Annotated in this window: 43 protein-coding genes (1 of these 43 running past the window's edge); 12 read left to right on the forward strand and 31 right to left on the reverse strand. The window is 40.6% G+C overall.

The features are described from left to right. The 7 genes from HMJ38_RS16855 to HMJ38_RS16885 form a co-directional block, all read right to left on the reverse strand. A partial coding sequence (locus tag HMJ38_RS16855; RefSeq protein ID WP_194975599.1) for an HYR domain-containing protein occupies positions 1-5789 on the reverse strand: 5789 nt, incomplete at its 3' end. Positions 5790-6487: 698 nt separating this feature from the next. Next, a complete protein-coding gene (locus tag HMJ38_RS16860) occupies positions 6488-7015 on the reverse strand; it encodes a DinB family protein (RefSeq protein WP_194975600.1) in 528 nt (175 codons plus the stop codon). A gap of 9 nt (positions 7016-7024) precedes the next feature. Then, the gene (locus HMJ38_RS16865; RefSeq protein WP_194975601.1) at positions 7025-7669 is read right to left on the reverse strand and encodes a response regulator; all 645 of its coding nucleotides are present in this window, start codon (positions 7667-7669) and stop codon (positions 7025-7027) included. A 78-nt stretch (positions 7670-7747) separates the two neighbouring features. Next, entirely contained in the window at positions 7748-8206 is a 459-nt protein-coding gene (locus HMJ38_RS16870; RefSeq protein ID WP_194975602.1) for a DsrE family protein, read from the reverse strand. Positions 8207-8378: 172 nt separating this feature from the next. Next, positions 8379-9011, reverse strand: a complete 633-nt coding sequence (locus tag HMJ38_RS16875; RefSeq protein WP_194975603.1) for a Crp/Fnr family transcriptional regulator — start codon at positions 9009-9011, stop codon at positions 8379-8381. An 87-nt stretch (positions 9012-9098) separates the two neighbouring features. After that, the gene (locus tag HMJ38_RS16880) at positions 9099-9956 is read right to left on the reverse strand and encodes a helix-turn-helix domain-containing protein (protein ID WP_194975604.1); all 858 of its coding nucleotides are present in this window, start codon (positions 9954-9956) and stop codon (positions 9099-9101) included. Positions 9957-10333: 377 nt separating this feature from the next. Then, a complete protein-coding gene (locus tag HMJ38_RS16885; RefSeq protein ID WP_194975605.1) occupies positions 10334-15922 on the reverse strand; it encodes an HYR domain-containing protein in 5589 nt (1862 codons plus the stop codon). A 251-nt stretch (positions 15923-16173) separates the two neighbouring features. On the opposite strand from HMJ38_RS16885, the gene HMJ38_RS16890 reads away from it, so the two are divergent. Beyond that, on the forward strand, positions 16174-16599 hold the full coding sequence (locus HMJ38_RS16890; protein ID WP_228780108.1) for a HigA family addiction module antitoxin: 426 nt from the start codon (positions 16174-16176) through the stop codon (positions 16597-16599). A 258-nt stretch (positions 16600-16857) separates the two neighbouring features. Here HMJ38_RS16890 and HMJ38_RS16895 read toward each other — a convergent pair whose 3' ends face one another. The 7 genes from HMJ38_RS16895 to HMJ38_RS16925 form a co-directional block, all read right to left on the reverse strand. After that, positions 16858-17490 carry a response regulator gene (locus HMJ38_RS16895; RefSeq protein WP_194975606.1) on the reverse strand — a complete coding sequence of 211 codons (633 nt, stop codon included), beginning with the start codon at positions 17488-17490 and terminating at the stop codon, positions 16858-16860. A 9-nt stretch (positions 17491-17499) separates the two neighbouring features. Then, the gene (locus HMJ38_RS16900) at positions 17500-20511 is read right to left on the reverse strand and encodes a sensor histidine kinase (RefSeq protein ID WP_194975607.1); all 3012 of its coding nucleotides are present in this window, start codon (positions 20509-20511) and stop codon (positions 17500-17502) included. A 593-nt stretch (positions 20512-21104) separates the two neighbouring features. Next, positions 21105-21716 (reverse strand): collagen-like protein, encoded by a 612-nt coding sequence (locus HMJ38_RS25555; protein ID WP_262892901.1) that lies wholly within the window; start codon positions 21714-21716, stop codon positions 21105-21107. Positions 21717-21867: 151 nt separating this feature from the next. Continuing rightward, a complete protein-coding gene (locus tag HMJ38_RS16910; protein WP_194975608.1) occupies positions 21868-22506 on the reverse strand; it encodes a response regulator transcription factor in 639 nt (212 codons plus the stop codon). After that, positions 22503-24428: a sensor histidine kinase gene (locus HMJ38_RS16915; RefSeq protein WP_194975609.1), complete on the reverse strand. Its 1926-nt coding sequence runs from the start codon at positions 24426-24428 to the stop codon at positions 22503-22505. The genes HMJ38_RS16910 and HMJ38_RS16915 overlap by 4 nt, the downstream gene beginning before the upstream one ends. Before the next feature lie 223 nt (positions 24429-24651). After that, positions 24652-24909 carry a YtxH domain-containing protein gene (locus HMJ38_RS16920; RefSeq protein WP_194975610.1) on the reverse strand — a complete coding sequence of 86 codons (258 nt, stop codon included), beginning with the start codon at positions 24907-24909 and terminating at the stop codon, positions 24652-24654. Positions 24910-25399: 490 nt separating this feature from the next. Further along, complete coding sequence (locus HMJ38_RS16925) at positions 25400-26479, reverse strand: DUF1573 domain-containing protein (RefSeq protein WP_228780109.1); 1080 nt, start codon at positions 26477-26479, stop codon at positions 25400-25402. Between the two features lie 83 nt (positions 26480-26562). Between HMJ38_RS16925 and trpS the strand changes: the two genes are divergently transcribed. Further along, positions 26563-27537, forward strand: coding sequence for a tryptophan--tRNA ligase (gene trpS, locus HMJ38_RS16930; RefSeq protein ID WP_194975612.1), 975 nt, complete (start codon positions 26563-26565; stop codon positions 27535-27537). Positions 27538-28011: 474 nt separating this feature from the next. Here trpS and HMJ38_RS16935 read toward each other — a convergent pair whose 3' ends face one another. Continuing rightward, the gene (locus HMJ38_RS16935) at positions 28012-28182 is read right to left on the reverse strand and encodes a hypothetical protein (RefSeq protein ID WP_194975613.1); all 171 of its coding nucleotides are present in this window, start codon (positions 28180-28182) and stop codon (positions 28012-28014) included. A 147-nt stretch (positions 28183-28329) separates the two neighbouring features. On the opposite strand from HMJ38_RS16935, the gene tnpA reads away from it, so the two are divergent. Further along, positions 28330-28782, forward strand: a complete 453-nt coding sequence (gene tnpA, locus HMJ38_RS16940; RefSeq protein WP_194975614.1) for an IS200/IS605 family transposase — start codon at positions 28330-28332, stop codon at positions 28780-28782. A 294-nt stretch (positions 28783-29076) separates the two neighbouring features. Here the strand turns inward: tnpA and HMJ38_RS16945 are convergent, their stop codons facing one another. Further along, entirely contained in the window at positions 29077-29502 is a 426-nt protein-coding gene (locus HMJ38_RS16945) for a hypothetical protein (RefSeq protein ID WP_194975615.1), read from the reverse strand. Positions 29503-29670: 168 nt separating this feature from the next. On the opposite strand from HMJ38_RS16945, the gene HMJ38_RS16950 reads away from it, so the two are divergent. Together HMJ38_RS16950 and HMJ38_RS16955 are read left to right on the forward strand one after the other, a co-directional pair. Continuing rightward, positions 29671-30105 carry a DUF6526 family protein gene (locus HMJ38_RS16950; RefSeq protein ID WP_194975616.1) on the forward strand — a complete coding sequence of 145 codons (435 nt, stop codon included), beginning with the start codon at positions 29671-29673 and terminating at the stop codon, positions 30103-30105. Between the two features lie 34 nt (positions 30106-30139). Further along, positions 30140-30505, forward strand: a complete 366-nt coding sequence (locus tag HMJ38_RS16955) for a nuclear transport factor 2 family protein (RefSeq protein ID WP_194975675.1) — start codon at positions 30140-30142, stop codon at positions 30503-30505. Between the two features lie 662 nt (positions 30506-31167). Here HMJ38_RS16955 and HMJ38_RS16960 read toward each other — a convergent pair. Next, positions 31168-32520 carry an AGE family epimerase/isomerase gene (locus tag HMJ38_RS16960; protein WP_194975617.1) on the reverse strand — a complete coding sequence of 451 codons (1353 nt, stop codon included), beginning with the start codon at positions 32518-32520 and terminating at the stop codon, positions 31168-31170. A gap of 180 nt (positions 32521-32700) precedes the next feature. Between HMJ38_RS16960 and HMJ38_RS16965 the strand changes: the two genes are divergently transcribed. Together HMJ38_RS16965 and HMJ38_RS16970 are read left to right on the forward strand one after the other, a co-directional pair. Next, a complete protein-coding gene (locus HMJ38_RS16965) occupies positions 32701-33315 on the forward strand; it encodes an outer membrane beta-barrel protein (protein ID WP_194975618.1) in 615 nt (204 codons plus the stop codon). Beyond that, on the forward strand, positions 33296-33856 hold the full coding sequence (locus HMJ38_RS16970) for a hypothetical protein (RefSeq protein ID WP_194975619.1): 561 nt from the start codon (positions 33296-33298) through the stop codon (positions 33854-33856). The genes HMJ38_RS16965 and HMJ38_RS16970 overlap by 20 nt, the downstream gene beginning before the upstream one ends. A gap of 52 nt (positions 33857-33908) precedes the next feature. Here HMJ38_RS16970 and HMJ38_RS16975 read toward each other — a convergent pair whose 3' ends face one another. The 6 genes from HMJ38_RS16975 to HMJ38_RS17000 form a co-directional block, all read right to left on the reverse strand. Next, positions 33909-35507, reverse strand: a complete 1599-nt coding sequence (locus tag HMJ38_RS16975; RefSeq protein ID WP_194975620.1) for a GMC family oxidoreductase — start codon at positions 35505-35507, stop codon at positions 33909-33911. Positions 35508-35845: 338 nt separating this feature from the next. After that, a complete protein-coding gene (locus HMJ38_RS16980; RefSeq protein ID WP_194975621.1) occupies positions 35846-37528 on the reverse strand; it encodes an AMP-binding protein in 1683 nt (560 codons plus the stop codon). Positions 37529-37963: 435 nt separating this feature from the next. Further along, positions 37964-39121, reverse strand: coding sequence for an acyl-CoA dehydrogenase family protein (locus HMJ38_RS16985; RefSeq protein ID WP_194975622.1), 1158 nt, complete (start codon positions 39119-39121; stop codon positions 37964-37966). A gap of 401 nt (positions 39122-39522) precedes the next feature. After that, a complete protein-coding gene (locus HMJ38_RS16990) occupies positions 39523-41058 on the reverse strand; it encodes a M20/M25/M40 family metallo-hydrolase (protein WP_194975623.1) in 1536 nt (511 codons plus the stop codon). A gap of 152 nt (positions 41059-41210) precedes the next feature. Then, a complete protein-coding gene (locus tag HMJ38_RS16995; RefSeq protein WP_194975624.1) occupies positions 41211-41798 on the reverse strand; it encodes a DUF3244 domain-containing protein in 588 nt (195 codons plus the stop codon). 382 nt (positions 41799-42180) lie between these two features. Continuing rightward, complete coding sequence (locus HMJ38_RS17000) at positions 42181-42696, reverse strand: acyl-CoA thioesterase (protein ID WP_194975625.1); 516 nt, start codon at positions 42694-42696, stop codon at positions 42181-42183. 251 nt (positions 42697-42947) lie between these two features. Between HMJ38_RS17000 and pxpA the strand changes: the two genes are divergently transcribed. The 4 genes from pxpA to HMJ38_RS17020 all read left to right on the forward strand — a co-directional run bounded on the left by pxpA (position 42948) and on the right by HMJ38_RS17020 (position 46917). Then, the gene (gene pxpA / locus HMJ38_RS17005) at positions 42948-43676 is read left to right on the forward strand and encodes a 5-oxoprolinase subunit PxpA (protein WP_194975626.1); all 729 of its coding nucleotides are present in this window, start codon (positions 42948-42950) and stop codon (positions 43674-43676) included. Positions 43677-43678: 2 nt separating this feature from the next. Continuing rightward, positions 43679-44386, forward strand: coding sequence for a 5-oxoprolinase subunit B family protein (locus tag HMJ38_RS17010; RefSeq protein ID WP_194975627.1), 708 nt, complete (start codon positions 43679-43681; stop codon positions 44384-44386). Continuing rightward, positions 44383-45255, forward strand: a complete 873-nt coding sequence (locus tag HMJ38_RS17015) for a 5-oxoprolinase subunit C family protein (RefSeq protein ID WP_194975628.1) — start codon at positions 44383-44385, stop codon at positions 45253-45255. The genes HMJ38_RS17010 and HMJ38_RS17015 overlap by 4 nt, the downstream gene beginning before the upstream one ends. A 147-nt stretch (positions 45256-45402) precedes the next feature. Further along, complete coding sequence (locus HMJ38_RS17020; protein WP_194975629.1) at positions 45403-46917, forward strand: DUF4301 family protein; 1515 nt, start codon at positions 45403-45405, stop codon at positions 46915-46917. Between the two features lie 304 nt (positions 46918-47221). Here the strand turns inward: HMJ38_RS17020 and HMJ38_RS17025 are convergent, their stop codons facing one another. The 8 genes from HMJ38_RS17025 to HMJ38_RS17060 all read right to left on the reverse strand — a co-directional run bounded on the left by HMJ38_RS17025 (position 47222) and on the right by HMJ38_RS17060 (position 54359). Further along, entirely contained in the window at positions 47222-48373 is a 1152-nt protein-coding gene (locus HMJ38_RS17025; RefSeq protein WP_194975630.1) for a hypothetical protein, read from the reverse strand. A gap of 161 nt (positions 48374-48534) precedes the next feature. After that, positions 48535-49446, reverse strand: a complete 912-nt coding sequence (locus tag HMJ38_RS17030) for a helix-turn-helix transcriptional regulator (RefSeq protein ID WP_194975631.1) — start codon at positions 49444-49446, stop codon at positions 48535-48537. Between the two features lie 78 nt (positions 49447-49524). Next, on the reverse strand, positions 49525-50394 hold the full coding sequence (locus tag HMJ38_RS17035; protein WP_194975632.1) for a DUF5777 family beta-barrel protein: 870 nt from the start codon (positions 50392-50394) through the stop codon (positions 49525-49527). Positions 50395-50396: 2 nt separating this feature from the next. Beyond that, positions 50397-50945 carry a YceI family protein gene (locus HMJ38_RS17040; protein WP_194975633.1) on the reverse strand — a complete coding sequence of 183 codons (549 nt, stop codon included), beginning with the start codon at positions 50943-50945 and terminating at the stop codon, positions 50397-50399. Continuing rightward, the gene (locus tag HMJ38_RS17045) at positions 50945-51448 is read right to left on the reverse strand and encodes a QcrA and Rieske domain-containing protein (protein ID WP_194975634.1); all 504 of its coding nucleotides are present in this window, start codon (positions 51446-51448) and stop codon (positions 50945-50947) included. Before HMJ38_RS17045 ends, HMJ38_RS17040 begins: the two co-directional genes overlap by 1 nt. 219 nt (positions 51449-51667) lie before the next feature. Continuing rightward, complete coding sequence (locus HMJ38_RS17050) at positions 51668-52216, reverse strand: hypothetical protein (protein ID WP_194975635.1); 549 nt, start codon at positions 52214-52216, stop codon at positions 51668-51670. A gap of 84 nt (positions 52217-52300) precedes the next feature. Then, a complete protein-coding gene (locus HMJ38_RS17055; RefSeq protein ID WP_194975636.1) occupies positions 52301-52825 on the reverse strand; it encodes a hypothetical protein in 525 nt (174 codons plus the stop codon). Then, positions 52815-54359 (reverse strand): hypothetical protein, encoded by a 1545-nt coding sequence (locus HMJ38_RS17060; protein WP_194975637.1) that lies wholly within the window; start codon positions 54357-54359, stop codon positions 52815-52817. The genes HMJ38_RS17055 and HMJ38_RS17060 overlap by 11 nt, the downstream gene beginning before the upstream one ends. A 397-nt stretch (positions 54360-54756) precedes the next feature. Between HMJ38_RS17060 and smc the strand changes: the two genes are divergently transcribed. Further along, a protein-coding gene (smc, locus tag HMJ38_RS17065; RefSeq protein WP_194975638.1) for a chromosome segregation protein SMC crosses the window boundary here: on the forward strand, positions 54757-57671 show its 5' portion. The gene runs 625 nt beyond the window's last position; only the first 2915 of its 3540 coding nucleotides appear in the window; the start codon lies at positions 54757-54759; its stop codon lies off the right edge, out of view.

Here is a 57671-nt window from a genome sequence, read left to right on the forward strand (position 1 = left end):
GATGTAGGGGCATCATTGCTCAGTCCGCCATCAGGAATGTCTCCCGTAAAGGTGGCTATGCCAAGATCCACATTGTTTGCTTCACAGATTCCCTTGTCGGTATCCACGAGGATATCGGCGGGAGCAGTGACAGTCGGAAGATCCGTTTCTGTATCCGCAGGAAGCACGGTTACAGTCTGTGTATCCGTTGCGGTATTGCCGTTGACATCGGTCACTGTCCAGATTATGGTTGTAGGACCTACTGGGAAAGTTGTCGGTGCATCATTGCTTACTTCTGCCACGCCACAGTTATCCGAAGTTGTTGGGGTTCCGAGTTCCACATCAGTGGAGGTTTCCTCTCCTACCAGCAATTGTATTGTTATATTGGCTGGGGCAGTGATCTGTGGTGCTTCGGTATCCTCAACGGTTACGGTCTGAACCACTTCTTCCGCCTCATTACCAGAGGCATCGGTTGCTGTCCAGGTAATTTGGGTATTGCCTACAGGATACGGAGCATCTAGGGCAAAGCCGTCACTTCGTGTGCCTTTTGCTATTGGACTGTCACAGTTATCGCTTACTGCCGGAGCTGTTATTTCAATTTCCGCTTCACAGGTTCCTGAATCGTTGGACCGGATGATTTCGGAGACAGCTGCAATGACGGGGTTCTCCCTGTCCTCTACGGTCACGGTCTGCTGGGCGGTGGCTGTGTTTCCATTTCCGTCGGTTACATTCCACGTCACTATGGTCGTGCCCACAGGGAATGTTGCTGGAGCATCGTTGCTGATGCCATCAGATGGGATATCCTCTCCTGTAACCGAAGGTGTACCGAGATCAATTCCTGTGGCTGCACAAGTTCCGGCATCTGCCGAAATGGTTATGTCAGACGGTGCTGCAATTGTTGGCAAAACTTCTCTCGTTACTGTGACGGTCTGTTCTGCTGTGGCTTCATTGCCACTTCCATCCCGGATGGTCCAGGTTACAATAGTAGTACCCACAGGCAAACTGCTTGTCGCATTGTTGCTTACCTCATCGATGCTGCAGTTATCTGAGACAGTGGGCTGTCCAAGTTCCACATCCTCTGCTGAATCTTCATCGGCTTCTATCCTGATGGTGATGTTCGCAGGGGCTGTGATCAGCGGCAGTTCTTCATCCACCACAATCACGGTCTGTTCTGCGGTGGCCTCATTGCCATTGACGTCAATCACTGTCCAAATTACTGTGCTTGTGCCCAACGGGAAGGCCTCAGGGGCATTATTGCTCACTTCAGCAATTTCACAGTTGTCAGAAACCTCTGGTTCGCCAAGATCAATCTCTCCTGACTCGCAGGCATTGGCCACGGTTAGGGTATTGACTGTAGGCGGTGCGATGATTGTCGGAGCCTCGTTGTCCACCACGGTTACGGTCTGTATCGCAGTGGCTGTATTTCCTCTGCCGTCAATGACTGTCCATACCACATTGGTGGTACCCACAGGGTAGGTTTCAAGGGCGGTATTTGTAATGCCATCGGCAGGTATATCCTCACCGGTCACTGAAGGTGTTCCGAGTTCAATGCCTGATGCGCCGCAGGTGCCAGGGTCATTGTTGACCGTAATGGCAGGTGGTGCGGTGATGGTGGGCAGGATTTCCCTGGTCACTGTAACGGTCTGTGTGGCCGTGGCCGTATTGCCGCTTTCGTCCCTGACGGTCCATGTCACCGTGGTTGTTCCTACAGGGAAGCTGTCCTCTGCATCATTACTGAATCCTTCTACTGCACAATTGTCGGCAACTTCAGGAGTTCCAAGCTCTACATTGGTGGCGAAATCCTCGCTTTCTCCGATGACCACGATGACATCAGCAGGAGCACTTATGGTCGGTGCTTCGTTGTCACTGACAATTACATTGAAGCTTCTTGTGGTCGAATTTCCGGTGGCATCGGTGGCAGTCCAGGTCACTACGGTTGTGCCCAATGGGAATTCCTCAGGTGCATCATTGGTCAGGGAAGTAATGCCGCAATTATCGGTTGCCACAGGTGGTGTCAGGGTTACTCCTGTAGCCGAACAGGCATCGGTGTCGGTGCTGATTTCCAAGTTAGGAATTTCAGGGATTGCCGGTGCCTCGGTATCAACTGCTGTGATAACCACCGGATCTGAGACAGCACTGCAGCCGTTCTCATCAGTTGTGGTGACTGTATATTCACCTATGCCAACTTCAACGGTTTGGGTGGTAGCCCCATTGCTCCAAAGGTAACTTTCAGCTTCATCGGTACTGAGGATCACGATTCCTCCCGGACAGGTCTCTGTTTCATCGGCAAAAATGACCGGCGCGATTGTACTTTCACACGGATCGGCAGTTTTGGTCAATATGACAGCATTGGAAGTAGTTTCGATGCTGTAGCCATCCGGTAGATTGATTGTATTAAAGTTGCCGTCGATGGTGCCCGAACTCAGCTGAATAATAGTGTACGTCCCACCTGGAACACCACCTATTTCGGAAACATTGAGTGTACCTGCTAAAGTAAGCGCTCCGGACCTTGCCAACTGATCGTTCCCAGTTCCCGGCCCTGAATTGTCCTGAATCTCTATTTCGAGGGTGCTTACTGTACTTAAAGGTTGCACACCATTTATGGTAAGGATACCTGGTGAAGTGCCAGGTGAAATTGTTCCGTTATTGGTGAAAACAGAACTAAAAGAAATAACACCGCCGCTTCCACTTATCACACCATTATTAATAAAAGGCAATGTCCCCGATACCGTCCAAGTGCCAGTTCCATTCTTTACTATTGTTCCATTATTTATAAAATTGCCTGTTCCTCCCTGGGCATTGGCCTGGGGCAAATCGCTATCGGAATCAAAAATAAAATTAGCACCCTCCTCGATGGTCAGGTTACCATCTAATCCAATGTTGATTAAACCTTCTGTCCAGGTTGTATTCCCTTGTAGAAACAATGTTTTTGTGAAAAGATTTTTGTTTGTATTGAAAAACTCTCCATCACCACTTACAGTGAAACTTCCGGCACCTTCTATAGTTCCTCCTAACCAACGAAACAGATTACTTACTTCTATAGGATTTGCAGTATTCACAACTCCACCAAATACTACCAACCTTGCTAAATTGGTTAATTCAGCCCCATTTTGGATTTGGCCCCCGTTTATCTGGATGAATCCATCCCCCGTTGAAGTAGCTCCATCAAAATTATGTGTACCTCCTGTAATCAGAAAAAGACTTCCGTTGGCGACTTCAAATGCACCTGTATGATTGCTGCTTGAATTTGAGCAATTAATCCAGGCTTCGTTTATTACCGCTCCACCTGCATTGTTAAATTGCAATCCGCCTGAAATATTCCAATTTCCAGTTCCATTCTTTACTATAGTTCCGTTATTGATAAAATTCCCTGTTCCTCCCTGGGCATTGGTCATGGTGAGATCCTCATTTGAATCAGCTGAAAAAGTACCCCCTGTATCAACAGTTAGGTTGCCATCTAATCCAATGTTGATTAGACCTTCTGTCCAGGTGGTATTCCCTTGCAGAAACATTGTTTTTGTGAATAGATTTTTGTTTGTGTTCAAAAACTCCCCATCACCACTTACATTGAAACTTCCGGCACCTTCTATAGTTCCTCCTGACCAACGAAACAGATTACTTACTTCTATAGGATTTGCAGTATTCACAACTCCACCAAATACTACCAACCTTGCTAAATTGGTTAATTCAGTTCCATTTTGGATTTGGCCGCCGTTTATCTGAATAAACCCGGTTCCTGAAGAACTAGCTCCATCAAAAAGATGGGTTCCGCCTGTAATTAGAAATAGACTTCCACTTGAGACTTCAAATGTACCTGTATGATTGCTATTTGAATTTGAACAATTGATCCAGGCATCGTTAACAACTACATTTCCGGCATTGCTAAACAATAATCCACCTGAAATATTCCAATTCCCTGTTCCATTCTTTACTATAGTTCCGTTATTGATAAAATTACCCGTTCCTCCCTGTGCATTTGTCATTGTCAATTCACTGTTGGAATCGTATGTAAAAGTGCCTTCCTCCCCTACAGTCAGGTTTCCATCTAATCCAATGTTGATTAAACCTTCTGTCCAGGTTGTATTCCCTTGCAGAAACAATGTTTTTGTGAAAAGATTTTTGTTTGTGTTCAAAAACTCTCCATCACCACTTACATTGAAGCTTCCGGCACCTTCTATAGTTCCTCCTGACCAACGAAACAGATTACTTACTTCTATAGGATTTGCAGTATTCACAACTCCACCAAATACTACCAACCTTGCTAAATTGGTTAATTCAGTTCCATTTTGGATTTGGCCCCCGTTTATCTGAATAAACCCGGTTCCCGAAGAACTAGCTCCATCAAAAAGATGGGTTCCGCCTGTAATTAGAAATAGACTTTCACTTGAGACTTCAAATGAACCTGTATGATTGCTATTTGAATTTGAACAATTGATCCAGGCATCGTTTATTACTGCCGAACCTGCATTGTTAAATTGCAGTCCACCTGATATATTCCAATTTCCAGTTCCACTCTTTACTATAGTTCCGTTATTGATAAAATTACCTGTTCCTCCCTGGGCATTTGTCATTGTCAATTCACTGTTGGAATTGTATGTAAAAGTGCCTACCTCCCCTACAGTCAGGTTTCCGTCTAATCCAATGTTGATTAAACCTTCTGTCCAAGTGGTATTGCCTTGCAGAAACAGTGTTTTGGTAAAAAGATTTTTGTTCGTATTCAGAAATTCCGAATCACCACTTACAGTGAAATCTCCGGAACCATCCATTGTTCCCCCTGCCCAATTGAAGGTACTACCCATCCCAGTTTCTGTCTGCCCGCTGCCATTAAGGGTTCCACTGCTAAGGGTGAATTCACCAAGAACCGAAAGATCTGTGTTGGGTCCATCATTGATTGTAAGCATTCCGCCTGCAAGATTTAAGGCACCTCCAACTTCTACCACAGTTTGATCAATTGTCCGTGCATCATTTACCGTCACAGTATGACCTTCCCTAATAGTGATATCATCATCAGTTGAAGATGGCACGACGGTAGCAGCTATCCAATCAGTGCCATTAAATCGCTGCCAAGTGGAGGTTGCATTCCAATTGCCTGTTTGAGCGGAGCGGTATGAATTCAAGGATTCAGGTTCGGGAGAATTTTCATTAAACTCAGCCAAAACTTCCTCTGCTGTCAAAGAAACATCATAGATTTTAACATCGTCAATTGCTCCTTCAAATGGAGCTACACTATTATCATTTAGAGCTCCAATAAATGCATTTTGTGTTGGAACAATTGGTGCATTGTTAAACGTGTTTGGGCATTGTATCCCATTCAAATAAAGTTTTGAAACGCCTGCTTCTCTCACCAACACAGCAAATTCCCATCCAATGCTTTGATCTGGACATCCCGCAACAGGAGCAATAACTGCATGAAAATTTGCACTTAGAGAACCTCCCCCTGTTCCATAGCTGTAGCCGTCATACAAGTTTGCAGGAAAGCTATCTCCTGGGTTACGACCATTACTAACAATTTGTCCTCCTGAAGTTATCAGGAATTTTCTAACCCATGCAGAAATGGTAAAATTATCGATTGCTGTGGTGAATGGATTTGCATAAGAAATAACATCATCCACCCCATCAAAAAGATACGCACTATTGGCATTTCCAAAGCGGTCAGTGGTTAGGGATGCGCCATTTACGGTGCCATTGTTTGTGCCGATGGCATCATTGGCATTTCCGTTAAAAGGGTAATAGGCTACTGGGGTTTGTGCCATGGCAATTGTAAAGGCACAAATGGATAACAGGGTCAATAAAAATCGTAATGTTTTCATTTTGTATTTATCTAGAATGTTCTAAAGAATATGTATGGTAAATAGGAATGGAGCGGGTCAATAGTTAAAAGTGCTAATCATGCTTGATTTGGAAATTGAATGAACTTAACAATACAGCTTTCCCAAATACATACTGGGCGCAACCTTTTATTACTTTTGACTTAGATTTCCTTGAAAATATTTTTGGTGCAGTTGTTGGCAGTGAAATACCTGCCTCTGAGCTTTTTGATGGTTACTTAGTAACAAAAGTTTGTAGCGTGTTTTCATAGCTTTTCAATTTCAAGTGGAGAAAGTGTTATCTATATCAATGGTGTATTTGTCCTCAAAGTCAACTACTAAATTTCACCATAATCCCACCCATAAAAAATACCCTAGAAGTAGTATTGTTAACTAGGTTTTAGTTGTCGAAATACTACTTTGGGGGTAGGTTTTTGAGAATTTTGGATGGTTTTTGGAAAAAAGGGAAGATTTTATTTTAAAAGCGAAAGGAGCAAGAGTCAAGAACCAAGAACCAAGAATCAAGACTAGAAAAATAGAGGCTGGATAAGTTTTAAGCCAAGAATTTCGAGGGAAGAGAAACAATTAGAGAATGGAAAAAATCTAGGTTTTTTCAAATTTATTTCCTCTTAAAAGTTGTATTTCCCCTTGATAAAAAAGTTAAGCTATAAATTAGGTGTCTCCAATTCCAAATAGGTAAACTAAGATCTAAGAAGCCAAGAAACCTGTTCCCTGTGACGGTCAAGATGGAAACGAAGGAATTCAAGTCGCTGATGAAAGTCCAAAGGTCCTGAGATGGGATGAGGCTGCGCCTGTATTCTTAATTCCTCTTCTTGCATTTCTTCACCAAAAGCCTCTAGGACAAATTGAAGACTATTTAGGGAATGTTTCCAAAATGATAATGGGCCACCAAGTCGGGGAACTGCAACAGCAGGCACTTTTTCCTTAGCCTGCCATGTAATATTGATTATTTGTTCTATGGGCATATTCTTATGAGGGGATTCATAAGTACGAACGATAATGCCGTTCCTGATGGCATGGAGGGTTTTCCACATACCAAAAATCCCAGATTGTTCAGCCCAAAAAAGATGTTCGGTTATCTCTATTACATTCCAAACTTCAGGATCAGGTTTCCATATTGCCTGCGCTTCTGATATATTGGCCAATTGATCGAGGTATAGACTTCGGGATGTTGATACCTCTTGAAGGAGTTTTTGAATAGTTTTCATACCAACCCTTCAAAGCCCCGGATGTTCTTTTATCAGACCAAGTAAACCTGCCACATTATGAACTTTTAGTTTTCTGAAGATATTTTTTCTGTGAGTTTTGACGGTCAAAGGACTTAAATTCAGGTTTTTCGCAATTTGCTTGGTCTCAATTTGGTTGAGAATCAATTGGATGATTTCAGTTTCCCTATCGGAGAGGGAATACTCCACACGTAGTTTTTGATACAGACAGTTTCTGTGGCCGTTTTGGATATTTTTATTTATGGACAAGGGTTGAAAATACTCCCCACCATCGGCAATAACTTCTATAGCTTCCTGAAAAGCCTCAAAACAAGCATCTTTTCCTACAAATCCATTAACACCAAGGTTTCTGCAGATTTCCATTGTAGATTGGGTATGATGGGCACTGAGCACCATTTTTTTAAGATCAGGATAGTTTCTATTCAGGTAAGAAAGCAGTTGCATCCCATCCATGACAGGCATATTGAGGTCAAGTACCAAAACATCCACCTGATTTTCCTTTTCCAAATACAGGATAACTTCCCGCCCATTCTGCATATGACCTACCATTTCATAGTCCGGCATGGTCTCCAGAATTTTCTTTATCCCTAAGGCAATAAGGGCGTGATCATCAGCTAACAATATTGAAATTCCCATGGCTGCAATTTTGAATTTTAAAGAATAGGATACTGATCATTTAGAGTTATTGAATACCTGTAAAAAGACTTACAGGGTTCAATAGACGAACATTCTGTCGCTATCTACAGATAGTTGAAGTAATACTTTTGGCATTGCAAACTCAGCAGGCTTGTCTTTTAAATCTGCCTCATTAACACCACGGGACTTCCCAGACATACCGGACAAATAAAATTTTCCTCCACCATTTACAATCGTATCATAATGATCTTTCAATTTGCCGGTACCAAGTCCCGCCAAATTATCAAGAACATCATTACGGAGTAAATGCACCGCATCACCGGCAAGGAACAGTGTTACCGCATACCCTTCCTCTATGGCCGTTTTCGCTACTAGGAAACCTAGTGCTGCCTTCGTTGGGTTTTCGGGACCGTTTGTAATATGAATCAATACTTTCATTTTTTCCTCACTCTTGGTTTCTGTTTGAGCCAGCACATCTAAACCACATGCAACAATTGTCACTATCAGGATAAATTTAAATGTCATTTTAACTTTCATACAATTAGATGTTTAGGAGATAAAAACTGAGATATGCTCGGGTTTTTCTCCTTAAACATAAATCCAAATTTTAAGAATAGTGTGTATCAAAAGATACTTATCTCAAAATAAACATTTGTATTTGTGATTTAAACGGATTCAAAATCTGTTTGAAAATATCTATCGCTATGGTTTAGACTTTTAATTGTATATACCCACGGTATAGTTTTACCAGTTTTTCCTGCTCCATTTGTTTGAGGATTCTGGATATTACCACCCGTGTAGTGCCCAATTCGTTAGCGAGGGTTTGATGGGAAATTGGAATTTTATTTGAACTCTCATTTTTGACATATTCTGTGAGGTATTCCTTCACCCGAACATGGATGGGTTTGAAGGCCACACTTCCAAAAGCATTGAGCAGTTCATCGTATCTGCTTTTGTATGTATTGATAATAAACTTATTCCATGATGGGTATTTAAGTTGCCATTCGGCAATCAGGTGGGCAGGCAACACAAGAATCTCAGATGGCTCCATGGCTATTCCATTGGCAGTGCTGTAGTAATCAAAGTATGCTGATGACAATGACATCATGCAAGTTTGCTCCGGGCCCACGTAGTAAAGCAATATTTCCCGGTCTTCATTCTGTTGATATACCCTCAACAATCCATCAATGACTATGGGCAGGAAATTCAGGTATTGCCCTTCCTTAATAAGAATATCGCCCTTATTGGCTTTAAGAAATTTTGCGTGCTTTAGAATTTCCGTTTGAAGTTCGGGTTCAGAAAAGGATTTCAATTTTTTAAATAAATCATGAGTTGTTTCCATTGTAGCAGGATTAATTCTTTCTAAAAATATTGAAAACGAATAATTTAAAGTTGTAAAAAAGCGAAAAGGGAAAATATATTTTGCTTTTTATCTGGAAAGTTTATTTCTGACTTCCTTTTCAACAATTGCATTGACATTGTTGATCAATCTTAAGTATTTGAGTGGAGTCATTCCCACAAACTCCTTAAAATCCTTATATAAATGAGGTTTGTCAGCGTAGCCGAACTGAACTGCAAAATCCAAAATATCCGCAGCGGGTACCGCATCCAAAGCCTGTAAAAGGAAATTGAACCTCGTAATCCTACAAAATAGCTTTGGGGAAATCCCTATCACATTTTTAAAATGGAGCTGAAAAGTCCTGTTGTTGATGCCTAGATTTTCGACCAAAGACTCAAGATTAACTATTCCTTTTTTCATATGGATTTGATGGATAACAGAAGGGATAAATTCAGAAATTTTTTTCTTGGGCATGGAAATGAAATGATCAATGAGGTATTTATTGACCTGTTCCAAGCAAGATTCAATTTCGGTATGTGTTTCAAATAAATTTCTTAGCTTTTTGTGTAATTCAGATAGTCCCAATCTATCAAGTCGCATAACCCGATCCGTCATCTGTACCGCAGGACCATCCAAAAAATGAAAAAGTCCGATAGGTGTAAATACGATAACAAAAAAATCAAACCGACCCTGTATTTCGGAAACACCCAATTTGCTCATTTGTCCAAATAGGAAAGGAACAAATTTTTCGAAATATATTTTCGAGGTTTTGTCCGGATACATGAGATATGAATTGGGATTGATTTCCAAAGGGATAGTTATCGCAGCTGTGCCTTTGGGTGTATAGAATTGATTTGCAGATTTATCAAATTGATTTATCGCATAAAAATAGCCACTGATATACGCTGAAAGGGACTCGTCAGGCTTAAATGAAACAATCTTATTCATATTCAAAAACTTACCTCAATAATACTAAAACTAAAATAGAAAATTACTGCAAAAAATAAATATTTATTCTTTAAAAGTTTACAAATATTGTTCCTGCAAAATGGTAATGAAATCTACTTTTCACTGACCGTATTCTACCTAAAGTGAATCCCTATTCAAAAGATTGCATTGCTACAAAAAGGTGTACAATATTATACGCCGGCGAATACCTACACCTGGTCTTTGAATAAGTGCTGCATTCCAATCTTTGCAGGTCCAATGATTTTTCTCTATCAAAATTCAATTTTTTAAGCAATTTATTATTTTCCAATCCCCAAAAAACAACCCCCTCCAGATCTCTCCGGAAGGGGTTGTCCAATTTTCAAAGCCAAAAACTGTTATTCTTCTTTGACCAGTCTACCAGTCATCACCTCATTGCCGGACTGTACCACGACCTGGTACATGCCCGAACTCAGGCCTTTCAGGTCAACGTTGCGGACAAAGCTGCCCTCCTGATGTCCCTGTTCTTCGTACACGAGCCTGCCTGCGGTATCGAATATCCTGATACCCACTGTTCCCGCGCCTGATAGTTGGACAAGGATATTGGTTTCCTGTTTGGCTGGATTAGGATAGATCAGGATTTCTCCCGGAGGAAGCTCTCTGTGCAAGGTGATCTCCCTGCTGATGGTCTGTCCGGCCCTGTCGGTGCTGTGGACGGTGACGGTCATCTCTGCATCAGGGGTTCCAGTTCCTCTCCAGACCAGCACGTTCTTCTCGATATAGAAGTTGGGATGCTCGTCCATGCTGTAGGTATGGATATTGTCAACAGGATCCAAGGTGTTCAGGCTGCCGATGATCTCGCCGTTCCTTACTTTGGTGGAAACCTTGTTCCTGCTGATCATAATATCCTCCGCAAGCGGTTTGTCCAGTACGATCACAGGGATATCCAGCGATACGTTCCAACCTTCGAAGCCTTCGTTCTCCACGGATGCCGTTATCCTGTACAGGCCGGGTCTCAGCGGATCGTAATCGTTCATCTGCCAGTTTATCCTACTGATGTATTCAGGATCACTGCCTTCCTCGAAGACGATGCCCTCGCTTATAGCTTTGTCGAACGGCGTATTCCATGGAACTATCAGCATATCGGAAAGCTCCTGCTCCCCTGTCGTCCTGCCGTTTTTGTTCGGCACTTTGCATTTGAAGACCAGCAGGTTGAACTTGAACTTGTCGGTTGCCTTATTGCCCGAAGCATCTTTGGCCTCGAATTCCACAAAGCTGTTCTCAGGTTTCCTGAACTTGGTTCCGGGTTCAGGACACTGATGAAGCTCAAAGCCGCAGTTGTCGGATGCTTCCACCCTGTCCCTGAAGTCAGGCATGGTAAAGGTGTCCCCTTTTCTCATCATCCAGACAAAGGCGCTCTTCTCAACTTTGATTTTTGGTTTGCTTTCATCCACTACAATCACCTTGAATTCTACTTCGTCCCTGTTGCCTTTGGCATCTTTGGCTATGAGCTTGACGCTGTTCTCTCCTAAATCCTCACAGGTAAAGTCGCACTTGCTCAGGTCGAGTATCAGGGTACCACAGGATGCTGTTGAACCGTCATCGGCCATATCAGGGTTAAGTCTTGCCTTGCCCTGACTGTTGAGTTTCAGTGTCACCACAGGTTTGGCTTTGGCAGTCACTTCACATGCTCCTTCGGTAAGATTGACTGTAACACGCTGCCTGGCGGTACATTCGTTGCCGCTGCCGTCGATGACCGTCCAGGTCACTGTGGTAGTTCCAATAGGGAATATCGCAGGGGCATTGTTCCTCAACTCGGCAATGCTGCAGTTGTCGGATGTTTCCGGTTCACCAAGATCAACCTCGGAGGAAGAGATTCCGCCGCTTGTTGCGCTCAGTACCAGATTGGCAGGGGCCTTGATATCCGGTAGTTCCCTGTCCCTGACCGTTACCTTCTGTACCGCAGTGGCCGAATTGCCGCTTCTGTCTGTTACCGTCCAGGTGACAATGGTCTCACCTAGCGTGAAGGATGTAGGGGCATCATTGCTCAGTCCGCCATCAGGAATGTCTCCCGTAAAGGTGGCTATGCCAAGATCCACATTGTTTGCTTCACAGATTCCCTTGTCGGTATCCACCAGGATATCGGCAGGAGCAGTGACTGTCGGAAGATCCGTTTCTGTATCCGCAGGAAGTACGGTCACTGTCTGTGTATCCCTTGCCGTATTGCCGCTGTCGTCGCTTACCAACCAGGTAACAATGGTGGTTCCTATCGGGAAGGACGTCGGTGCATCGTTGGTTACTTCTGCCACACCACAGTTGTCTGAAGTTGTCGGGGTTCCGAGTTCCACATCAGTGGCGGATTCCTGACCCGGTTGCAATTGTATGGTGATGTTGGCAGGGGCGGTGATGACAGGTGCTTCGTTGTCTTCTACGGTTACGGTCTGCACCACTTCTTCCGCTTCGTTGCCCAAAGCATCGGTTGCTGTCCAGGTGATCTGGGTATTGCCCACAGGATATGGTGCATCGAGGGCAAGGCCATCGCTTCTGTTACCTGTTGCTGTTGGTGTGTCGCAGTTATCGCTTACTGCCGGAGCTGATATTTCAATTTCAGCTTCACAGGTTCTCATGTCTGTTGACCGGGTGATATCGGAGACAGCTGCAATTACAGGTTTCTCGTTGTCTTCAACGGTCACGGTCTGTTGGGCGGTGGCTGTGCTGCCGTTGCCGTCAATCACGGTCCATGTGACAATAGTTGCTCCTATCGGGAAGCTTTCTGGTGCATCGTTGCTGATGCCGTCAGATGGGATGTCCTCACCGGTCACTATTGGTTTACCGAGTTCAATGCCTGAGACCCCACAGGTGCCGGGGTCATTGTTGACCGTTATGGCAGGTGGTGCGATGATGATAGGCAGGATTTCTCTGGTCACTGTTACTGTCTGATTAGCTGTTGCTGTATTGCCGTTGACGTCGGTCACTGTCCAAATCACTGTTGTAGGGCCTACAGGGAAAGTTGCAGGGGCATCATTGCTGACATCTTCCACTCCGCAGTTATCGGAAGTTGTTGGGGTTCCGAGTTCCACATCATTGGCGAAATCTTCACTTTCCTCTATCTGTATGCTGATGTTGGAAGGAGCGGCAATTTCTGGTGCTTCGGTATCCTCAACGGTCACGATCTGTACCACTTCCTCCGCCTCATTGCCGGAGGCATCGGAAGCTGCCCAGGTGATCTGGGTTGAGCCCACAGGATAAGGTGCATCTAGTTCTAGCCCGTCGCTTCTTGTACCTGTTGCTATTGGACTGTCACAATTATCGCTTACTGCCGGTGCTGTTATTTCAATATCCGCTTCACAGGTTCCTGAATCGTTGGACCGGATGATTTCGGAGACAGCTGCAATGACAGGGTTCTCCCTGTCCTCAACGGTCACGGTCTGTTCTGCGGTGGCTGTGTTGCCGTTACCGTCGGTTACAGTCCAGATGACGATTGTCCTGCCGATAGTGAAGATGGAAGGTGCATCATTTGTAATGCCGTCAGCGGGGATGTCCTCTCCTGTTACCTCCGGAGTTCCAAGTGAAACTCCTGTGGCTTCGCAACTTCCTTCGTTTGTTGCAACTGTGATATCAGCAGGAGCAGAAATAGTTGGGAGAACTTCCTGTGTTACTGTCACAGTCTGTTCTGCCGTTGCTGTATTGCCGCTGTCATCGGTCACGGTCCATATTACTGTAGTTGGTCCTACAGGGAAAGTTTCCGGTGCGTCATTGCTGACATCTTCCACCCCACAGTTGTCGGACGTTGTCGGAGTCCCAAGTTCCACATCAGAGGCTGAGTTCTCGTTTTCCCCGATCTGAATGCTGATGTTGGCAGGGGCAGTAATGACAGGTGCTTGGTTGTCTTCTACAATGACATTGAAGCTTCTTGAGGTTAGATTTCCGGTTGCATCGATAGCAGTCCATGTCACAACCGTTGTGCCCAATGGGAATTCTTCAGGAGCATCGTTGGTCAGGGAAGCAATGCCGCAATTATCGGTTGCCACAGGTGGAGTCAGGGTTACTCCTGTTGCCGAACAGGCATCCGTATCGGTGCTGATTTCCAAGTCAGGAATTTCAGGGATTGCAGGTGCCTCTGTATCGACTGCTGTGAGAACCACCGGATCAGAAACAGCACTGCAGCCGTTTTCGTCGGTTGTTGTGACTGTATATTCGCCAGGACCAACTTCCACCGTTTGAGTTGTAGCCCCATTGCTCCACAGGTAACTTTCAGCTTCATTGGTACTGAGTAACACGATTCCTCCAGGACAGGTCTCGGTTTCATCGGCAAAGATGACCGGGGCAATTGTATTTTCGCACGGATCGGCAGTTTTGGTCAATATAACAGCATTGGAAGTGGTTTCGATGCTGTAGCCATCCGGTAGATTGATTGTACTGAAGTTGCCACTGATGGCACCAGAACTGAGTTCCACAATGGTGTACGACCCACCTGGAACACTGCCGATTTCAGATACACTGAGTGTACCGGCCAAGGTAAGTGCTCCGGCCCTAGACAGTTGGTCGTGACCTGTACCTGGACCGGAATTGTCCTGAATTTCGATTTCAAGGGTGCTGTTTGATGAAAGCGGCTGCAATCCATTGATTGCCAAAATTCCGGTTGGAAGTCCGGGTTCTATAATTCCTTGATTGTTAAATACAGAATTGAAGGTTAGGCCTCCAATACCTGTAATTGTTCCGGTATTATTATATGTTAAAGTTATGTTAGCTAAAACAGAACCGCTTTTTCTTGTTGTTCCAGCATTGTTAAAGGTCCCGGTCCCCCCGTTGTTCGTAATAAACCTGTTACCCTCTCCCGAGATGTTGAAGTCCCCGTTGTTGTTGACCGTGAAACTGCTGCTGAAAAACACCGAACCTTCCGGCCAGTTGACGGTCCCGTTATTGTTGAGGATGCCCGGTGAGGTGGCAAAAATCTTATTGCTGACCGTTTGAAGGTTAAGTACACCCCCTGAGCTTATATCAATGGTACCAGGGCCACTTACCGTGCCGCTGTTCCAGTTCCAGATTCCGCCGATGGCAAACGTCCTTCCGTCTGCCACCACTAGGCTTGCTGCCTGGGTAAACACAATGCCGCTGCCAAAACTGACATCCGTGTTGATGTTGGTCGTGCCTGAGGTCTGAATATAAAGCCCAGTTCCCGACAGTCCCGAACCCTCGTTGAAGTTGAAGGTTACTGTATTAACTAAGCTCACTCCTGCCGTAAAGGAAATATCTTCTGCATTGTTGAACGTTCCGTTGTTCTGAACTGTGCCCTGGTTAAGATTGAATGAGGAACCGGAAAGGTTGTTGAAAGTCAGATTCAGGTTGGTTGTAGTGGATCCGTTTTTCGTTATGGTCCCGCTATTGTTAAAGGTCCCGGTCCCCCCGTTGTTCGTAATAAACCTGTTACCCTCTCCCGAGATGTTGAAGTCCCCGTTGTTGTTGACCGTGAAACTGCTGCTGAAAAACACCGAACCTTCCGGCCAGTTGACGGTCCCGTTATTGTTGAGGATGCCCGGTGAGGTGGCAAAAATCTTATTGCTGACCGTTTGAAGGTTAAGTACACCCCCTGAGCTTATATCAATGGTACCAGGGCCACTTACCGTGCCGCTGTTCCAGTTCCAGATTCCATTAATTATTAAATCCTCCCCTGCACCATCAGCTACATTGAGGATGCCACTTAATACAAGAGATCCACCTGCTTCAACCACAGTCTGGTCAATGGTCCTTGTATCGCTTATTGTAATTGTATGGCCATTCCGGATGGTGATGTCTTCATCTGCAGATGAAGGCACGGAAGTAGCTGCAATCCAAGCACTGCCATCAAACCGCTCCCAGGTTGCTGTTGCATTCCAATTGCCAGTTTGGACAGTTCGGTAGGCGTTTAACACCTGTGATTGTGCTGAAGCAATGGTAAAGGCACATAAAGTAATAAGGGTCAGTAAAAATCGTATAGTTTTCATCATAAAATTGGTTTTAAAACATATAAATTTGGTATAAAAAGAGACGGAGTACCATAGCTAAATCTAGCTATCCAATTGATTTTTAGGTTTTTGATTTCGGAGAATATCCGATCTGATAGAAATCAAAAATCTTGAATTGTTCTATTTTAGAATAGCGTGAGCGGAGAGGTTCACTTGGGCGAAGACATCCTTTCACCTTGGTCCGAAAAAGGTCTTGAAATATATTATATCACCTGCTAGATTTGATTAAATGATTGAAAATATCCGGCAGAAGGGTTTGCGTTTATTTTGGAAAAAAGGTGGTAGGTCGAAATTGTTTATGTAGATTACCATTAATAGTAGATTCCATTAATAAAGATAAGAAAATGGAGAACCAAGGCACGCCACCGGCACATCCGGGAGAAGTATTAAAGGGTCTATACCTTGATCCTATGAACAAGTCGATTACCCATGCCGCCGAAGACTTAGGCGTATCCCGCCGCACACTATCTATGCTAGTAAATGGGCACTTGGGTGTGAGTGCGGAAATGGCATTGAGTTTGAGCAAGGCACTTGGAACCACACCAGAGTCATGGCTGAACATACAGCAGAGCTTCGATTTGTGGGAAGCACGTCAAAAAATAAAGAATATCCGTGTCAATATAATGTACAAGCCTGACGAACAAGTAAAGGCCGGCTAAGTAAAAAAACTTCTTTTCTTCCAGCCCTTAAAACCTTCGAGGTCAAAAAAAGACCTCAAAGGTTCACTGGGCAGCCCCCTTACCTTTGCGCCTTAGCGACTTTGCGGGAACCCTAACAAACAATAAAATTGCGGGCCAATTTTTTCAATTATCTCCTCTTACCATCTTTCAACCCTCAAAACTTTCGAGTACACCGCGGCGCACTCAAAAGTTCACTGGGCAGCCCCCCTACCTTTGCGCCTTCGCGGGAAACCCTTTTCACAACAACCTCTTCTTATACGCCAGCGCCACTGCCTCTCCAAGTGAGTGCACATGGAGCTTTTCGTAAATCTTCTTGACATGGTTGTTGACTGTGAAGTAGCTGATGCCTAATTCATCGGCAATCATTTTGTAACTAAGTCCTTCAGCGAGTTTTTTGAGGACTTCGGATTCTTTGGGTGTCAGTTGGTAATCTTCTTGTTTCTCTTTGGGGATTTCCCCGAAATAACGCATGACCTTTAGGGCAATGGAAGGACTCATGCTTGCTCCGCCTTTATTGACTTCGTCTATGCTTTGGGTGATTTGGGAGACGGAAGCGGATTTGAGGATATAGCCTTCTGCCCCGGCCTGAAGTGCGGCAAAAACCTTTTCATCATCATCAAAGGAAGTCTGTACTATGATCTTGATATATGGTGCGTATTGTTTGGCTATTTTGATCCCATCAATTCCATTGACCACAGGCATTTCCAGGTCCATGAGGATGATGTCCGGTCGGCTTTCATCTATGTCTTTTTTGATAGTTGCACAGTTTTGAAAGGATCCCACCCATTCCAATTCGGGTACCAAACCGATCAAAGCCTGCAAACTCTCCCTGCGGGCTGAATTATCGTCATATATGGCTACCCGTATCATGGTTTAAAGTTATGGGGATTCGGTTCCATCTACAATACTAAATGTAGCCATGGGAATAGAACAGGTCAGGGTAGTTCCACTCCCATTTTGGCTTCCAATGCGCAATGTTCCGTTCATTTGCTTACACCGCTTTTCCATATTTCCCAATCCATTCCCTTTTTGGGCTTTCAGCAAATCCAATCCGCTGCCATTGTCATTGATTTTGAGGATCAACTGACCTTCTTTTTCATAAAGCATCAGCCTGACCCGGGTAGCATGGCTGTGTTTGGCGATATTGTTCATGGCCTCTTTGACTACCAAAAGCAGGTTTCTCCTCAGCTCAGGCTGTACGATTTTTTCATCCAAATCTGAGGCAAGCACATCTGCAAACAGAATTTCTCTGGAAGCCAGCAATTCATTGGCATAATTTCGGATCCTGGAACGTAGGGAATATTTCTCGTTTTTGGGATCCTTCATACTCCAGACAATATCGCTCATACGGCCCATCAGTTCTTTGGATTGGTCCCTTATTTTATCCACCATTTCTCTTCCTATTTCCGGTTGGGAATCCCATACTTTTCCTGCCAAATCTCCGTAGATATGCAGGGTGCTGAGCGTAGCGCCTACGTCATCATGGAGGTCAGCGATAATCCTTTCCCGTTCTTTGGTTACCGATAAGGCCTGTTCAGCTTTCAGTTGCATGATTTTATTTTCTTGTTGAAGCCTGTACATTCGCCGGGAAAGCATCATCCTATAAATAAGATAAATCAGAAAAAGTCCAAATAGGATAAAAGCCAATCTGAACCACCAACTTGCATACCAAACCTGATGGATCACAAAATCATAGCTGGCAATCTCCGGTTGATTGGCAATCTTGACCTGAAAACTATAGGAGCCGGGCGGAAGATTGGGGAAATGGACTATGTTGGAGTAATTCAGGTCTTGCCAATCTTTCTCCGAGCCAACCAAGCGGTACTCATAAGTCAATGTAGAAGCCATCCAAATTGGGTTCGCGGAAATATAAAAATCAAAATGGTTTTCATCATGTGCAAATTCAAATTGTGACTTAAGGTTGACCATATTGTCATTGTTGTGGATATGGGCGATAAATGGCTTTGGTTTTTCCAACATTTCCTCAATCTCATCCGGATCAAAGAGGTCAATTCCGCCCATCCCGCCCATCATCATCCTACCATCTGGTAGTAATATGGCTGAGTTTCGGTTGTATTCGCTGTTGACCAAGCCGTCAGCTTTGGTGAAATTGGTGAAGGATTTATATAAAGTATCAAATCTTGAAAGTCCGTTGCCTGTCCCTATCCAAAGATGTCCTTTTCGGTCAAAGGCCATACTATAAATCCTGTTATCCACGAGTCCTTCCTGGGTACGGTAGGTTTGGAATTTTCCGGATTTTTTATTGAAAAATGACAAACCGTTTCCGGTTCCCAACCAAAGATTTCCATCAGAGACAGGAATTACCGCATGCACCCGGTTGGCGGGCATGCTTTCTGAAATTCCTGGGTCAGAAAGCCATTGCCGTATCTGTCCACTTGGCGTATGCAAGGCCACCAATCCTTCACTTTCGGTCCCGATCCAAACGGTATCTCCCTGTTGCGCATATTGAAGCGGGGAAATTCTGGGAAAAACCATTTTGTTTTCCGATATGCGCCATAGCTGATTTCCTAAATCAAACTCATCCGGGGGGTAAATAAAATAATCATAGGACTTGCCATCGGATATAAACATTCTTGTAAATGGATTGGTATTCGGATTGTTGGGGAAAAAATTGTGAATATGTTTGCCATTCTTCAAAATCCAACTTTTAGGATCGCCATGCCATCGGGTTTCCCAATATTCCATTAATTCAAAAATCATGGATATTTCGTCTCTTTGTGCAGGTGTCACTACTCCGGACCGCAAATCAAAAAAGCTATAGTATAGATCCGTAAAATCATGCTTGATGATCAATCGGTTTTCATCGAATGGATAAATCCCTAGGATAAAGTTGCTAAAGAGGCTTGAGTTTTCCTTTGTAATGGAATTGAACTTGGATGAATTCGGCCTAATATTTGAAATTCCTGCTCTATTCCAAATCCATAGTGTTTTTCCGAGATCGAAAAAATTGACTACATCCGACCGCTCCAATTCAGGAAGTTCCTCCGAAAGGAACCTAGGTTTCTCACTTTCTTTTTCCCAAAACACAACTCCCTTATTAGTAATTAACCAAGTAAAATCCGGCTGGGTAAGTAGGTAATGAATTATAATTCCTTCAAAGGGAGCCAGATATTTCTGACTAACATTTTTTCCCAAAGTATCTTCCACTATCCAGTCCATCTCAAACATATGCCTATACCAGGTGTTTCCTTTACTATCTGCATTGTATTTATAATATCCTTTTTTATTCCTATTTGTAACAAAAAAATCTGACTCAACTTTTTGAACATATTCACCTTTTTTGCCTGAGGGAACAACTTCAACAGGAAGTCCGTCTAAATAACTAAAAAATTCACGAGTTAAACCGTTGAGCTTTACCGTATCGGATTTTATGTAACCCTCATTATCTACAAATACCATTGGAATAATCCGAAGCGATTCTCTATCTACCAAATGAAATTTTATCGGATCATGAATATAAAGCTGATCCCCAACGCTTGAAAAAGTGGAAAACAAATTCGAAGGTTGGGTTTTGAGCGGCGAATATACCTTGGAATAAATATCATAGATACCCATTGTACGGTCAAGCTTAAGCCAATATCTCCCATCGGAAGATTGTACCAATTGGTTGACAATGCCATTAAAAGATGTTTTTCCATCCGGCTCCAAAATCGGGGATTTATAGGCCCTAAATCCATCAAAATAAAAAAGACCGTTGTAGGTACAAATCCAGATCAGCTCATTCTGATCCCGGAACACGCCATAAATCACTGCACTTTCTATCCCATGGGCCTGTCCCCAAGAGCGGATCTGAATGTCTGTTTGTGCAAAGACATGACCAAATACCAGGCTGGAAAAAAATATCCAAACGATATAGCATGCACTTTTCATTTTATTCCATTTTTAAAAACGAGTCTATAGCAAAAATTCAGATGAAATAATAATTGGTTTACTTCCAAAAGTACTAATTTTTCTTGAAATATAATAAAATCAAGAATAAAGATGCGAGAACCGAGACCTGCCTGCCGGCAGGCAAGGCCGAGAAATTAGACCTAGGTAACGTGCTTCACTCATGAACTTGGGGCAGGCATTGATTGTTGACTTCTGACTACCCAAGTTTTCAAAATTGGCATTTACAGAATGGGTAATGACATCAGGTTCCTCGTCATTCAGAGCCGCAGCTTGCTAAGGCGAAGAATCTCCCATACCTCAGGAGATGCCCTGAAGGAATCGGGATCTGCATGAAACTCTGAAAACCTGCCAATTGAAGTCTTCCGAACAAGCTATATGTTTCTAACCTCTCGCATCTCCCTTTTTGTTTCCAACCTCTCGCCTCTCACTTCTCGCTTCTTGACTCTTGTCTCTTGATTCTTGTTTCTTGGCTCTTGATTCTTGTCTCTTGTCTCTTGACTTGGTCTAAAATTCAAAAAAAAGCCACCCAAACACCCGGATGGCTTTTTGGATAAAACATACGAACAAGCTCATTAAGGGTTAATCCCGAAGTACTCGCAGACGGCTTGGTAATCATCAAAATCAAAAGGGTATTTTATCCTACCACTACCGCTTGAGGGCGGGATGACAATATACCTGACAGATGCATTTGGAAACGCAGTGCTCGCTCCAGAAAGACCATCAGAAGGGACGCCATGAAAAACCAATAAATTTCCAATTCGAATAGAATAATCGATAATGTAACCAAGTACACCAGTTGTAGTATTATAAACCGGCGTTGGCATCAATTTTATGGAGGTACTGGTTGATGTAGTCCTCCAATATGCCAAAACTGTTCCCTGATTTAATACGTTTTCGGTAATTTCATTTGCAATTACAGTGCTTGTGGAAAATGGAGGGGATTCAGTCCATGTTAGACTTTCCCATTCGCTTGCAATGACATTTGCAGCACCTATCGGACCCTGAGGTCCTGCCGGGCCCTGCGGGCCCGGTGTTCCTATGGCACCGGCCACTCCTTGGGGTCCTGCCTGACCTGTTGCACCCGCCGGGCCCTCAGGGCCTTCACAGGATACCAATACATAACAGACAAATGCAGCAAGCATCAATCTTAAAAAAACAAAAGTGTTTAAGTTCAAGGGCTTCATAATTTAATAATTTGATTTTTCGGTTAAAATGATGGATTCAATTTCCTGATTATACCATTTGGATAAAATACCCCAAAAGGAGTATTTATGAAAAATTGTGTTAAAAAAAACAAAAAAAGAAGCCCACTTAAGGATTAAATAGTTGTTCGCTTCAAAACCTTGGTTGGTCATTCACCAAAGCTACCAACCCGGTCAGATTCCGAACGCCAAGTTTTCTGAAAATATTCTTACGGTGCGTCTTCACCGTCAATGGACTCAAAAACAGTTTCTCAGCTATCTCATTGCTTTCGTATTGGTTGAGGATCAATTGGATGATGTCTACTTCCCTTTTGGTTAGGTTATATTCCAGCATCAGCCTTTCGTAAAATCCCGAACCCGATTCGGTCGATACTTCTTGGAAGACATCCTGAAAATATTCTCCACCTTCAAGGATTTCCTCAACCCCATTCAAAAGGGTTTTTAAATGTGAATCCTTACTGATAAACCCTTTAGCGCCCAGTTTTTTACATAAATTGACTGAAGATTCCGTTTGGTGCATACTCACAATCAGCACCTTTACCAATGGGTAATTTCTTTGTAAACAAGTCAATAATTGAATCCCGTCCATCACGGGCATATTCAGGTCCAATACCAAAAGGTCAGCCTGCCCTGCATCATCAAAAAAATCCTGCACTTCCCTCCCATTTTTAAAATGAGATATCACCAAGTAATCCGGATTTCTGCATAAAAGGCTTTCCAATCCTGAGGAGAATAATTCATGGTCATCTGCAATCAAAATGCGCTTACTCATATATCTACTTTTTCGAAAGGAACGGTGACAATAACTGTTGTTCCGTTTTTGTTTACATCAAAATGTAGTTGCCCTTTGAGGTAATTGACTCTTTTTTGAAGGTTGGATAAGCCCATTCCTCCATTGGGGTTTTTGATAAATTCATCAGGAATTCCTTTTCCATTATCTGAGACCATTAGGGTAATGCTGTCATCATAGTTATCAAAGAAAACCTGTATATCTGCTTCCGAAGCTTCCGAATGCTTGATGATATTGTTTAAGAGTTCTTTGATGATCCTGAAAAGATTGATTTTGGTATCAATATTCAAATAAGGAATATCCCCTATATCATAGGAGATTTTGATTTTGTTCTGCACCTTGACCAAGTCAAGTACTTCTGAGACCATGGTTTTCAGCCTTTTCTCGGCTGCTTCCAAAGGCATCAGTTCATGGGCGATAAACCTCAGGTCATGGCAGGCCATCTGCATCAGTTTTTGGGTTTCTTCGAGGGAAGTCTTATTGTCACCGTTTTCTTTTTGATTCAACAAAATGCTATCAATCTTCAATTTGATCATGGCCAACAGTCCCCCAAGGTCATCATGAAGGTCTTTGGCAATACGCTGTCTTTCCTTTTCCTGTGCCTGAATGATACTTTGCGCTGTTTTTCTTTCTTGTTCCAGCATCTGAACAGTTAACCTGTCCTTATCTCTTCTGATCTGATAATACCTGTGAGAAAGACCGATGGTCAGGACAATGACATTGACTATGGAGCCAAAAATCAATCCATTGGGCTTCAGAGGATGCCAGTCCGTAATTCCCTGCAGATTCAAAACATAATTGGAAAATCCAAAAATCAATACGGCAAGGGCAGCAAAAATAAAATAGGTGATCTTTCCTTTCTTTTTGAATTGACTAAAGGTCAAATACAAAACCAACATCATATTGATAAATGACAGTAAAAGCGCAAAGCCATTTACATACCTGTTGAAACTATAGCTTTCAGTTAAAAAGAAGGTGAGAAACACCAATAAAGCATAAAGATAAATGGCGTAGAATAGTGGAACAGATTTCCCTTTGATAAAAAATCCATAGGGTGTAATCCTAAAAAAGTAATGTATAAACTGTAACAAAAATACTGACATTAAAACCGAAAACAATGGTATAATAATAGCAGATAGTTCACCAAGATATTCACCGTAAACCCAAAGAAATAAAAAACCATCCTCCTCTAAAATCAAAATTAAACTGGAAATCAAATATCCTGCAAATGCCAGGTACATGGACTCCTTGAAATAAAACCAAAAAAACAATCCCAAACCGGTAGCCATCAACAAAATGCCGGTGACAGTTCCATAGATAGAAGTTCTTTTTACCTCATATTCCCAATATTCATTGACACCATCCAAATAAAAAGGAATATAGGTATTAAGGCCCCTGCTGTCCACTTTAAGCAAAAAAAACCTTTGGGTAAGCGGAGGAAGGATTACCTGATATGAATTTATCCGGCTGTTCATATCTCTCTCTGATCCTGCATACAAGAATCCAGAATACTGTTCCAGTAATAACTCCCCATTTTCGTCAAAAGTATACAGGATGCCTTCTTTGATGGCTGCACCTACAGGACTAAAAATCACCTTATTGTTTTCATCCAAGCTGTTTTCCAAGACAAAAGCAAACCACCAAATGGATTCTGTATAGCCTCTGTTGAAAAGTCTTGCTTCACCAAATGAGGTGAATTCACCATTCAGAAATTTCTTCAGCACCTGATCGGGACTGTTTTCACCAACCTCTTCCCAATAAAACATATGAGATCCTAACAATTCCTCATTGGGGTAGACAACAGGAAAAGGTTGAATTTGGAAACTTTCGGCAAAAACCTCTCCGACCCAAAAAATAGCGCCCCAAACCACCACAAACCAAAGGTATCTATTGCAAGGTTTCATTTGTTAAAAATCATCTATTGAAATATAAAAAAAAATACCCCAAAAAGAGTATTTTCTAAAAAAAATACCCCTCCGACCGAAGTCAGAGAGGGATAATTGTAATCAACACCATTAGATTAATCTTTAACCAATCGCTTGGTCATGATCTACAGTTTTCAAGATTTTGATATACCAACAAAAAAAGGGAGACGCTCGCCTCCCTTCTTTCCATTAAAGGTAAATCTTACTTCGATACCTTTTCCACTTCTGCCTTGGCTTTTTTGGCCAATTTATCGACCTCATCACTGACGTCAGATACTTTTTTGGTTAAAGTGTCAAAGAAGGTATTTAGTTTGCTAGTGGCATCATCAAGATACTCTCCGCTCTTTTTAGAAATTTTCTTTCTGGTCACTTCACCTTTTTCAGGTGCTACCAATATTCCAATTTGTACGCCAATAGCGGCGCCAACTAATGCTCCTAAAACAAATTTTGTTGAACTCATAGATCTAGTTTTTTAAGGTTAGAAAATATTAAAAGATATTTTTGTTGAATATTCTATATTTAATCAATAATCAATCCAAAATATTCAACAGGTCTATATTAAGTTACGAAATTGGAGTTTTGTTGTTGTGAGAATTGGAGATTAAGAATTAAGATATAAGACTTAAGACAAAAGATTCAAGACTGTACATCTTGATTTATTGAAGACTTAGAAAAGCAACGGGAGAGAAGATGCGACAAGAATGATAAGAGATGGTAAAGTTCTGGATTTAAATTCGTTACCATCACACTTTTGTGCTTATAGCCCTGGTAAATCCTCTACAGCAAAAAATGTTTTACCTCAGCGGGATAATAAAAAACTGATAATCCTATTTCTCGACACTATGTACCTGACAACTAAAGTATTGAAGATTCAGTGGATATAGCTGACAACTCGACAACCTTGTGCTTTTTTAACTGACAGTCTGACAATCTTCAAAACTCCTTGTTCCCTATTTTACTGAACTCTTCACAACAATAGTCCTGACAGGGTTTAAAGGGTCATTGCTGAAAATGGAGATATGTTTGTGATCTATGCCTTTTCTACCTTTGGGATCAAAAGTAAATTTCAGGTCTGTTCTCTCTCCAGGTTCCAGTTGGTCTTTCTCTAAGTCGAGAACCACACAGGAACAGTTGGTCATAATTTTTCTGATCAGTAAAAGTTCTTTACCCATATTGGTAAAAGTGATGGACCTGCTTACCTTAGAATTGGCCGAAATATCCCTCAAATCAATATCTGTTTCAGAAATTCCTAGCTTGGGGACCATGTCTTCCATGCTTTTTGGTACAGGTGAAAAATATTCGTATACTACAGACATCACTCTCAATTCAAGTTCTTGGTCACCTTTCAATTTTAATTGAACCCTTTCATCAAAATAGCCCAAGTCATTTTTTCTTTCACCATCATAGGAGAATATAAGTAAACCCCTTTGACCCGGATTGAGAATTTCGGGCTCCATAGAAACCTGAAGGTAGGAAGGTAGACTATCCTGTACCTTTTGTAGTGAAACTTCCGCCCGCCCAAAATTATGGAATTCTATATATTTTATTTTTGGCTCATTGGTAAAAACATGTCCCATATTAACCGCAGAAAGCTTGAACCCAAGATCACCAATTCTGTGGGGATAAGCCATTTCAATATTTTCCGGAATTGGCATATTGATACCCTCCAAGTAAAGCGTATCACCATAGATATCCTGATTTGTCCTTACAATGATTAATTTTGAAAATTCCCCACCTCTATGGTCAGGGTCAAATTGTACTTTGACAGAAGCAATTCCATCTCTATTCAGGGTATCCTTTGAAAAATCCACTGAAGTACATCCACAATCCGTAATCACATCAGTAATAAAGATCGAATCCTGATGGTTATTGACAGCATAAAACTCGGCCTGAACAGGTCCTTTTTCTTCTAAAACAGCCCCAATATCAATTTTCTTTTGATCCCATGCCAGGGTTTTTCTGTCAAGTGTTTGAGCACCAAGTGGTAAGCTTAATAGTCCCGAAAAGGATACGATAAGACTTAAAAACATACAATTCTTCATACGGGCAAATAACGTCAAAAATCAAGCGAATTGTACTTGGAATTATTTATTTTGCGCCAAATTTTAAAATAATGGCAAGAATTCTGACAGGTATTCAAAGTTCAGGCAAACCTCATTTGGGAAATATCCTTGGTGCCATAGCACCTGCAGTGGAATTAACCAAAAAAGAAGAAAATGAATCATTTATCTTTATTGCGGACCTTCATTCTTTGACATCTATCAAAGATGGGGAGCAAAGGAAAGAAAATACTTTAGCGGTAGCAGCTGCATGGCTTGCATTTGGATTGGATATTGAGAGAACAGTTTTTTACAGACAATCTATGATTCCTGAGGTAACAGAACTAACCTGGTATTTGAGTTGCTTTACCCCCTACCCGATGCTGGCCAATGCCCATAGCTTTAAGGATAAATCAGATCGCTTGGCAGATGTCAATGCCGGTCTGTTTATCTATCCTGTTTTAATGGCTTGCGATATTCTATTATATAGTGCTGATATTGTGCCTGTTGGAAAGGATCAGTTACAGCATCTTGAAATGGCACGAGACATTGCGACCTCATTCAACCATAAGATGGAAGCGGATATTCTGACCATTCCTGAACCAAGGATCTCTGAATCTGTCATGACCATTCCAGGTACTGATGGCCAAAAAATGAGTAAGTCATACAATAACTATATTGATATTTTCTTACCTGAAAAGGAATTGAAAAAGAACATCAATAGTATTATTACAGATAGCACACCTTTGGAAGAACCCAAAGATCCTGATACTTGCAATGTCTTCAAGTTGTACTCCCTTGTAGCAAATGAACAACAAACTGCACAACTAAGAGCTAAATATCTTGCCGGAAATTTCGGTTATGGTCATGCAAAAAAAGAGTTTATGGACCTCATTCTCGCTAAATATTCCGAAGAAAGAAAGTTGTACGATCATTTCATGAACAATCCAAAGGAATTGGCAGCAAAACTGGAAGCAGGGGAAGCCCGGGCTAGGGCCATCTCAAAAGATATTTTGGGGAAAGTCAGGGGGAAATTGGGGTTCAATTAATTGATTATTCTAGCCTTTCAGGGCTAAGAATATAAACCACTGCCTAAATAATATTCAATTACCTAAATTTAACTCAGAACCAAGGCCTGAAAGGCCTGCATGACAAAGGGATGGGCAGCGCCCATTCTTACAAGGACAACTATTAAACCTTATTCCCGGGCCTGAAGGGCACGGATATCTAAAACTGTACGGAATCCGGTAAATCTTTATCCCAGCCTTTCAGGCCTGGTAATCTACCTCTTGACCTTTCATTAAACGTTGGGCTTTACCCAACGCTTTGATATGTCGCCTCCCGATGCTCGGGACAGGCTTTTCAGGGCTAAGAATTTAAACCACTGCCTAAATAATATTCAATTCCCCAAATTTAACTCAGAACCAAGGCCTGAAAGGCATTAATAACGAGGGAATGGGCAGCGCCCATTCTTACAAGGACAACTATTAAACCTTATTCCCGGGCCTGAAGGGCACGGATATTTAAAACTGTACGGAATCCGGTAAATCATTATCCCAGCCTTTCAGGCCTGGTAATCTACCTGTTGAACTTTCATTAAACGTTGGGCTGTACCCAACGCTTTGATATCCCGCCCTTTCAGGGCTGAAATAAGAGATAGTTAATTGTAAACCATCCACTTTTTCGATTGACATGAAATCATGGGCCTGAAAGGCCTAAATCGAATTTAACCGTTTAATTTCCACTTCAAACTTTCGTTCCCCGTTTTCTTCCATTAATTTCATTTTCAGGTTTTTACTTCTTGAAAAAACCTTCTTTTAAAACTTTTAAATGAATTAGTTATGGGACAGTCACATGCAAAAAACTATCTGCATATCATTTTCAGCACCAAAAACAGAGAACCATTTATTTTACCGGAATATGAAGATGCCCTTTTCCGGTATTTAGGAGGAATATGTAGAAATAATGAATCCCCATCTTTGATAATTGGAGGATATCTGGATCATATTCATGTGCTTTGTCTTCTTTCCAAAAAGCTACCACTCATTAAGTTGGTTGAAAATCTCAAAACGGAGTCTTCCAAATGGATGAAAACTCAATCTGATAGCTTAAAGAAATTTTATTGGCAGGATGGATATGGTGCATTTTCCGTAAGTCCAGCACAGATAGATATAGTGCGGAAATATATTGAATATCAAAAGCAACATCATCAAAAAAAAACATTCCAAGATGAGTTTAGGGCATTTTTAAAAAAATACAAAGTTGACTATGATGAGAGGTATGTTTGGGATTGATGGTTTTTATGTAATTTATTTTTATCCCAGCCTTTCAGGCCTGGTAATCTACCTGTTGACCTTTTATTAAACGTCGGGCTGCACCCAACGCTTTGAAATATCACCTCCCGATGCTCGGGACAGGCTATTCAGGGCTGATAGGTGTAAATCTTATGCTAATTACAATACGCCTTTTTTAACTGTATGCAGACCTGTCTAAAGTAAAACAGTTTCACAAGTTATCAGGAATATTCCAAAAAGAGGGAAAATTGCTGAATACCCTCAATACCCTCAAAAATCAAACAGTATAAAAACCTACCCTCTCGCCACCCAAAGGTCTTTCATAGACTTCCCGTTGATTCTTAAAACAAACCTTGTAGGATTAGGGATAATGACCAATCTTACATCCATTTTGTCAAACTGCTCTGATTCAATGGGTACGCCCTCACTTCCTTTGACTTCATAAGTAACTTTACCAAAAGCATCAGGTTTCATGGGATGGTAGACATTGGCAAGGTAAGCTGAGGGTAAAAGCACCTCATTGTCAGACTTCAATTGAACATAAATCTTTTCCAAGGCTGACTCCAATTCGTCTCCGAAATCCTCATTGAAGTCATCCTCCAAATCATGAAGTTCTTCTTCAATATCATCATATGATTCATCTGAATAGGGTATTTGGCTGAGAGCTATTCTTTTTTCAACGATTGTCGTTAGGTCAGCATCAAGTTTTTTGAAATCCATGAGTCTTATTTGATTAAAACACGAAGGTATTAATTATGGTCAGGCTTTCCAAAAAGACCAAACCGTAATCTTATTTAAAAAATAATGTCTGAATTCACCATCAATTTTGATATTTGAAACCTTTAAGGCTAAATTTCTGACAAAATCATCTTTTATACTTTATTTGTTATGCAAAATTACAAAAACCACACCCGCTATTTTCCCTTACACCATTTTGTAGTGACTCCCTTGACTTTGATCATTATGGCCTGGTCCTTGGTTAACCTTTTTACGGTTTGGGGCACTGAAGAATTATCCCAAGCATGGTATTTTTTGGCCATAGCATTTGTATTGTTACTCTTACCGGTAATTGCCAGAATATACGCGCTCAAATCCCAGGATAGGATTATTCGATTGGAAATGAGGCAAAGGTATTTCGAGTTAACTGGTAAATCGTTTTTGAAACTTGAAAATAAACTAAGGCTTTCACAAATCATTGCGTTGAGATTTGCCGGTGATGAAGAGTTGTTGCCATTAATGGATAAAGCCATCAAGGATAAATTAAAATCCAAAGAAATCAAAAAATCAATCAAAAACTGGCAGGAGGACACAAGACGTGTATAAATACATTCTATTAATAATAATCGCATTGCCGAGTATGCATGCATCCGCCCAAAATGAAATTGAAATCATTGCTGAGAAATTGGCACAGGAACAACTGGATGCTTATAATAATCGGGACATAGAGGCCTTTGTGCTGCCCTATGCAGAAAATGTAAAGGTATTCAATTTCCCCTCTGAGTTGCTCTATGAAGGCCGGGAAAAAATGTATGATCTGTATGGAAGGATGTTTGCCCGTACCCCGGATCTCTATTGCAAATTGGTCAATAGAATGGTCATGGGCAACACAGTCATCGACCAAGAAGAAGTCACCATCACCAAAAATGAACCTCCCATGCGGGCCATCGCCATTTACAAGATAGTAGATGGCAAAATAGCTGAAGTTTATTTTGTGAGGGAGTGAAATATGAGGTTTTCCTGACTCTTCCCGAAGCTTCTTGGAGTTGGTGTGAAAGCATTTTTTATCTTTTGTCCTACTATTGGGATCTAGGTGACTTGCATAAGCACTTGTTTTGGAATACAGAAATGGATTCAAATCTGCAAAGGTTTTTTTTGACATATCCAGTCTCCAACATTTTTAAAATGTTTAGAATAGGGTATGACAATTGTTTTCACGCAGTGTCCGTTGCGAATTCGCTGCGAGTGCTGCGTGAAACATTTAACGAGTCATTGGTAGTTTTTAAAATTTGGCATTTACAGAAAGGAAATGACATCAAAGGGGCAGCAGACCTCTCCTTACGTCGAGGTGACAAGGCAAAGTTTTATTATAGATTTAATGCTATTTGTAGGACTAAACCCTCGATTTCAAATTCTGTCATTGGTAGTTATGAAAATTAGCATTTACAGAAAAGGTTGTGACATCTAGGTGGGCTGCAGACCTCTCCTGACGTCGAGGTGACAAGGCAAAGTTAATTTCAATTTTACACATTTTGACAGGTCAATACGTATCAACACGTCCTAAATTAACTTAACACTCTAACTCATTTACCTTCAATACTCAGCGGTGCTTCAAAGGTCAATCGGACCCAAGTCTCAAGTCTTTTGTCTCACGTCTCATGTCTAAAATTACCAACTCCTCAACCTATCAATACATCCCTGCATGGCCCTGAATTGATGGTAATTGGCTTTCCAGACATGTCCCTTATCGCCTGTTTTTAATTGCGGCTGCTTGTCCAATCCTCCTGCAAACCAATCGCCATGCTCATGATCAATGAGATAATCCTGATTGTATTGCCATAGTGCCTCAAACTTTCCAAAATAATCCCAAGGATCATCCGGAAAAAGTTCTGCCATCATCAGTAGGGTGTTCATGCCCTCTGACTGCGCCCACCAGTTTTTTGAGTCTTTGATTATTCTTGGCTTTTCTTCTCCGGGAAAATAGTATCCCTCATCAAAAAAACCGGCCTTATCCTTGTCCCAACCATGTTCCAAGGCGTGATCCACCATTTTCTTTGCGATGGTCAAAGTGACCTCATCATTTTCCCAACCTAGTACATGAGAACTTTCCAAAATTAAATAGGCAGTTTCCACATCGTGCCCATAGGACACATGGTCAAGGCTTTTATGTTTCATAATTTCCGCTTCACCTTGATCCTGAAAGGATACAGGAGTCCAATCAGGCTGTAAAAACAATACCAAGGACCCTTTTTCATTGACAATGGTATCCCTGACCAACAAAAGCATTTCCTCTAAGCGTTCTTTGAGCAAAGGATCTTTCCAAACTTCGTACAATTCCGTCAAGGCTTCCAACAAATGAATGGAACTGTTCTGATCCTTATATCCCAAATCCGAGGTGGAGGGGGTATCAGCAGGCCGGATAATGGGAGTACCGTCTTGGGCAAGATGCTGAAAATAACCTTTATGTACCGGGTCATGGCTTTTTTCTTCCAACCAATGAAAAGCCTTGATAACCAGGTCAAGACCAGCAGAATCTCCCGTTGCTCCGAAATAAGCAGCAAGCGCATATATACCAAAACTATTGCCATAGGCAGTTTTAAAGGGAGACTTTTCCAATAAAGGTTGACCTGACCTACTGACCAATTGGTAAAAACCACCGTGTTCATGGTCCCACATTTTATCCCTCAAAAATTCAAATCCATGTTTTGCTCCTTCCTTATAATGGGCTTCTTCTGGATACCTTTTGGCAGCTTTGGAGTTGGACCAAAGGTGACGTGCCTGGGTGACTATCATCTTTTCCTGACTGTTGTCCTTGATCTGAAAATCAGGGGTAAAATTGCTGAAATAGCCTCCTGAATCCAGGTCAATGGCTTTGGGATACCAAGTTCCCAAAAGGTTCTCTTTTAGGGATTTTTCCATTTGGTCGGCAATCTCAGCATAATTGATTGTTGACACCTCCTTTTCTTGACAAGACAGGAATGATAAAAGGAATGATGAAAGCAAAATTGTTTTTAAATTCATAGGTTAAGAATTTTGGGTCAGCTTAAATTTAGCAGAAAAATAAATCAGAAGTTTACCTTTAATAAAAATTATCAGACTATATTGTTAGGCAAATTTATAATTAGAATATGTCCACAATTACATTTATCCTTGGGACACTTTTCAACCAACTCTCGTCTCCTCATAATTGAAGAAATTATTATGAATAAAAAAACTTCACTTTTAACAATAGTCTTTTCTTTATTGGCTTTTTCACAAATCTACGGGCAGGTCGGATTGATGGTGGGACCAAATTATTCAAATGTCAGGCACAATGGCATTCTTGAAAATTCCAGAGGGAAATTAAATTTTCACTATGGGGTCATTTTGGCTTTCCATCCTTTTGCCAACACGCCTGAACTCAGTTTCAAGACTGACCTGATGGTACTCACCAAAGGCTACCAACAAAACCTTTCAGGTGAAGATTTTAATCTCAACCTCAGTTTCTTATCATTTGCACCTATGGTTCGATATGAACTATCAGAAGGATTCCATGTTCATACCGGAATTGAATTGAATATACTCGCAGGTTCAAATGTAAACGAAGGATTGCAGACTTATCGAAATTCCGAAAGGGCAGTTTTTCTCGGTTTAGATCTGTTTTCAGATAAATTCCTCTCCATATTCACCCGGGCATCCTTTGGACTAAGTCCTATGTTGGATTATTATGAGATCCATCCCATCGATGGGATCCAAGGTCAATTGCGGGACATTTATACTACAACTGTACTTATCGGCATCCAATTAAATATTTACAATGAAAAAATCAGGTTTTAAAATGGTATTAAATACCAGCTTGATGGTGTTTATGTTGGTGTCCTGCGAAACATTTGTTCCGGATCCGATCGACCCCAGATTGCCTATCTATTCTGAAATCGGTAGAAATATAGCAGGTGTAAAGGTCGGAAATCAGTTTTTTAATAATGACATAAGACCTTTGTATTTATTTTGCTGTGCAAGTGAACGACAATACTTTGATGAAAATCATACCCAGTTGGTATTAGATATCAATGTCTGGAATCAAAGTCAAAATCTAAGGTTCGTTTTTGAACTGAATGGGCTTACGGATGAGGATTGGGATGACATGGAAAAGGGATTTGGCAAAAAATTCGTTTTTAATGAAACAAACAAAGTCACTTTATCAGAATTGGAAAAAGAGGATTTCGTTTCCGTTCCCTTCGAAGGTCAGATCACTGTCAAGTTGCTTAAGAATGAAAAGATTGTTTCCGGCACATTTGGTTTTAAAGCCAGAGATTCTTCAGATAGAGAAATCTTGGTTACTTTCGGAAGGTATGATTATAGCTATTACAGCTTTTGAAAAACTTCCAATTTTGATCATATAATGCTTTCCTATAATACTGAAAGTTAATCTATCCCTTTAATATCAGATCTGAAGCCTTCTCCCCTATCATAATACAAGCGGCATTGGTATTTCCCGAAATGATGGTCGGCATGATGGAGGCATCAGCAACCCGAAGGCCTTTGATTCCTTTAACCTTAAGCTCATTATCCACTACTGCCATTTCATCAAGTCCCATCTTGCAGGTGCCAACAGGATGATAAAGGGTTTCAAGACTTTTTTTGATATGGTCTTCAAGGTTTTTTGTATCAAAACCGATCGGAAGAAATATTTCACCTTCTTGATATTTTTTCAATGGCTCAGCATCCATCACTTTCTTTGCCAAATGCATTCCTTTTACCAATCTTTCAAAATCCCGATTATCAGAAAAAAAGTTGGGCTGAATCAAAGGTGCATCCATTGGATTTGCTGATTTCAAACCTATAAATCCTTTACTCTCAGGTCGGATAAGGATAACCATAATACTGAAACCACTTTTTGTCGGATAGGTATCGAGGTTATAGATATCAGTGCTATAGTCCCCTGAAATAGCACTGGGAACAAAATGAAACTGTAAATCCGGCCTGTCCCTTCCTTCTTCAGAAGCCAAAAAAGCATTGGCTGTTAAAGGACTGTTTCCAAACGGTCCTTTTTTGAATAAAAAGTGGTTCAGAAGACCTTTGACCTGAGAGAGCGGTTTAATCTCTTCATTATTGGTTTTGATGGAAGACCAAGTACTCACACCAGACCAAACATGGTCAATCAAATTTTGTCCTACACCAGGGAGATGATAAACTGACGGGATTCCAAACTTTGATAAATAATCTTTATTTCCTATTCCCGAAAGCATCAGAATTTGGGGAGATTGTATTGCCCCTACACTCAAAATTACTTCTTTGTTGCAATGATAAGTTTGACTACTACCTTTTTTATCGATTGTCTCCACTCCTTTGGCAACCCCATTTTCCACCAAAATTTTCGACACCTGCGTACCTGTTTTAACCGTAAGGTTTTCCCTTTTCAAAACTGGCTTTAAAAAGGCAGTAGCTGTACTTTGGCGAACGTTATTTTTGATCGTGAACTGAAGCATGGAAGCTCCAAACTGCGTTGCTGCATTGTACTCTTCATTATGTGGAATACCAGCTGACTCGCAAGCTTCAATGAAACAGTGTCCCAAGGAATGCGGTTGACGGGAATAAGATACATGAAGGGGTCCTTTCTCGCCATAATACCTCCCCTTAAAATCTTCATTATGTTCTGACTTATTGAAATAAGGAAGCACCTTTTCATAAGACCAACCTTTATTGCCCAAAGCTTCCCATTCATCAAAATCCAACCTATTACCCCTGACATAGGCCATAGCATTGGTACTGCTGCTGCCACCTAGGGTTTTGCCACGCGGGATAAAAATTTTTCTTCCGTCCAGATGTTTTTGTGGTTCTGTCCAAAAAGCCCAATCCACTTCAGACCTGTGCAATTTGGTGTATCCGCCCGGAATAGCAATCTCCATTTTCTTGTCAGGCCCCCCGGCTTCCACCAAAAGGATGGTATTTTTTGGATCCTCGGATAAGCGATTGGCCAAAACACATCCTGCTGAACCAGCACCAATTATGATGTAATCATATATCATATTTTAAATGATTATAGGTTGAAATCGAAACGAAGTGAAGGTCCCGAGAGCGAGATTGATCGGGGATATTTGGTTGATATTAATTGATATTAGAGGATATTGATGGATACTCCTAGATATTGAATCAGGTGGAAATCAAATGAGAGCAGAGCTCTAAAGAGCTTCATCGATTTGGGAGAAAGAAATTTACCAGCTCTATTTTTTTTATGAAAGAAATGCTGAAAACTAAGAAATTTTTCAATATTCCAATCTTCCAATCTCAATATAAACCAACCTCAATGATTGCCCCTTTTTAAAAGAATGCCGGTGGGAATCCGGCACTCCCTATCTTTTATATATCAACGAGCAACTGTCTTTTCGTGCATTTCTTTTATTTTTCGTCTTAGAATTTTCCCCACATTTGTTTTGGGCAATTCATCGGCAAAATACACCTCTCTTGGCACTTTGTAGCTTGTCAACTGTTCCCTGCAATGGGCAATCAGTTCTTCAGGAGTGAGCGATTTGTCTTTAGAAACCACATAGGCAACTACCTTTTCGGTGGATTTATCATCGGGCATACCTATGACGCCTGTTTCCAATACTTTGGGATGCATGGCAATGGCGTTCTCCACCTCATTGGGATAGACATTGAATCCTGAAACGAGAATCATTTCTTTTTTCCTGTCCACAATTTTCACAAATCCATCTTTGTCAATCACAGCAATATCCCCGGTCTTGAACCAATCTCCATCCATCACCTTGGCGGTTTCGTCAGGTCTATTCCAGTATCCTTTCATCACCTGAGGACCTTTGATACAAATCTCGCCTTTTTCACCAACTTGAACATCTTTCCCATCATCATCAATGATTTTGACATCCGTATTGGGGAGAGGAATTCCGATTGTTCCAATTCTTTCAGTTCCATCTATTGCATTACAGGTTGCTACCGGAGAGGTTTCTGTCAAACCATAGCCTTCAGCCAATGGCACGCCGGTGATTTTCTGCCATTTTTCTGCTGTGGCCTGCTGCACTGCCATCCCCCCACCAACTGCAACTTTCAGAGAGGAAAAATCCAATTTGGAAAAAGCTTCATTGTTCATCAATCCATTGAACAATGTATTGACTCCTGTAATAACTGTGAATTTATGTTTACCTAATTCTTTGATAAAGCCAGGCATATCTCTTGGATTGGTTATCAATACATTATGGGCACCAATTTTCATCATCGCAAGACAGTTGACCGTCAATGCAAAAATGTGATAAAGTGGCAAAGCAGTTATTACAATTTCTTCTTTTTCTTTCAATTTAGGCTTCATCCATTCGGAGATCTGCTGCATATTGGCCACGATATTGGCATGGGTCAATTCAGCACCTTTGGAAACCCCCGTGGTTCCTCCTGTATATTGTAAAAAAGCAGGATCTTCCAAAGTCATCTCCTCCCTTTTATAGGGTTTGGAAGCGCCTCTTAACATGACCTTTTTCCAAGTTATGGCCCTGGGAAGGTGGTAGGCTGGAACCATTTTTTTCACATGTTTCACTACAAGGTTCACAATTGTACCTTTCAAGCCTCCAAGCATATCTCCCAATTCGGTAACAATCACATGCTGGGCTTTGATCTCCTGTCTGATTTTTTCAAGGTTAGAGGCAAAATTTGCAAGTATGACAATTGCATCTGCACCTGCATCTTCGAACTGATGCTTCATTTCCCTTGGAGTATAAAGTGGATTGGCATTGACTACGACCATTCCTGCTCTCAGGACACCAAACATAACTACTGGATATTGAAGGCAGTTTGGCATCTGTATGGCTACCCTGTCCCCTTTTTTCATATTGAGTTCATGCTGTAGGTAGGATGCAAAATGTTGGGAAAGCCGATCAACATCATTAAAAGTGATGGTTTTTCCCATACATTCATAGGCTATGGCGTCTCCGTATTTCCGGACACTTTCCTCAAAAAGATTGACTACAGAACTATAAGCTTTAACATTAATTTCAGTTTCTACTCCTTCAGGGTAAAACTTGAACCAAGGGAAATTATGCATAGAGGATTATTTATTTTGGGTTTGAAATAATTTAGGGCCTGCCTGCCGGCAGGTTTTTAATCTAAAATTTAAGATCACTAAATATAAAAGAATAATGCATTTTAAAAAAGTTGGGATAAGGAAGTTTACAGTCGCAGTGGGCAGTTTTCAGTAGGCTGCAGAGGGTAGCAGGCTTTTTGGGTATTAGGCAGTTTGGAACAATCGCCGTGTGACAGTCAGTATGCAGTGAGCTGCCACCGGACAAGTCGCATGAACAAGGAATCAAGAATAAAATCGTTCGGGATCTACGCACCGCTGCGATTTCAATATCAACAAGTATCCTCTAATATCGCATCAATTTCTTGAATTTAAATCACTTTCGGTATCTACACCATTCTCCGGTTTCTATTTTATTTCAGGGGTTTTAAAAATCATAATTTTAAAATTTAATCTAAATCACCCCAATATCTTCCTGGCAATCAATTCCTTCATAATCTCATTGGTGCCCGCATAAATCCGCTGTACCCTTGCATCTGCAAAAGCCCTGGCTACAGCATAATCCCACATATAGCCATAGCCGCCGTGAAGTTGCACACATTCATCAGAAACATTGCATTGAAGTTCGGACATGAGGTATTTTGCCGAAGAGGCCATTGCCCCATCTACTTTCTTGTCATTGTGCAACATCACCAAGTGATCCACATAGATTCTACCCTGCTCCAATTTAGCTCCCATTTCAGCCAATTTGAAGCGGGTATTCTGGAAATCAGAAACCATTTTCCCAAATGCTGCCCTGTTTTTGACATATTCTATGGTGGATAAAAAAGTCGATTCTGCCAATGCCACAGCAGCCAATGCTACGATCAACCTTTCCTGGGCCAATTCAGTCATCAGGTATTTGAACCCTTCTCCTACTTTGCCCAAGAGATTTTCTTTTGGCACCTTCACGTCTTCGAAAAACAATTCACAGGTATCCTGTGCATGGAGACCTACTTTTTCAAATGGCACTCCTTTGGAAAAACCATCCATATCCTTGTCCACAATAAACAAGCTGATTCCTTTCGCTCCTTTGGTAGGGTCGGTCTTAGCGGCAACCACTGCAATATCACAGAGGAAGCCATTGGTGATAAAAGTCTTTGATCCATTGATCAGATAGTGGTCTCCTTTATCTTCTGCTGTCGACCTGATCGCTTGAAGATCTGAACCTGCTCCGGGTTCTGTCATGGCTATGGCACCTATCAAATCCCCGCTGACCATACCTGGTATGTATTTGGATTTGGCTGCTTCAGTTCCGTAATGTTGGATATAAGGAAAAACGATATCACTGTGCAGTGGATAACCTATCGCCGGTCCGGAACAACCTGAAAGCCCTAGTTCTTCGATGAAAATGGCATTGAACCTGAAATCCTGAATTCCCATACCTCCATAGGTTTCTGATGCCTGAAGACAGAGGAATCCATTGTCGCCGAGTTTTTTCCATGATTCTCTGCTCACCATTTTGCTTTTTTCCCAATCGGCATTGTTGGGAATAATTTCCTTAGCAATAAAATCCCTTACGGACTGTCGAAAGAGTTCATGCTCTTCGTTAAAAATCGTTCTTGTAACTTGATACATTGTATATTTGGGTTTGTGGGTTTCAAAACAATAATTGGGGAAATAAAATTACAAATCGAATTTATCCTGAAATATACCAATTTTATAAGCAATCTTAAATTTATATTCTGTTTACGGCAGAAATATCCTTTTATGGAAAGGGTATTTATCTAAATTAAATCAATGTCTCTCCTTTATTAACTGATATCAAATACAATCGTTGTCTTCCTTGACAATAAAAAAAGGGGTAGCAAATTCAGCTTCCCCTAATATAATCTTTTTGAATCTTTACGCTTAGCTTCTTCAAACATGATTTTTTAATCTTTATCTATCCCAACATCCGTCATCGGACAACGGACAAAAATTCAATCCATTAATAGAAACGGAAGACAAATCCCAGAAAATATGTCATGAGGACTATATTAATCCCAAGGCTTTCTTGGCAATTTTTCAGGCCTTTGGTCAGTATGGTAAATCATAGAAGCAATGATAACGGCTGCTTGGGTCATGTCACTCAACTGCATCCTTTCATACACATCCATATTGGTATGGTAGCCTTTTCCATAGTCAATGGGATCCTGTATAAACTGAAATCCTGGTACACCCACAGCCTCAAATGCAACGTGGTCAGTTGAACCTGTATTTCTCAAAGTAATGGTTTTGGCACCCATGTCATGAAAAGGCTCAAACCATTTTTCAAAGACAGGGACCAATTGGTCATTTCCTTCCAGGTAAATTCCCCTGATTTTACCTGAACCATTATCCAAATTATAATATGCGGAAATCTTGTCCCATTCCGCCTTTTTTTCTTTGGAATTCCTGTCTGCCACATACTTCTGTACATAACCCCTTGAACCAAAAAGTCCCTGTTCTTCTTCACCCCAAAGCGCAATTCTGATCGTCCTTTTTGGTTGGTAATTCAATGCTTTCAATATCCTGATGGCTTCCATCATCACTGCAACTCCGGCAGCGTTATCATTGCCTCCTGTACCTGCATGCCAACTGTCCAAATGTGCTCCCAACATCACTATTTCAGGTTTCAGGTTCTTGTCTGTTCCCGGGATTTCTGCGAGTACATTGTAACCGCTGTAGTCATCATCCAACCATTCCACTTCTATCTCAGCTTCAATTTTAACTGACTTTCCGTTTTTCAATAACCTATAAATCCTTCCATGGTGTTCCGAGGAGATTTCCATTTCGGGAACAGTTTTATTTTTCTCTTTACTAAAAGAACCTGCCCTTGTGTGGAATACGGTTCCAAAACTCCCCCTCGTTCCGGTAAGTCTCAGTCCTACCTCTTCTTCCAATAAAAAAGCTGTTAGCCTCTGGTCCAAATCTCGCTCCGCTCTCAACTGGGCCAACATCTCCGGAGTATATCTTCCTCCGCCACCGCCTATGTTGATGACTTTTCTATCTTCCAATTCCTGGTCTGTCAATCTCTTGGCCTCTGCTTCAAATGCAGGGTTGTTTGTCAGGTTTGCAGGAGTGATCACCACCTTGCCTTTCAGCTTTCCTTTGTACTTGACAAAATCATCAGCAGTGGAGATTTCCAATAGCATCACCTCAGTATCCAATAATCCCGCTGTCCCATCTGTCCAAGCCTTTGGGTAGCCAATGACCTGGGCATAATATGGCTCTTTCATGGCGATATAGGATTTCTTGACATTCCATCCCCTACCAAAATCCCCATAAGAATCAATCCTCACATTGCTCAATCCCCAATCCCTGAATTTATCCACCGCCCAATTTCTGGCATTCCTAAGGTTGGTAGATCCTGACAACCTTGGTCCGAGGTAATCAGTCAAATGAAACGAAAGGTCCTGAATTTGAGAGTTACCGATACCTTCAGATTTGATTTTGTAAACCATATTGAGGTCTACTTTTTCCTGTGCCATCAAATTGACTGACCACAGCATCAGGGTAATCGTCAATAGCGTAAATTGATTTTTGAATTTCATAAGCTTTGTCTGATCATTAATCATTATTTGGGTTTACTTCTAGAATTGAACATTCAAAAATGTAAAAAAAATCTAGTTGGTTTAGGCCGTTGGTGTAAAAAAAAAGCCCCGAAGCATCAACTCCGGGGCTAAGGTTAAAATAGTGGTTAAGTTTACAGGTAAAGATTTTTGGTTCTTCCAATTTTATCGGTCACTTTGATGGATACATCTTTGGTGGTCAAGTTATCAAGGTGATACACTTTTGAAAAACCTTCTGCCTGATTGATATTTTCGGTGAAAATAGTTCTCCCTTTTTGATCAAAGATCTCTACCTGAACCCCAGGCTCATCCAATCCGATTACCAATAGTTTGAAAGAATCATTGTCAATTACTTTACCATAGGCTACTAAAGGGTATGATGAAATACTCTCTTTAGTTTCTACGGTAAAAATGGCAACATCATGACTTGGTTCTTTGATATTACTTTCAATCATCACCTGATATTCTCCTGCCGGAAGCTGTGATAAATCATAAGGAACCATTACATCATTTGTGACTTTTACAAATTGTTGATGAAGCTTTTTGCCATCACTGTTTAAAATTGCCAGTCTGACTTTTCCAAGACCTTCTCTCAAGGTAATGCTGACCTTCTTTTCCGTTGCTTTTACAGATGAGGTTGTTTTAAAATCTTCATTTGAAGCGTTTGCTAAGGTGGCCACACCTAGTGTAGCGGCCAAAGCGAGTGTGAGTAATTTTTTCATAATTGTAGTTGTTTAAGTTGGTACTCTCCATTATCCATTATCTGTACCAACCAGCATCCACATGCCCATTTGGACATAGGTCAACTGCTATGAAAATTAAATAATTGTTAAAACCCAGATTGCCCCCTAAACCTAAATGAAATAAATAACCCAAAAACCTGTATCACCAAAGTACACTTGATTCCGACATTGTTCAGAAAGCGGACAGGTTTTGGTAAAAACCGCAGATATCCTGATATCTAAAAGGTTGCATCCTTATCCACTTTTTATAAAAATTTAATCTGAATATTTTTTTCAGTAAGATGTGCCAAAAATCTATACCAAAAAAAACCTGTACGCTAGTGTACAGGTTCCGTTCTCTATCGAGCAAGAATGGGCTAAATCAACTTTCCAGCAATTTTGATTTCAGACTTTTCACCCTGTCTTTGATGGTCATGTTTGAAATATCAAGGTTTTCTGAGGTCGCTTTAAGAAACTCCAGGATACTTCCCAAGTGATCTGTGGATTTCCCTTCCTTGAGGGTAACATAGCGCATCGTGGTCCAAAGCACAGTTTTAAGTTCCTTTTTGGTATCGTCGGTCATGTAATATTCGACAACCACCGTATTTTCATTATACCATAGCAACCTGCTCATGATTCTCACCCACTCTCCTACCTGTGCAGGCCTGACATAGGATATGTTGTGGTTATAGACTACCCAGGCAGCTTTGTACTTTTGAATCATGTCAAACATTTCTACGCCATATAATTTGGGGACTTGGTCTTCCCGGGCATTGAAGAAGTAATCAAAATATTTGGCATTATTCAGGTGTCTTAGAGGATCGCAATCCTGAAATCGAATGACTACCCGGCTTTCAGTTTCTTTGGGATAATGTTTGTCTGGATTAAATTCGAACATAGAATTATTGGTTTTTGGTTATACTCATCTTTGCTGCCAGTGACCTAATATGATATTACAATCAGGACGGAAGTCTGAAGACAGAAGTACCATAAATTTCCTTCTTCCATCTTCGCCCTGATAGCTACCGGGATTCTAGCCATTTTCATAGAAAGAGTTCTCAACTTGCATGAGGCTGGTATTCATATTTTAGACTTATTTGATAAAACCACCAAAATAAAATTGAGGAATTAATTCCTAAATTTACCATAATGAACAGACAAAACTTCCCTTTTGATATTAATTGTGATTTGGGAGAGGGCCTTTCCAATGATGAGCTCTTGATGCCATATTTAGAAAGTTGCAACATTGCCTGTGGTGGACATGCAGGAAATGATCAAACGATCAAAGAAACCATCAGACTTGCCAAAAAGCATCAGGTAAAAATCGGTGCCCACCCCTCCTACCCCGATCTACCTAATTTTGGGAGATTGAAGATGGATATAACCCTGGAATTATTGAAAAGGAGTTTGAGTTCTCAATTGACTCTTTTTCAGAATCTGGTTAAAGCGCAAAACACAAAAATCCACCATATCAAACTACACGGGGCCTTGTATAATTTCTCGGCCGCGGACCTTTTGACTGCCTCCATGATTCTGGATGTTGTCGAAGATCAATTTACAGGATCTAATCTCTATTGTCCTCCAAAGTCCTTGATATTACAATTGGCTGAAGAAAGGGGTATCCCCATCAAAAGAGAAGTTTTCGCTGACAGGAATTATAACGACGATGGAAGCTTGGTCAGCAGGACTGAATCCAATGCAGTGATTACTGATCCTGATAAAGTCCTAGAACATGTTAAGTCAATGGTAGAACAGGCAAAAATCAGAACTGTAACAGGGAATACGATTTCTGTTCAGGCTGACACCATCTGTATTCACGGTGACAATCCAAACGCCTTGGAGATTTTGAAAAACATCTATAAATACTTTAACTTGTAGCGATGCAGCTCAAAATTTTTAGGATTCATAAAAAACTGATTGAAATATCATGGCCACAGGAAATTTCTGATTCTATCTTGGGAGAACAGCTTTTGGTCAAGGATTTTTTATGGAAAGAATATGGTGAAGGAATAAGGGAAATAAGGATGGGATTCAATACCCTTTCCCTAAAACTAAAAATTGAAATCACTGCAACTGATTGTGATGACATCCTTGAAGAAATCACACAATTACCTAAATCAGTTAAATGCCACTCATTTAAAACTTGGGGAATCCCTGTTTGTTATGATCCTTCTTTTGGGAAAGATTTGGAGAAGCTCGCAAACTTGCACCAATTGAGTATAGAAGAGGTCATAAAGATCCATTCAGCAGGAAGCTATACTTTGCATTTTTATGGATTCTTACCAGGCTTCATGTATTTGGCTGGCTTGGATTCCAGATTACATACGCCAAGAAAAGATCTTCCTGAAAGATTGATTCAGACAGGTACTGTTGCCATTGGCGGAAAACAGACGGGAATTTATCCCATGGACAGTCCCGGTGGCTGGTACGCCATAGGTAGATCGCCTCTTCAGTTTTTTTCAACGAACAATTTTAAGGAAAAATTTCCAAGCATCGGTGACAAAATCAAGTTCCAACCCATTTCTGTGGAAGAATATAAAAACATGATTTCCAAACCAAAGGCAGGTATACAGCTAATCAAATCATGATAAAGACACCGGCATATATCCATTTCCATCAACCTGGCATGATGACATCTGTGCAGGATTGGGCCAGATATGACATGGTGCACTTTGGAGTTCCTTATGCAGGAGTGATGGATCGGATTTCGATGACTTTGGTCAATCACTTGCTTCACAATCCGGAAAATGCAGCTGTACTCGAAATGGCACATGTAGGACCGAAAATGATTTTTGAAATGCCAACTAGGATTGCCTTTGCTGGCGCAGAAGCGGATATCTATCTCAATGAAAAACCCATAAAATTGGGCAAAGTGTACGAAATTGGTGAAGACAGTATCGTTGAGGTGAAAAAATTCAGAAGAAGACAATGGCTGTACATGGGAGTGCAGGGAGGTTTAGAATCAGAAATGGTCGGAAAAAGCCGAAGTTGGTATCCTGGTGTGACCCCTAGAGATAAAGTGGTCAAAGGGGATACCATCACCTACTTGTATGAGGACCGGTATTTTCCTCCTGAGAATTCACATTCCAAAATTAAAGCCAATTGGTACAAAGAAAGTGACATCAAAGTTTTTGCAGGACCGGAATGGGACCAACTTCCCAAGCTTTTGCATAATAGAATCTTGAGTAAAACATTTACCGTATCTGAAATGATCAACAGGATGGCTTATCAGTTGGAAGAAACCATTGAAAATGATATACCGCCTATTTTGACCTCCCCGGTTTATCCAGGAACGGTGCAATTGACTCCCTCAGGCAATCTCATTGTTTTGATGCGGGATGCACAGGTTACAGGAGGCTATCCACGGATTCTTCAGGTTGATATACATTCTCTAAATATTTTAGCCCAAAAAAGATCCGGTGAAAAAATAAAGTTTAGTATAATTGTGGATGAATGAAATTTTTAGGCAAGAATTTTATTATTTGAAGCAAGTCTTTCATCAAAATAGGATTCAAAGGTTTAAAGGCGATAATTGGGAAAAAGCCTTTGATTAAGCCATTTCCAATGTATATATTAAAGGTTTTAAAACAATAAATACAAAACCATGGATGCAAAGCTAGAAAAGCAAATATTAGATCAGGGCATGTCACTTGAAAACGTAAAGGAACAGCTGACCAACTTTAAGGAAGGTTTTCCTTTTTTATCCATAGTAGGAGCTGCCACAATTGGCGACGGAATTAAGGCCTTGACAGAAACTGAACTCAAACATTATTTAGATACTTATCCCAAAACAGCTGCTCAAAAAGAGGTGGTGAAATTTGTCCCTGCCAGTGGTGCTGCTTCAAGGATGTTCAAGGACCTGTTTTCATTCCTGGAAGGGGATGGAGATATTTCCAAAAGCAGTTTTGTTCAGAAATTTTTCCAACAGATTGAAAAATTTGCCTTTTACGATGACCTCAACAAAAGCTTGGAAAAAGCAGGAAGCAGTATCAAAAAAGCCATGGAATCAGGACAGCACCAAATGGTGATTTCGCATCTTTTGAATGAAGAAGGCCTCGGCTACGGTCAATTGCCAAAAGGTTTGTTGAAATTCCATCATTACTCAGACCACGACAGGACACCTACCTATGAGCATTTTATGGAAGGGATTCTTTATGGATTGGGTAAAGGGAATACCGTTAGGCTGCACTTTACCGTTTCGCCCGAACATGAGTCAAAATTCAAAGAAGAAGTTGCGCAGGTACAGCCAAAGCTTGAGAAGGAATACAGAGTGAAATTTGAAGTTTCTTATTCCCAGCAGAAAAAGTCAACAGATACCATTGCAGTGAATATGGACAATACGCCTTTTAGGGAAGAAGACGGAAGCATCCTGTTCAGACCCGCAGGCCATGGAGCCTTGTTGGAAAATCTCAATGAAATTGACGGAGATGTGATTTTCATCAAAAATATTGACAACGAAGTACCTGATAGATTGAAAAGCCCCACAAAAGAATATAAAACTGCTATCGGTGGCTTGCTATTGGAGGTTCAGGAAAAAGTATTCGAAGCTTTGAAAAAGCTCGATGTTGATTCTGGAGAAAATGCCATTGCACAAGCTGAATCAGTTATTACCCAAGACTTGGGCGGAAAATTGCCCAAGAGTTACCATGGTTTGACTTCGGAGGAAAAACATAAGTATTTGCATAAAAAGCTTAACAGGCCATTGAGAGTCTGTGGTATGGTGAAAAATACCGGAGAGCCTGGAGGTGGTCCATTTTGGGTTAAAGAGGATGACGGGACCTTATCTTTACAGATAGCCGAAACAGCCCAAATAGATTTGGACAATCCCGAACAAAAAGAAATATTCAAATCTTCCACCCATTTCAACCCTGTGGACTTGGTCTGTGCTACCAAAAACTACAAAGGTGAAAAGTTTGATCTGCTCAAATTCAGGGATATGCGTACTGGCTTTATCACCGAAAAATCAAAAAGTGGACGTGACCTCAAAGCTTTGGAACTCCCCGGACTTTGGAACGGTGCCATGGCAGGTTGGAATACGGTCTTTGTAGAAGTTCCTTTGATCACCTTTAATCCGGTGAAGACGGTGAATGATTTGCTGAGGGATGAGCATCAGGGATAAGGAAAGGATGAAGGAGAAAGGATGAAGGGAAAATGTACCAAGTACAATGAACCAAGTACAATGAACCAAGTACCAAGTATGGGGTAAGCGGGATGTTGGAGACAATTGATAAATCCATGGAATAAAGCTTTTCCTTGTCAATTTGAACGTAGAGAGAAATCTGTTCAGCTTTTGAGTTCAAGACCTCTCTCCACGATAGCTATCGGGATCGAGGTGACAAGGCAAAGTCTTTATTTAATAGCTTTCCTTGTTTTGATGGATAGCTACTGGCAATTACTTTGATTGCTTTTATTCAAAATTTGTATCAATTGCTTTTCCCAATTTCAACCTTATATAAAGTAACCACATCCTCCTCTACACCAAAATATTCCTGGTCTTTGAGGGCAATGATTTGACCTTTATTGTTGACAACAGTGGAAAAAATCATTCCTTTGGGCAATGGAATGTCTTTTTGCAGCATTTGGTGGGATTTATCCAAAACCGCAGCATATCGTGGAATGCGATTGATAAATTCCGCCCGCTCTTGCATATTTTCCGAATAATTGGTTCTCGCGATATCTTCAGGAACACCTTTGGTGTAGACCACCAAAATCTCCTCATCAAGCGCATAGAGACGTTCAATTCTCCCAAAAACATTGAACTTTGACTTTTCATAGTAATCTTCCCAATTTTCGATAGGTACTCCTATTGTGTTCACCGCATTGGCAATATCGAGATCTATTGTTTTTTGATACACCAACTCCCAAGCTTCTTTATGATAAACATGATATTTCCTTTCTGCCAAGAAGTAAATCAACCATTCCTCTTCAGACACCTTGACCAAGCTCGGAAAGGTCCATTGGTAAAAATTCCCATCCTCATATATAGTTCCCGGTGGAAATTCCATGGTATTTCTAATGGTTTTTGTTTTGAGATCAAAAATCTCAAGTAAAGGACTTTGATACAATTTTTTGAAAAATGAAATCGGATTTTCCAAACTAACCTCCCCTCTTTCAGGTCGGTAATACATCAGTTCTTCCCCAAACCAATTTGCGACACCATTCAAACCATTGATGTAGAAATATTCTTTGGGAATATCAATCTGATGAACGATTTCACCATCATTGCTAAACTGAATAATTCCTTTATTTGAATCCATTACCGTAAACTTGCTATCCAGAAAACCTACACCTTGAGCCATTGAAATGGCATTTGGACCATCTTGCTGAAGGTTAAAACGGTGGAGAATAGATCCAAAGTCATCTAAAAACAAATATTCCTCTGTTCTATTGTTCCTTGCAAGAAATAGACCTGACTCAGGTTCAAAATCCAGCATAAAGAAGTTGCCCTGATAGTCTATCCGGATGGAATCCTTAATTATAAAATGGTAGTCAGAAATTAAATTTCCACTATCTGACTTTGAACTACAAGCAGATAGAATTGCAAAAAGCCAGAAAATTTGAAAAAGGTATTTCATCCTTTGAAAATACCGAAAATCTTCTTTGGCCTAAATTAAAAATTGTTAAGAATTAAAAAATCTGATTGAGATTGTCTATGTTAAATAGGATTTCGTGGGTCTTTTCTGAAATGAGAAAAAATTTATTTAACTCTTAAAAGTCCTCCTTTATTTCAATACCCTCAAAATCCTAACTTTTCAATCTGCTCATTCAAATATTCTTTCAACTCCTCTCCTTCTATCACCTTAATTTCCCCCGGCAATCCCAAGATAAACCTTGCCAAACCCGGCAACTGGGGGATTTCACCTTCAAAGTAATATTGGTTGCGGTTTTTGATATATGTCAGTGGCTTGGCGTCAGGATATTCTTCCATCATCAGCTGATAGGCTTTTTTGCTGAGTTTGAGATGTATATAAAATTGGTTCTTACCTGAAAATCCGAACAATCCTTGTTCTAAAGATTGATGCAAAGATTGAAACCTATAAGGTTTTGAAGTCAACAGCACCTCCCCAATCCTTTCGATCTTGAACATTTTCATCTCTTTGCTTTCTACTTCCAAAGCATAGATAGAGTCAAAGTTCTTGTTGAAAGCAACAGGTTCTATCAACCTATCTGTCACTGAATCAGAACTCAAAGAATAATAGTCCCTCAAAATTACTTGGTTTTGGTCTTTAATAGATCTTGATAAAAGATCCACAAAAACACCAAGGTTGGCATTGAACAACTGCTCCACACTATGTCGGAAGTCCGACCTGATATTGATTTTTTGTAGTATGGAATCCTTCAGAAGATTTTTCTTACTGCTTTTCTGAATGAGCTCATTCATCAATTGGATCTCTTCCTCATTGAAAGTACCGTAAGCATACTCATTGGGACTTTCCACTCGGTCTACAATCCTAAACTTGGAATGCTTTTTTTCAATCTCAAATCCCAAGGCTTCCAACAATTTGAAATATCTGTAGATTGTCCTAGGATCAGTATCAAGTGACTCTGCGAGTCGGTGAACGGGTTTCCCGATATTACCTCGAAGTAAATTAATCAGTTTGAAAACCCTTAAAATTTTTTGTTGTTCAATAGTATTTGCCTGCGCCATAATTCAATAATTATGGCAAAAGATAGAAAATTCCTTTTACATCATCTTTCCAAATGACAAAGAGTGTCGCAAAAATTATTACTTACTTTTTCTTCTTCCCGTCGCAAAAACCCTGTTCACATTAAAACCAATCCTAAAACCTTCACCAGGCACTCCGTTTCCTCCTGCCAACAGGTATTGTTCATTTAGCGCTTGGGAAGTCACAAAATACATTTGGAACACATGACCGCCCGCTTCCAAGTCAATACCAACTCCGAGGTTATTTCTAAGGTTATTATTTAGGTTAGGAATCCATTGTAGGGTCAGGGAAGATTTACCGGAGATTTTGTATTTACCACTAAATCCAAGTGCCAAATAAAGATTTTGGTCACCTTCTATCAGAAAGATGGGATTAGGGTCAACAAAATAGGCCAGCATTGGGCTGACCTGAACACTGATTCTATCAGTGAACTTTCTCGCTCCCATCATCTGAAAAGCAAAGGAACTTCTCTCCGCAAAAGTTGGATTACTTTCCTGCAAAAAGCTGTAATTGGAAGTATTTACACCTGCCCCACCCATCAACGAAAGTGAAAAAGGCATTTTATTATCCTGTGTTTGCTTCAGGATGTGGTATCTGCCATAAAGATTGTAAATCTTATCCCTACTTTGTCTTGCGGCTCCCAAAGAGAATTTATCATTTAATGCATATTCAAAACTGAACTGAATATTTGCACCGTTGTCCAAACCATAAAGATTCTGAATACCACCGTCCAAGGTTCCAAAAGTGTGCATGATGGCAAATTGGAGCGTTTTCTTATCCAATGGCTCTACGGTCAACAAATTGATATGTCTAGGTGCATGGAATATCAATTCAACATCTTGTACATCAGTCGCAGGCTTTCTTTCCAATTGAGCTTTCACCAAGAGTGGCAAACAACTGATTATCAAAAATAATATAGTCTTTTTCATCTTTATTTTTTAAGTATGGCTCTAATAGACACAATTTGATCTTCTGCCAATTCATAAAACACAACCGTTGGAATATCGATATTATAATCACTGAGCAATACGGTAAACTTAGCTTCCAATTGTAGTTCAGAATCTGAAATAGCGGTTAATTTTCCAGGTACTTCAATTTCTCTTTCTACCCCGTGTATTTTGAATTTCCCTTTTGCGATTACACTTTTGCTTTGACCAACGACAAGATTTATTTCGGTGCCAATTTTACCCGTAAATTCTGCATAAGGATATTTTTTTGTTTCCAGGTAATTTTCTCTCATATGTCTGTCCCTAAGCCCTATACCTGTTCTTAAGGTATTCAGATCAATAAAGAAGTCCAGCAAGTTTTTCTCCAAATCCACCAATCCGTTAAGGTCTGATGATTTCCCTGTAAATTCGTTCAGGGAGGCTTTGGAAAGAAATTCCACATTGCCTTTTTCAGTTTTAAATACTTGGCTTAGGACTTTTTCTGGGAAAATTAGAAACGAAAGAATCGAGAATAAATAAATACGCTTTTTCATTATCCTAAATCTACGGTCAGCACATTATTGGTGACTGTTGCAGGATAAGATCTCAAAGCTTGTGTTGCAGGTCCATTGACAACAGATCCATTTGTATTGAACCTCGACCCATGACAGGTACAAGTGAATACATCATTGGTAAAGGTCCAATTTCTATCGCATTGCGAGTGGGTACAAACCGAAGTGAGGGCATTAAAATTATTGTTGCCCATATTGACAATCAAAACTCTTGCTGCAGTGACCAATGCCCATCCTCCTGTAGCAGCAAGATTCGAAGCAACGGCCAAATCCACAGTCACAGCCTCGGCTGTCACATTGATACCATTCCCTGTAGCGGGGGGAGTAGTGGGTGATCCCATATCAGGATCCATATCATCGGAGGAACAAGAGGTGAAAAATGCTACTCCGAACATGGACATTACTGCTAAGGAACCTGACTTTTTTAGAAAATCTCTTCTGGCTTCAGAAAGGGATCCCGATTTAATGTTGATAGTTGTTTTCATAATTGGATATACGGTATAGTGAACTTGATTGGATTTTATGTTTTTTTAAAATCACAAAAAAATAACAGGTTTTCATATAGTTTGTTTTTGAAAAAGTCAATATCAATAGACAAACCTAAAGATTGGAAAAAATCAGTCTATGTAAAAAAATAGCATTAAAAGACTAACCTAGTCACTTGTTCGCAGGCCTTAAGATTTAAAAATAAATGATGAAGATGTTTAAAATTTTTTTCTGTTCAATATCTCACTTAAGACCACAGCATCTTTAATGGTTGCAGGGTTACTGAGCATTTCAGCATATCTGCTTCTTGTTTTAGTGGTCTTTATTCTATCAGTAGTAATACTTGATTTGATACCTTCTACGGATGCCGTAAGACTCACCTGTTCATCCAAGGTTTTTATCTTTGGCTTTTCGATTTCAGCCCCTGTACCTTCATAGTCACCATAAGCTTTGGAACGGGGCCTGTCACCTCTCATAATGTCTCTTTGAGGTTCAAATTCTCTATTTACAGTAGCTTGCTGAGGTACGGGTTTAGTTTGGGCGGATGTTCCCTGTCCTGTTTGCTGTAGATCTTTTTTTCTTTCTTGCTGACCGGACCTGATTTCTTTTAGGAGATCTTCAAAAGAAACAGGTTTCCTTTCATTTTGGGTATCAGTAGGCAAATTATCTTGGCCTTCCAAATCCTGAGGCTTTTGTCCCTTTTTGACAGCAGTATAGATAAAATAAATAATGATTGCGATAATGTAAATAATATTGCCTGCGTCCACTGTGGTAAATTTTAGTGCTTCTAAAGATAGGTAGATTTTTCAACACTAGAAACCCTAGGTCCTATCCATACATCACTAAAGAAGCTACAACTCCAATTCTTTTCTGTCAATGGTATCCAATAGTCCTTGGGGAAATCTGGAAAATTTTTGGAATTCGGTCCATGAGTAGTCAGGAAAGTCCATATAATTTAATCTTTTATATTCCCCTGAAGTCACTGCCCCTCCCACTATTAAATTGATTGGCAAAGTGAAAATCAATAACATACCATTGCTAAGTGTAAATAATGAGTTGACACCTGTCCAAATAGCGTAGTTATCTGCTTTGGTGTTATAAAAAACCATTCTGGCATTTTGAATATTGTTTTGGGAATAAGACAATAATTTCTGGTTGCTTAAAACAAACAATGAATCGTCCTTAAATCCAATGAGTTCACCCGAAATTTCTTGACTGCCATCATAAAAAGTCAACCAACCACCGTTGGCAGTTTCAGAAATTTTATCCAAAGTCGGTACCGAACCTTTGGGTGCTTTGATCGCACTGCCACAGGCTAATAATCCAAAAGCCATCAATAATATGGCTAAATTCTTCAATATTTGTTCAGTATACATAACGGCTGTTCCAAAATGCTTCTTCCATGACAGGTTCTACTCTTTTGTACTCTTTAGCAACCTTCTTCAAGTAAATTGAAGGGTTGTTGACCATTTGGTTCAGTTTCCTGAAATTCTGCTCTTTTATCCAATCTTCTCTTATCCACTCCAAGTAAAAACCCTTGGAATCCAAGAATAGCTCAGCATGATCGAAAGGCAATCGATAGTTAATCAAAAACTTTTCGCCCGGATAAGTCACAAGAAATTCTTCGGGATCCATGAGTTTGGACAAGGGCTCTTTCTCCTTACCATGTATATTTTCAGCAGCATAAGGACTCACAACTGTTGGCTCAACCTGAGAATCTATGTCTACTAAAGTAAGATAATCTATTCTCCATAAACCTTTGTTCATCAGTAATTTAATCTTTAATTTTCCTTGAGGAACTTCACCGATTTCAACCATATTAAAATCAGTCGCAATCGGGCCTGTTTCATTTACCTCTCCTGCATATTCCCATTCCAAATTCTGATTTTGAAAATAAATTTCAACGCCACCCAACATTTCAAAAATCCCCGGCTTTTTTTCCATATTTCCAAGTTCATGTTGTGCCAAAAAATAAGAAACCGATTTACCCATATAAGCCAATCCTTGATACAGCAAATAGGTAGTCATCATGGTCTGCCGCTTTCCAAGAACCAATCCAAAATTTCCAGGCTTCTCAATATCAAAATCCAAAATCAGCTCTTCTTTTGAATGGAGGTTGGTCGGGTCGCTTTCCGAAAAGTACTCTTTGTGGTCCAATAGCTTTACCTCTTCCAAGCAATCACCTTGGGGACTTTTACAATCCTTTGGGATTCTGGAGTTTTCAGTGAGGAAAAAGTCACCCTTAGGACTTGCAAAGACCCTTTGATGTGCCTCTTTTTCAAAACACAGAATATTGGCATATCTTATCGAGTGGGTTTCCAATGCTTCATTGGTCAGTGTCAGTTGAAAATCTTTTTTGTATTTTGCCTCATACAGCATGTCGACATCATTTTTTTCAAGAGATGGTAAGATGCTTGTTGAAAAACCTTCTGCCAAAATCCTTAATGTATCATCAGTCTCTGCATAAAAAGTCGGACAAGAACCAAAACAGGTCTTGGGGCTAAGAATGCAAAGTACAGCAACACCTCCTATAAGGGCTGTGGTAAAACCAAGACCACCTCCCAAGGAATTTCCAGGGTCATTAGTTTCTACAAGTGCTACCTCATCAAGTGAAAAAGTAAAAGGATCTACTATTTCTTTTCTGTTGTCTGGCCTTATCCTCCTTTCAACAACCCTTCTCTGAATATTTAGTAGTTCGCCATAACCTGAAAGATTATTTTGCACGTCATCCAAAAACCAAAAATTCAAAATAAACACACTTCCATCCTTCATATGGACTTTCATGAATTTATTTTCAGGGTTCAGGTATTGGATTTGAGCTGTGGAATTAATTTCTCTTCTGACGGGTGCGGTTTTACAGGAGGAAACCAAAAAACATATAGTCAATATCCAAAAAAGAAACATTTTCATTTTCTTGAATTTATGAAATCTCCTGAAGCCTCTATTCATAAAATTGATGTCTAAAATGTTATAGAAAAACATTTAAATTTTCAGTTGGAATTTAGAAAATTTGAAGTCTCCATAAAAATTGAAAAATGCAAAAACCCAAATTAAATTGGGGAAAATCAATAAATGAAGAAATAGTTGATCTTATTGAGGCAAGTTACTTTGGAAAAAAGGTCCTTAGAAAGAATCCTGACTTTCCCTAAAAGATTCCTCACTTCGCTAAAGCGTCACAGAAAAAATAGGGATACGAAAAGCCCGTTCTGAAAGAAGATGCATTAATCCTTCATCCTTTCTCCTCCATCCTTGCTTAATTTCTGAATTAAAGTAAATTTGTCTGGTATTCAATTTCAACAATTACAGGATGCTGCTGAGTAAGCTGGAGATTAAGGGATTTAAAAGTTTTGGTGACCGGATGGTCATACATTTTGACAAGGGGATTACTGGAGTTGTAGGGCCAAACGGCTGTGGCAAGTCCAATGTGGTAGATGCCATTAGATGGGTCTTGGGTGAGCAAAAGTCAAGGATGCTCCGGTCAGACAAAATGGAAAATGTGATTTTTAACGGAACAAAAAACCGTAAGCCCACCAACCTTGCTGAGGTTTCCCTCACTTTCGAGAACACCAAAAACCTACTTCCAACTGAATACACGCACGTTACCATTACCCGCAGGTATTATCGAAGTGGAGAAAGTGAATACCTGCTTAATGGTGTTACCTGCAGGCTGAAGGACATTACCAACCTATTTATGGATACGGGCATCAACTCCAACAGCTACGCCATCATAGAGTTGAAAATGATCGATGAATTGCTCAATGACAAGAACAATTCAAGAAGAGAGCTTTTTGAGGAAGCAGCCGGAATATCCAAATTCAAAACCAGAAAAAAGGAAACACTCAGAAAGTTAGAGGATACGGATGCGGATCTGGAGCGTGTTGAGGATGTACTTTTTGAAATTGAAAAAAACCTGAAGAGTCTTGAAAAACAGGCAAAACAGACTGCAAGGTATTTTGAAATCAAACAGGAATATAAAGAGGCAAGTATCAACCTAGCCAAAAAATCTGTGCAAAAACACAGTGATTCCCTGATTTCAATTCATAAAAAAGTTCAGGAAGAAACTGACCGGAAATTAGAAATTAACACCAAAATCGCTGAAAAAGAAGCCTTTTTGGAGCATAATAAATCGGAATTGATTCTAAAGGAAAAACTCCTTTCTTCCAGACAAAAGACATTGAATGAGCATGTCAATAAAATCCGGCAATTTGAAAGTGATAAAAAAATCAAGAATGAAAGGCTGAGATTTTTGGAGGACAGGTCCCAAAAACTCAGGGAACAAATTGATGCTGACCGCAAGTCAAATGACCGGGCAGGTTTCAGCATCCGATCTTTGGAACAGGAAAAAGAAAGTGCTGCAAAATTATTGGCAGAAAAGGAATTTGTTGTAGAAGAACTCAGAAGGGATTACGAATCACAAAAAAACCAACAGACTACTACACAGGAAAAGCAGAAAGTGCTTTCCCGTCAGTTTTCAGAATCAAAAGACAAAGTTTACCAACTTTCAAAAGACCTTGAAATCAAGCAAATCCAGCTTTCCACCTTAAAACAGGAACTTGAAAAAACAGCTTCTGATGACAACAGTCAGGAAGCAAGTTTGTCTGATTTTGAAGATAAATTGGTCATATTGAGAGCGCAGCTGGAGAATAAAACCAAGAAGCTCAGTATCATTAAGGCAAAAGAAGAAGACCAATCCCAGAAAATTGAGGAATCCAACAGGATCATAGATATGATTCGGGAAGAGATTACGCAGACGTCTAGGAAACTTGATGCCAAACAAAATGAGTTTAACCTGACCAAATCACTGGTTGAAAATTTGGAAGGCTTTCCTGAAGCCATCAAATTCCTAAAGAAAAATTCCGATTGGGGAAAAAACACCCCGCTCCTATCCGATATCCTGACCACGGAAGAAAAATACCGGGTGACCATCGAAAACTATCTGGAAACCTACATGAATTATTATGTAGTCGAGACAGAAGCCCAAGCCATCGCAGCAGTTAACTTATTGAGCGATGCCGCCAAAGGCAAAGCCAATTTTTTTGTCCTTGAACATTTCAATAGCTTTCATCCTACCCAAACCAAGCTTTTTGCCAATGCCATACCGGCAACAGAAATCATTGAGTATGATGAAAAATATGCCAAACTGATTGGTTTCATCTTGGATGATGTCTACATCGTCAAAGGAGAATATCAGGACTTTCCTCAAGACAAAACCGCAATTTTCATCACGGAAAACGGAAAGTTTACCAAAAGAAAATTCAGTATTTCAGGAGGTTCTGTAGGTTTATTTGAAGGAAAAAGGATTGGTAGAGCAAAGAACCTGGAAAAGCTGGAGAAAGAGATCAAAGAACTGAACAAGAAGGTTTCTGCGACTAGATCCAATTTGGACGGAAAAATCAGTGATCTTTTGAAACTGAAAGAGGTCAGTTTCAAATCTGCCATAGAGAAGATCCAACAGGAATTCAATGAGGTCAATCAGGAGTTTATTTCTATCCGTACCCGAAAAGAACAGTTGAGTGAATTACTTTCCTCCAATGCCAATAAACGGGAGGATATTCTTGAAAGAATAGAGACCATTCAGGAAAGCCTGGAGTTTATCGGGCCAGAACTCGAAAAAGAAAAATCACTATTCGCATCAGTGGAAGAAGAACTGGAAGTAGTCAATGAACAACTACAAACTGAAAGTGAAAGTCTCAGCCAAAAATCTTCTGCCTTCAATCAGGAAAATATCCTCTACCATCAGCACAACAATAGGGTCAACAGCCTCAATCAGGAAATTGAATTTAAGCAATCTGCCTTTGAAAGCAGTAAGGAAAGGATTGAAAAATCCCAAATGGAACAGAGCGCCATCGATCTTGAGATCAAAGGATTGTTGGACAACAATGAAATCAAAGATGATGAGCTGATTGAGCTTTATGCAGAAAAAGAAGGCATTGAAAAAGGGGTTACAGAGGCAGAAAAGGATTATTACGCCTGCCGGGGAGAAATAGACAATACTGATAAACAGATCCGAGAACTTCAGAAATCCAAAGAATCCTTGGATACCTTGATCCAAGAATTTCAACAGGCCCTCAATGAGGTCAAACTCAAATTGACCAGTCTAAAAGAAAGATTGAGTGTAGAATTTGAAATTGACTTGGATACCTTGATGGAAGAAAATCCTGATTTGGATGAAGCCTATCTTGAAATGTCTGATGCTGATATGCGGGAAATTGTCCAAAAGGC

This window comes from Aquiflexum lacus (genome assembly GCF_015476655.1).
In the GTDB taxonomy this organism is placed as follows: domain Bacteria; phylum Bacteroidota; class Bacteroidia; order Cytophagales; family Cyclobacteriaceae; genus Aquiflexum; species Aquiflexum lacus.

What these genes read in the sequence shown, in the direction of transcription:
- HMJ38_RS16860 (WP_194975600.1), bottom strand. Translation starts at nt 7,015, where the DNA reads ATGAAAACTATTCAAAAACTCCTTCAAGAGGTATCAACATCCCGAAGT.
- HMJ38_RS16865 (WP_194975601.1), bottom strand. Translation starts at nt 7,669, where the DNA reads ATGGGAATTTCAATATTGTTAGCTGATGATCACGCCCTTATTGCCTTA.
- HMJ38_RS16870 (WP_194975602.1), bottom strand. Translation starts at nt 8,206, where the DNA reads ATGAAAGTTAAAATGACATTTAAATTTATCCTGATAGTGACAATTGTT.
- HMJ38_RS16875 (WP_194975603.1), bottom strand. Translation starts at nt 9,011, where the DNA reads ATGGAAACAACTCATGATTTATTTAAAAAATTGAAATCCTTTTCTGAA.
- HMJ38_RS16880 (WP_194975604.1), bottom strand. Translation starts at nt 9,956, where the DNA reads ATGAATAAGATTGTTTCATTTAAGCCTGACGAGTCCCTTTCAGCGTAT.
- HMJ38_RS16885 (WP_194975605.1), bottom strand. Translation starts at nt 15,922, where the DNA reads ATGATGAAAACTATACGATTTTTACTGACCCTTATTACTTTATGTGCC.
- HMJ38_RS16895 (WP_194975606.1), bottom strand. Translation starts at nt 17,490, where the DNA reads ATGATACGGGTAGCCATATATGACGATAATTCAGCCCGCAGGGAGAGT.
- HMJ38_RS16900 (WP_194975607.1), bottom strand. Translation starts at nt 20,511, where the DNA reads ATGAAAAGTGCATGCTATATCGTTTGGATATTTTTTTCCAGCCTGGTA.
- HMJ38_RS25555 (WP_262892901.1), bottom strand. Translation starts at nt 21,716, where the DNA reads ATGAAGCCCTTGAACTTAAACACTTTTGTTTTTTTAAGATTGATGCTT.
- HMJ38_RS16910 (WP_194975608.1), bottom strand. Translation starts at nt 22,506, where the DNA reads ATGAGTAAGCGCATTTTGATTGCAGATGACCATGAATTATTCTCCTCA.
- HMJ38_RS16915 (WP_194975609.1), bottom strand. Translation starts at nt 24,428, where the DNA reads ATGAAACCTTGCAATAGATACCTTTGGTTTGTGGTGGTTTGGGGCGCT.
- HMJ38_RS16920 (WP_194975610.1), bottom strand. Translation starts at nt 24,909, where the DNA reads ATGAGTTCAACAAAATTTGTTTTAGGAGCATTAGTTGGCGCCGCTATT.
- HMJ38_RS16925 (WP_228780109.1), bottom strand. Translation starts at nt 26,479, where the DNA reads ATGTTTTTAAGTCTTATCGTATCCTTTTCGGGACTATTAAGCTTACCA.
- trpS (WP_194975612.1), top strand. Translation starts at nt 26,563, where the DNA reads ATGGCAAGAATTCTGACAGGTATTCAAAGTTCAGGCAAACCTCATTTG.
- HMJ38_RS16935 (WP_194975613.1), bottom strand. Translation starts at nt 28,182, where the DNA reads ATGTCAATCGAAAAAGTGGATGGTTTACAATTAACTATCTCTTATTTC.
- tnpA (WP_194975614.1), top strand. Translation starts at nt 28,330, where the DNA reads ATGGGACAGTCACATGCAAAAAACTATCTGCATATCATTTTCAGCACC.
- HMJ38_RS16945 (WP_194975615.1), bottom strand. Translation starts at nt 29,502, where the DNA reads ATGGATTTCAAAAAACTTGATGCTGACCTAACGACAATCGTTGAAAAA.
- HMJ38_RS16950 (WP_194975616.1), top strand. Translation starts at nt 29,671, where the DNA reads ATGCAAAATTACAAAAACCACACCCGCTATTTTCCCTTACACCATTTT.
- HMJ38_RS16955 (WP_194975675.1), top strand. Translation starts at nt 30,140, where the DNA reads ATGCATGCATCCGCCCAAAATGAAATTGAAATCATTGCTGAGAAATTG.
- HMJ38_RS16960 (WP_194975617.1), bottom strand. Translation starts at nt 32,520, where the DNA reads ATGAATTTAAAAACAATTTTGCTTTCATCATTCCTTTTATCATTCCTG.
- HMJ38_RS16965 (WP_194975618.1), top strand. Translation starts at nt 32,701, where the DNA reads ATGAATAAAAAAACTTCACTTTTAACAATAGTCTTTTCTTTATTGGCT.
- HMJ38_RS16970 (WP_194975619.1), top strand. Translation starts at nt 33,296, where the DNA reads ATGAAAAAATCAGGTTTTAAAATGGTATTAAATACCAGCTTGATGGTG.
- HMJ38_RS16975 (WP_194975620.1), bottom strand. Translation starts at nt 35,507, where the DNA reads ATGATATATGATTACATCATAATTGGTGCTGGTTCAGCAGGATGTGTT.
- HMJ38_RS16980 (WP_194975621.1), bottom strand. Translation starts at nt 37,528, where the DNA reads ATGCATAATTTCCCTTGGTTCAAGTTTTACCCTGAAGGAGTAGAAACT.
- HMJ38_RS16985 (WP_194975622.1), bottom strand. Translation starts at nt 39,121, where the DNA reads ATGTATCAAGTTACAAGAACGATTTTTAACGAAGAGCATGAACTCTTT.
- HMJ38_RS16990 (WP_194975623.1), bottom strand. Translation starts at nt 41,058, where the DNA reads ATGAAATTCAAAAATCAATTTACGCTATTGACGATTACCCTGATGCTG.
- HMJ38_RS16995 (WP_194975624.1), bottom strand. Translation starts at nt 41,798, where the DNA reads ATGAAAAAATTACTCACACTCGCTTTGGCCGCTACACTAGGTGTGGCC.
- HMJ38_RS17000 (WP_194975625.1), bottom strand. Translation starts at nt 42,696, where the DNA reads ATGTTCGAATTTAATCCAGACAAACATTATCCCAAAGAAACTGAAAGC.
- pxpA (WP_194975626.1), top strand. Translation starts at nt 42,948, where the DNA reads ATGAACAGACAAAACTTCCCTTTTGATATTAATTGTGATTTGGGAGAG.
- HMJ38_RS17010 (WP_194975627.1), top strand. Translation starts at nt 43,679, where the DNA reads ATGCAGCTCAAAATTTTTAGGATTCATAAAAAACTGATTGAAATATCA.
- HMJ38_RS17015 (WP_194975628.1), top strand. Translation starts at nt 44,383, where the DNA reads ATGATAAAGACACCGGCATATATCCATTTCCATCAACCTGGCATGATG.
- HMJ38_RS17020 (WP_194975629.1), top strand. Translation starts at nt 45,403, where the DNA reads ATGGATGCAAAGCTAGAAAAGCAAATATTAGATCAGGGCATGTCACTT.
- HMJ38_RS17025 (WP_194975630.1), bottom strand. Translation starts at nt 48,373, where the DNA reads ATGAAATACCTTTTTCAAATTTTCTGGCTTTTTGCAATTCTATCTGCT.
- HMJ38_RS17030 (WP_194975631.1), bottom strand. Translation starts at nt 49,446, where the DNA reads ATGGCGCAGGCAAATACTATTGAACAACAAAAAATTTTAAGGGTTTTC.
- HMJ38_RS17035 (WP_194975632.1), bottom strand. Translation starts at nt 50,394, where the DNA reads ATGAAAAAGACTATATTATTTTTGATAATCAGTTGTTTGCCACTCTTG.
- HMJ38_RS17040 (WP_194975633.1), bottom strand. Translation starts at nt 50,945, where the DNA reads ATGAAAAAGCGTATTTATTTATTCTCGATTCTTTCGTTTCTAATTTTC.
- HMJ38_RS17045 (WP_194975634.1), bottom strand. Translation starts at nt 51,448, where the DNA reads ATGAAAACAACTATCAACATTAAATCGGGATCCCTTTCTGAAGCCAGA.
- HMJ38_RS17055 (WP_194975636.1), bottom strand. Translation starts at nt 52,825, where the DNA reads ATGTATACTGAACAAATATTGAAGAATTTAGCCATATTATTGATGGCT.
- HMJ38_RS17060 (WP_194975637.1), bottom strand. Translation starts at nt 54,359, where the DNA reads ATGAAAATGTTTCTTTTTTGGATATTGACTATATGTTTTTTGGTTTCC.